Here is a 57671-nt window from a genome sequence, read left to right on the forward strand (position 1 = left end):
TGAGCTGTAACAAACTGAAAAGACGCCTCACTAATTAATTGATATATCAATAATTGACAAGTCATTATAAATTAAATATAAAATGGAAAAGTTAGACTCAATCATATTTTACAACATCGACAAAGCGATAAGAGCTTACAGAAATTATGCCCAGCGACAGCTGAAAACAAAAGGATTTAAAATAACTATAGATCAGTGGTTAATCATTAAAGCCATTCTCGAAAATCCCGGAATTACACAAAACGAAATCGGAGATCTTGTTTTTAAAGACAACGCTTCTGTGACCCGTATCATTGATTTAATGGTCAAATCAGAATACATTATTCGCCAGGTTCACGCTAAAGACCGCCGGAAAACGAACCTAGAAGTAACGAAATCCGGAAAAAAAATCATAAAAGATGTTCAAAAACTTGTTGAAGACAATAGAAAAACCGCATTGGAAGGCATCACAAATGAAGAACTTCAAATTATGAATACAGCACTACTTAAAATAACAAAAAATTCCTTAAACCATTAAAAACAAACACAATGGCCAGAATATTTATCCTTATTTTTCTTTGGCTGGTAGCCCTTTTGGGCACAAATCTCTCAGCACAAAGCTTTTCACTTTCCGGAACGATCAATTCTGAAAAAGCGAATCAATTGGAAATCAATCTGTATAACTCTGAAGATAAATTTATTAAAACAGAAGTTACAGATCAGAGTGGAAAATTCAATTTCGATGGCATTAAAAGCGGAAATTATTACGTGAAAATCAATAATAAAGGAGTGGAAGCCTACCAGTCTGAAAATATTTCATTAACAGAAAACAAGATTCTGCCATCAATTGAATTAAGCGAGAAAGCCATTGAAGCCGTTACCATCACCAAAACCAAACCTTATATCGAAAGACAGGAAGGAAAAATGATCCTTAATGTCGAAAACAGCATTGCCAGTACCGGAAATTCGGCATTTGAGGTTTTGGAAAAAGCTCCCGGTGTCAATGTGGACAGCAATGACAATATCAGCCTTCGGGGAAAGGGTAATTTACTGGTTCAGATCGATGGTAAAAACACTCCGATGACAGGAACCGATCTTGCCAATTATTTAAGGGGAATTCCTTCTTCGACCGTAGACAAAATTGAATTTATTACCAATCCTTCTTCAAAATATGATGCCGCAGGGACTTCAATCATTAATATCAAGCTAAAAAAAGATCAGAGAAAAGGAACTAACGGAAGTATATCAACCGCTTTGGGAACCGGCAGATATATTAAAAACAACAATAGCTTCAGCATTAATCACAGAAATAAAAAAGTAAATGTTTTTGCCAATTACAGTTTTGCTTACAGGGAATTTTTTAATCATTTAGTCCTTGACAGAAATTTTTACAATGATGACAATACTTTTGAAAAAGCCTATCTGCAGGATAATTTTTTAAAAATGAATTTCAGGAATCATATAGCAAAAGCTGGTATGGATTATTATCTTAATGATAAAAATATTCTTGGGTTTTCAGTAGGATTTATCAGCAACAGATTTGATCCGAGAGGAGATAATTCAAGTCTTGTATTAGGAAGCGATTACCTTCCACAAAATACCTTTACCACACAAAACCGATCAAAAGATCACTGGAAAAATGCCTCTTTCAATCTGAATCATAAATATGCCATTGATTCTTTAGGCTCCGAATTGACGACCGATTTTGATTATATTAATTATACCAACACATCACTGCAAAACTTTGATACGAGAACCTATGATCTTGCAGGAAACCTTACCCCTGCTGATGGTCCAAATCCTTATCTATTAAAAGGTGATATTGGTGGAAGCCTGAATATTTATTCTTTAAAATCTGATCTGTCCAAGCATTTAAAAAATGACTGGAAACTGGAAGCCGGATTCAAAACAAGCTTTGTAAAAGCGGATAGTGATCTGAAATTTTTTGATACCAGTTCAGGAATCCCGGAGCTTGACCATTCAAAAACCAATCACTATATCTATGAGGAAAACATCAATGCGGCATATGGAAATATTTCTAAAAAATGGAAAAAGTTCAGTACAAATTTTGGATTGAGGCTTGAAAATACCAACGTAACAGGAAATCAGATCACCACCAATCAGGTCAATAAAAAAAATTACACCCAGCTTTTTCCAAGTACTGTTTTTGCCTATGATCTGACTGATACCTCAAATCTGGAAATAAATTTTAGCAGACGAATTACACGACCCAGCTATAATCAGTTGAATCCTTTTAAATTTTATTTAGACCCAACGACATACCGGGCCGGAAATCCGGATCTGAATCCTCAGACAACCATGAACTATGAACTTACTTACAGCTTAAGCAATAAATATTTTGCAACCTTAAGCTACAGCAAAACTTCAGACAATATCACAGATGTTATAAAACCTGTGACAGAGAATGGTCAAAATATTACCGTTCAGACTAATGAAAATTTAAGCTCTGCTTCTTATTTTGGATTAAATCTAATTGCTCCCGTAAAAGTTACCCAATGGTGGGAGATGAACAACAGTGCTAATTTTTATTATGGTTCATATACCGGAAATGTTTCGAATACCCAGATTAACAATCAGGGAAACTTTACATTTAATCTGAACAGTATCAATTCTTTCAAACTTGGAAACGGTTTTACAGCAGAACTTACAGGAAACTACAGAGCCCGGGAAGTTTATGCTTACATGGATGTAAAGCCTAATTGGTATCTCAATATCGGGGCTCAGAAGAAATTTAAGAACAACAGCACTCTGAAACTAGCCTTTAATGATATTTTCTTTACGAGCAATCCGAAAGCAAGAACTACTTTTAATAATTACGTTGAAAATTTCGTAGTGAAAAGGGACAGCAGAGTTTTTACTCTTTCTTACACCTATAATTTCGGCTCAGGAAAATCCGGGCAGCCGAGAAAAACAGGTGGTGCAGACGACTTAAAACAGAGAATCGGAAACGGATAAAAATAAATATTATTAACAAAGAAATCCTCACTTGTGGGGATTTTTCTTTTTTAGAACTACACAAAAGGGTAATTGAATGATTATATAAAAGTTGAGAAATTTGATATATAAAAATAATACCATGAAAGAATTAGTTTTAAAACAAAAAAATCGAGATCTTAAAAGTATATGGGATTTTTTATTGATCTCAATCATCGTAGGCATTGTTATTTGTTTCCTTGTAGGCTTACACAAAATAAATAACAGTTTGACAATTTATCTGGAACTGTCCGGAGCATTTATACTTATTGGAGGTGCCAGTTTTGGGATAGGTGGTTTATCCGGTTTTTTATTTGGTGTTCCAAAAATTCTGAATCCTGAAATCAATCACATTGATATTGAAAAGAAAAGAAAAATCATCAGTCAGAATGACAATCTGGTACAAATCAGCGACTGGCTCACTAAAATAATAGTGGGAGTAGGATTAACACAGCTCAATAATATTCCAGGATATTTAAATAGTCTTGGAAAATATTTTTCCGGAATATTGAAAGATAATACAATAGGACCAGCAATTATCATATCTATTATTTTATATTTTTTAATTATTGGCTTTTTATCTGTGTACTTGTGGACCCGAATTCATTTTATTGGTATGGTAAAAAATGTTGAAGATAATCTGGAAGAAAAATTAGAAGAGCAGGAACAGAAAGTAAAAGCTATTGCTGAAGCTGTAAATGATACTCAGCAGAAAATGACTGATATTGGAGGAGGCAAAAAAATAACTGAAAACATGGAAGCCGTAAAAGCAAATATTAATAGAATTACAGAAAGTGATTCTGATGATCCACAAAAAGGTAAATGGGGTGGCCTGTCAGAAACCAACGAAAGAAAAGTTACTGCAAAAGTGGAATTATCTGATATTCCCACATTATATAAAGTAATACTGGAGGTGATGAGTACCAATCCTAATAATCCATTAACAGGATTCGTGAAATTTCATTTGCATCCTTCATTCAATAATTCTGAACCCATGATTGCAGTTACAGACGGAACAGCTACCTTATTATTAAATACAGTATATGGCGCATTCACAGCCGGTATTGAGGTAGATGAAGGAAAAACACAGCTTGAAATCGATTTAGCCGAGCTTCCAAACATTCCTCAGGAATTTAGAGATCGGTAGTTTTTTGTGTACTAAAAAATAGTTTAAACGTTAAAAATATAGCCGCATAAACATTTGTTTGAGCCAAATTTAAGATTTCGGCGAGCCTTTGGCTCGCCGAAATCTTAAATTTGCGAATGATAAAAGCAGAAAAAAGTTTCAAATAAAAAGTTTAAATATATTTATAAAATAAAATTTTACTCTCAAAATTATTTGAAGACAATTTTAATGACGTTCCTTTGGCATAAAAATAGCAGGTAGAGACTTGTAAAACACACTGCATGAAATTTATTAAAAAGCTACTGAAAGCAATCGCTATCAGTTTAGTACTTCTTATTGGATCAGTACTTCTCTTCATTATTTTAATCAAAAAAATGCCGGAAGGAGAATACAGTAAACTGGATCCTACAGACAAAAAAATGTTTGATGAACTGACCCTTCAATACAAAACTTTTCATGAAAAACCGGACCAGATATGGACTTCATCCTATCATTATGATCAGGAGCCGCTGATTGTTATTCGATCTCAGAAGAATAAATTTATATGGCGGTACATTTACTTGATTAATGCCAGTAAATATATTAACACCAAAAAATTCAAAAAAATAAATTTTCCGGGAAATCCTTATCTCAAAGATGTATATGCTGCTACTTCTTTAGGAAATCTGTCCGGCGAATATTGGTTTCCGGGGGCATTTACCTACAGTTTTTTAAAAGATAAAAATGTACTCGCATTCAAATATTATCCTGAATTATTTGAAAAAGAAGGAAGTTTTCCGGATTTTAAATACTTCTCCATGCATGAAGCCTTTCATATATACGCTCAAAAAGACTGGACTTATGATAAAGAAGGAAAAGATCACATTACCAACTATCCCTTTAATAAAGAGCATTTTGATCTTCTGAGAAAAGAATATTCTTTATTGGATAAAGGATTGAAAACCAGTGACACCACAGAATTAAATATGATTATGAAAGAATGGGTGAAGATTAGGAAAAAAAGATATAAAAAGTGGCCACAACTCATCAACGAAACCAATAGTGAAGCCATAGAAGGAACTGCCAGATATATCGAGTACAAATATTCTGATCTTATCGGAAAAACCAGACCGTTTATTACGGACAACTCAGGGAAAGTAATTTCTTTTTCGCAAGGACTGGAAATGATTCTTAAAGATAAGGCCAATTATTCTTTTTTAACACGAACAGCCTCATACGACAAAGGAGCAGCCTTAGGTTATATTCTGGATAAACTGGATCCTTTATGGAAAAATAAAATTGAAGATTCTCCTTCTCATAAAGGATTAACACCTTACGAAATTTTAAAAATCCGCTATTAGCCTTATATAAAAATCCCTCAAAAATTATTTTGAGGGATTTATTTTATCATAAGAATGAATGTTCTTAAGCTTCAGTTGAAGGATTTTGATCTTCAGCAGGTTTTTCACCTTCTGGCTTTCTCTGCCCTTCCGGTCTCGCCGGTCTTTCAGGTCTACCCTGTCCTTCTGGTCTGCCTTGACCTTCCGGTCTTGGTTTTCCTTCTGGTCTCGGAGGTCTTGGTAAAAGAACTTTTCTTGAAAGTTTCATTTTCTTACGGTCATCATACCCCATGAACTTCACTTCTACTTCATCACCTTCTGCATAAGGAACTTTGTCAAGACGAGCCCACTCAATTTCAGAAATATGAAGAAGACCTTCAGTACCTTTCGCAATGGCTACGAAAGCACCGAAGTCCATTACTTTCACTACTTTACCTTTGTAAACTTCACCAATAACCGGTACGAAAGTAATTTCATTGATCTTAGCAACAGCTGCATTGATTTTTTCTCTGTCTGTTCCTGCAATCTCGATACGTCCGATTTCGCCTTGCTCTTCAATAGCAATAACAGTATCTGTATCTTTCTGTAACTGTTGAATGATTTTTCCACCAGGTCCGATTACAGCACCAATGAAGTCTTTAGAGATCTCCATAACAACCATTTTCGGAGCGTGAGGTTTCACATCTGCTCTTGGTTCAGAAATTGTTTCCGTGATTTTATTTAAGATATGTAATCTTCCGTCTCTTGCCTGCATCAAAGCTTTTTCCATGATATCCATAGAAAGGCCCTGAATTTTGATATCCATCTGACAAGCAGTGATACCGTCTGCAGTTCCTGTTACTTTAAAATCCATATCTCCTAAGTGATCTTCATCTCCTAAGATATCAGAAAGTACAGTGAATTTGCCGGATTTTGTATCTGTAATCAATCCCATTGCAATACCTGAAACAGGTTTTGTAATCTGTACACCCGCATCCATTAAAGCCAATGTTCCTGCACAAACTGTTGCCATTGAAGACGAACCGTTTGATTCCAGGATATCAGAAACGATTCTGATAGTATATGGGTTTTCTTCAGGAATTACAGCCTGTAAAGCTCTTTGAGCTAAGTTTCCGTGTCCTACTTCTCTTCTTGAAGTTCCTCTTAGAGGTCTTGCTTCACCTGTTGAGAATGGAGGGAAGTTATAATGTAGGAAGAATTTTTCGTCGTGCTGAGAAATAACGCTGTCTACCATGTTCGCATCTTTTACAGAACCTAACGTTACAGCCGTTAAAGACTGAGTTTCTCCTCTTGTAAAGATTGCAGAACCGTGAGCTCCGGGAAGATAATCAATTTCTGACCAGATCGGACGGATCGTTTGAGGATCACGGCCATCTAGACGAATGTTGTCTTCAAGGATCATCTGACGCATTGCTTCTTTCTCTACATCATGATAATATACTTTTACGAAAGGCGTTACTCTTTCCAGTTCTTCTGCATCATCTACATATTGAGCAAGGAATTCTTCACGTACTGCTTTGAATTTTTCTCCTCTCTCTTCTTTTCCAGAAGGAGTTCTTGCTACTTCATATACTTTATCGTAAGTTTCTTTCCAAACTTTTTCACGAATAGCTTCATCGTGATTTTCGTGAGAATATTCTCTCTTAGGGAAAGATTTTCCTACTTTTTCTGCCAATCTTTCCTGAGCTTCAATTTGCTTCTTAATTTCCGCATGACCGAAATTAATAGCTTCTAACATTTCCTGCTCAGAAATCTCCTTCATTTCTCCTTCTACCATTACGATTGAGTCTTTAGTAGCTCCAACCATAATATCTAATTCTGAATCTTTTAATGCTTCATAGCTAGGATTAATAGCCAATTCTCCGTTGAATCTTACCACTCTTACTTCAGACATTGGTCCGTTGAAAGGAATATCTGTAATAGCAATCGCAGCAGATGCCGCTAAACCAGCCAAGTCATCAGGAATTGTCTGTCCGTCATAAGAAATCAAAGAAATCATCACCTGAACTTCCGCGTGGAAATCTTCAGGAAAAAGCGGACGTAGAACTCTGTCTACTAAACGCATTGTTAAAATTTCCTGATCAGAAGGTCTTGCTTCTCTACGGAAAAAGTTTCCAGGAATTCTTCCTCCTGCATAAAATTTCTCTCTATAATCTACCGTTAATGGTAAGAAATCCACACCAGGATTTGCTTCTTTATTCGCTACAACAGTTGCTAAAAGCATTGTTCCGCCTAATTTTACGACCACAGATCCATCGGCTTGCTTTGCCAATTTCCCCGTTTCTAAAGTGATTTCTCTGCCGTCTGCAAGAGTAATCGTTTCTGTAAACGCTTGAGGTATACTCATAAATTTTCGTCTCTTGTACTCCGTATTGAGTACGATTATTATTTAAACTCTTTAAATTTTCGTTTGCAAAGGTAATATATTATAATGATTTTTTAAATTTTTAGTACCAAAATATCAAGTCAAAGCCTCAATTTCTGCTACAAAATGAGGTATTTTATGCTCATCTGTCAATATTCTAAAATCTCAATTTGAGAAAAACAAAATATATTTTATTTTATTATTAATTTTTAAACAATATTTAAATTTATCTTATAAATATCTAAATTAATAAGACGATTACACACTATTCAAAAATAAGCCAAATAAAATTTAACATTAAAAACATCATAAAGTTTGCAATAAAAGATGATGTTCCCCTATATTTGCCTGACTTCTTAGAAAAATCTTCATAAAAAGTGTAAACTTTAATGCAAGAACAATTTTAAAAAGAAGATTATCAATCGGTTGTGATGACTTGAATTAAAAAGAGACTAAAAACTCTCTTTTACTAAATATGTGTGTATATGACTAATAATGAAGTAAAATCGCAAAGCAGGAATTATACCATTCCGCTTATTACCATTACTCTTTTATTCTTTATGTGGGGATTCATCACTTGTATGAATGACATTTTGATCCCTTACCTGAAACAACTTTTCAAACTCAGTTTCTTTGAGTCGATGTTGGTTCAGTTTTGTTTCTTCGGAGCTTATTTTATTGGCTCTTTAATTTACTTTTTCATATCAATTTCCAAAGGTGACCCTATTAATAAAGTAGGATACAAAAAAGGAATTTTGTTTGGAATTTTCCTTGCAGCGTTTGGCTGTATTCTGTTTTATCCTGCGGCCACATTCTCTTACTATCCTTTATTTTTGGGAGCCTTATTCATTTTAGGTTTAGGATTTACCGTTTTGCAAATTACAGCAAACGCCTATGTTTCTTTGTTGGGTTCAGAAGAATCAGCATCAAGCCGACTGAATATGACCCAGGCTTTCAACGCTTTCGGTACAACGATCGCACCAGTTTTGGGAGGACATTTGATTTTTGAATTCTTTTCTGCTGCGGACGGTTCTTTCAGTGCTGTAGCCACAAGAATTCCTTATTTAATCTTTGCAGGAATTCTTTTACTGGTCGCTCTCCTGATTTCGAGAGTAAAACTTCCTTCTTTCCAGACACAGGAAGAAGAGGTTGTAAAAGGCTGGGGAGCATTGAAGTACAGCCATCTTAAATTTGGTGTATTTGCAATGTTCTGCTATGTTGGAGGTGAAGTTGCAGTAGGAAGTTTCATCATCAGTTTTCTTGAAGAAACGATGAAATTTAACGAAGCGATCAGTAAAAATTACCTTTCATTATATTGGGGAGGTGCGATGATCGGACGTTTTCTTGGTGCTATTTCATTGAATCAGTCGATCAGTCAGGCTAAAAAAGCAATTTTCATGTTAGGAGCTGCAACGTTGGTTTTCCTTGTTATTTTCAGCATTGTAGACCTTAGTTTCTCACAAATCAGCTTCTTCCTTGTATTTATATTATTAAATTTCATTGCTTTTTTCATTGGAAAAGCTGCGCCGGCGAGAACACTCTCTATCTTTGCAGGAATCAATGTTATTTTATTAATCTCCACAATGGTAAACCATGGAGAAATAGCAATGTACAGTATTTTGGGAATCGGAATTTTCAATTCTATTATGTTCTCAAACATTTATACACTGGCTATTTCAGGATTAGGAAAATATACGAGCCAGGGATCTTCATTGGTTGTAATGGCCATTCTGGGAGGTGCTATTGTCCCTATTTTCCAGGGATACCTTGCAGATCAGTTTGGAGTTCAGCATTCATTTATCATTCCTGTTTTCTGCTATTTGATCATTTTGATTTTCGGGGCGTACTGCACGAAATATCTGGGTCATGTACAGGCTACAGAATCTAAATCGGGACATTAGATTATCTATTATATATCATACAAAACCTGTTATTTCTAACAGGTTTTTTGTTTACCCAAACCAGAATTTATTGACATAATAATATTCATTTCTATGTTCTATAACGAAACAATCATTATAGAAAGTTTTATAAGAAAAAATACGACTGATCTCATTGATAAAAAGTGAATCTATCAGAGTAAAAAATGTATCCGAGAAGATCTTAGAGGTTTCTTCACCAGATGCCGTATCATGTAAAAAATCTTCAATAAATTTTTTCAAAAGTATCTTGTAGTTTGTAACATCCAGTTCAGCGAGACTTTCCCCAATCTCAAGTTTTATTTCAGAAACAGCTTTTCCTTTGTAAAAACCAAAATTTTCAAAATAATTACCTCCGGTAAATTTTCTTTCTATATAAGGATTTATCGCCATCAGAAAACCTTCAATAAGTCCTATTTTATATTCCTCATTCAATGCTGTATTCTTATAACTCTCAGGAATTTCATAATCATATTTTTCAAAATATCTAAAGGCTTTACTGGCTGACCAGATATGGTTGGTACTGATATTTGATCCCTCTTTCAATTCGAGAAGTTTTACAATAAGTTCATTGACATAAAAATTTCTCCCATACCAAAGATCATTTCTCTGAATCATGTCACTCATATCATGATCGGTAATTTCTACAGCATTATCTTTAAAAAACATTTCCTGAAGGTTATCATTAAAGATGACATAGGTATATCCTGCTCTAAGATCTTCCCGTTTTGCCACTACTTTATACTCATCTTTATGCATTTTTGAAGCTATTGCTTTTTGTCTGTTTTTAATACGTATTTTCATATTATTAGTTTTTTATAGAGAACCTTTTGGGCTCTTATTTTTGTTGATACAAAATTAAAAACAAAGTACGCAACCTTATTGCGTAGAATTACTATATCGGAAAAGTTCGGTTCTTTTATGATTAAGAATTATGTTTATTTTAAAACAAAAAAAGCAACCTCTTTCGAGATTGCTTTTATTTTTAAATCTTTGTAGATTATTTTCTTAAACCTAGTTCAGCAATAATTGCTCTATATCTTGCGATATCTTTGTTTTTAAGGTAATCTAGTAAACTTTTTCTCTTACCTACCAATTTCACTAGAGATCTCTCTGTGTTGAAATCGTGACGGTTAGCTTTTAAGTGCTGAGATAAGTGATTGATTCTGAAAGTGAAAAGAGCGATTTGTCCTTCAGCACTTCCTGTGTCTTGTGCAGATTTTCCGTGTTTTGTGAAAATTTCCTGCTTTTTTTCTGTAGTTAAGTACATTCCAATATTGTTTAATGATTATTATGTAACGGCTGCAAAATTACGACTATTTTTTGATTCCGCAAACATTATTGATTTCATATATCAAATTTGATAGAAAAAAATGTTAAAAATTTCTTAATAAAATTATGCCATACCATTAAAAGGCAGTAATTTTGCATACGAAATAAATGATGAAAAAATTATTAACTTTTATTACATTCTCTCTTATTTTATTGATAGGTTTTTCAGTAAAAGCGCAGAAAAACACCGATGATAAAATAAAAAAAATCCTGTACTTCAATCCTGAGGTAGATCCTGATATTGAGGAAATTAAAGAACCTACCAATCATGCTTTCTTTAGCGCTGTTTCTGATAATTTAAGCGAAAGAAGAAATAGAATGCTCCGTACAGAAACACAGATTTCTTTTGATAGCATTGATAAAAAAACAATCACAGATTATTGCAGTAATAACGAAGCGGATTTCGCGGTTGTTCCTAAAGTAAAATACTTCAAGGTAGGCATCGGAAAATATGTTTTTTCCAATCAGGTAATTGTAAGCATGAAACTTTTTGATGCTGATGGTAATCTCCTTACTGAAGCAGATTATGATACATACCGTAAAAATATGAGACTTCTCGGCTCTACCGTAAATTCTGTAAAAATTGGGACCAATGGTGCCATCAAAGACATTCTCAAAAAACTACGAAAAATAAAACCCTCTTCAGAAGCTGGTTTTTAGTTCCAATTCGAGTTTTTCAATTTTCATTTAAATTAAATCCTACTTATTGATTTTCAGAGAATAAACATCTCTCTTTTGTGAATAATTAAATATTTTTTACTAATTTAGATCAACATTAAATCTAAACCTATGAAAAATCTAAAAAAATTAACACGAGACGTTCAAAAAGAAATCAACGGAGGAATAAGACCTCCAAGATGTGAATACCACTTCGAATGCCCGGGAGGTTCTTGCTGCCAGGGTATGTGCGTATATTACAACTGCCCTGAAGTCTAAAATTCTAACTCACTCAATAATTTCTTCAGATACCTGCCGACTTAATCTTGGTGGGTATTTTTATTTATAATTTTAAATAAAAGACTGGCTATTAAAACAATATATTCATCAAATAGTGAATAATATTAAAATTTTTATTATTTTAGTTATCCATTAAAATCAAAATCATATGAAAAATTCAAATCTAAAAAAGTTGTCCCGAAAGGCACAACAGCTTATCAACGGCGGAAGTTTGAAAAAATGTAAAGATCATTCACAATGCAGTATTGGATGGTGCTGTGGTGGTACATGTGTAGAAATTGCCTGTATTGAACCTTAATATGAAAAGAATATGAAAAATCTGAGAAAACTTACCCGAAAAGAGCAGGAGCAAATTAACGGTGGCGCTATTGCCAAAAGATGCAGAACAGATAATGACTGCCTGGGACTATGGTGCTGCTACGACAGATGCTCAAATATTTCCTGTCCTATCAACTAATCTAAAACTAAACTATGAAGAATTTAAAAAAGTTAAACCGACAGCAACAGAAAGAGATCAATGGAGGAGGAAAAATTGTAAAATGCAGTGCAGACGACCAGTGTGGAGTTTTGCAGTGCTGCAAGTACGGAGTATGCATCTATTCGGATATTCCGATCTGTACCCTTCTCGAATAATATGGACCTTTATATATTTTAAATTTAATTTTTTAACACCCGTTTCCCACGGGTGTTTTCTATTTTTCGGATTTCCTATTTAAAGTATTACTTTAAATAAATCTTAATTTTGCTACATTATTGGTCAGTTTTAAAAATTTGAATTATTTTTGCATATCCAAAAAATTTCACGTTTTGAATTCTAGAGACGAACTTATATTTAATCCTGCCGATATTGCCGAAACTCTTAGTGGACTTCCCGCTGATGAGAGGTTGTTGGCATTTTTAAAAGTTCCGAAAGAATATAAAGCAGATGTATTTTCACATCTTGATCCTGATTTTCAGGAAGAAACCATTCGAAGTATCGGAAGTGACGAAGTTTCCGAGATTTTGAATGCGATGACTCCCGATGACCGAACCTCATTGTTTGAGGACTTTCCGGATGAACTGATCAAGTATTCCATCAATCATCTTAATCCTCAGGAAAGAAGAATTGCATTAAAACTTTTAGGCTATGATTCTGACTCTATTGCTCGTCTGATGACTCCTTATTACATCCAGATTCGTAAAGAATGGACCGTAAAAAGATGTCTTCAGCAGATTAAAAAGGTCGGAAGCAAGGTAGAAACAATGAATTATCTGTATGTCGTTGATGAAAGAAACCGACTGATTGATGATATTGCATTGGGAAGTTTATTGCTGGTTGAAGAAGATACATTAATTTCAGATATCACTGACAATCATTTTGTTGCCATTACAACAATCACTTCAAAAGAAGATGCTGTACAATATTTCGAAAAATATGACAGAGCTGCACTTCCCATTATCACAGAAGCCGGGGTTCTGGTAGGAATTGTAACAATCGATGATATCCTCGACCAAATTGAATCACAAAACACTGAAGATATTCAGAAATTCGGGGGATTGGAAGCCTTAGATCTTCCGTATACGCAAACTTCTCTTATTGAAATGGTAAAAAAGAGAGGAATGTGGCTGATTATTCTTTTCTTTTCTGAAATGCTGACAGCATCAGCAATGGGTTATTTTGAAGACGAAATTCAGAAAGCAGTGGTACTGGCTCTGTTTGTCCCATTAATCATCTCCAGTGGAGGAAATTCGGGTTCACAGGCTGCTACATTGATCATCAGAGCAATGGCATTGCAGGAAATCGGTCTTAAGGATTGGTGGTACGTCATGAAAAAAGAAATTTTCACAGGCTTATTTCTCGGTGGAATTCTCGGAATCATCGGATTCCTCAGAATTATGATCTGGCATGAAGCAGGATTTTTCAATTATGGTATTCACTGGGCATTTGTAGGCTTAAGTGTAGGAGTATCTCTGGTATTGATTGTACTTTGGGGAACTCTTTCGGGCTCAATGGTTCCTTTTATTCTTAAAAAACTAAACCTTGACCCTGCTACTTCTTCAGCTCCTTTTGTAGCCACTTTGGTAGATGTTACCGGGCTTATTATTTATTTTTCTGTAGCCGGACTTTTCTTAACCGGTAAACTTTTGTAATTTTAGGCAACATCTAAAATATTGCAATGAAAGTTGTTTCTCTAGTTCCCTCAATTACTGAGGCATTATTTGATTTGGGTCTAACTGAAAATGAAGTGGTCGGAAGGACAAAATTTTGTATTCACCCTGAAGAAAAAGTAAAAAATGTAGCTGTTATCGGCGGAACAAAAAATATCAATATCGATAAAATAAAAGCTCTGCAACCTGATTTAATTTTAGCCAACAAAGAAGAAAATATCAAAGAACAGGTTGAAAGCCTGATGCAGGATTTTAAAGTAATCGTCACGAATGTTGAAAATATTGAAGACAACTATTACCTTCTAAAAAATCTGGGTCTGCTCTTTAATAAGGAAGAAAGAGCTCAACTTTTCAATTTAAAAATTTACGACATCCTGAATCAGTCTAAAGTTGATTCTAAAATAAAAGTCGCCTATCTGATCTGGAAAAATCCATATATGACAATCGGTTCAGATACTTTTATTCATAAAATTTTATCCGAAATCGGTTTCGAAAACATCTTTAAAGATCAAACGCGTTATCCTGAAATAACAATAGAAGATCTGGCTGATGCTGAGATTATCATGCTTTCTTCAGAGCCTTTTCCTTTTAAAGAAAAACATATTGAAGAGTTAGAAGAATTCTATCCTGGCAAAAAAATTATGATTGTAGACGGAGAAGCCTTTTCATGGTATGGAACGCATATTGCGAAATGCGGAGATTATTTTAAAGGTCTGATTTCAGAGGTTAATCTTGTGTGATTCAGATACTTTTCACGAACAATATTGAATTTTTATTTCCTGCTGATTTACACAAATGATACATTTGTTTACAAAAAATTTTCATTGATTAAAATAAAGACTCCGGCTCTTCGAGCCGGAGTTTATAATTATAAAAACCACAAAAGTTTCAAAAAATTTGAAGAAAAAATTTAGCATTAGCTCTTCAAAGACACTCTTAATAAACTATTTACTTTGTAACTTTTGTGGTTAATTTTTTTTTCAGTTATAAAATTTTAGAAACCTCGTTACAAAGCCATTCCAACAATTCTCTGTCTTCGGCAGTAAAAGGATCAATGGTATGAGAATCAATGTCAATCTGGCCAATATTTTTCCCGTCTTTAAAAATAGGAACTACAATTTCCGCCTTTGTATCGATTGAACAACTCAGATAATTACTTTCCTGATGAACATCAGGAACCACAAACGTTTCATTGGAAACTGCTACCTGACCGCAAATTCCTTTTCCGTAAGGAATAATATCATGATCTGTAGGAGCACCTACATAAGGACCTAGCTTCAGCTCATCTTTATCTCCGTTTTTGAAATAAAAACCCGTCCAGTTAAAATAAGCGATTTCCTGATCCAGAAGGTGACAAACTTTCTCAAGCTTCTCTTCTGTATTATGTTTTGGACTTTCAAGAATAGATGAAAGTCTTTTCTTTAATTCTGACATTTTATTTTTGTTTTAAGAGAATTGTTTAAAAGAAAGTTCTTCTTTATAGCCGAACATTCCGCGCTCTTTTATCATTTCTGCAACACCTTCCGGAACCTGAGATTCCCAGCCTTTAAGGTTACAGGCAATTTTTCTTAATATTTCTCGTGAATAAATCTCCAGAAACTCCGGATTATAGTTTTTAATATCTACAATACGGTTATTCAGTTTAAAGTATTTGTATAATTCCTTTAGATTTTCTTCAACCTTTAGATTTTCAGAATCCAGCAGCTCATGAGTCTCAGGATCTTTATAAGGATATAGATACACTCTCATTCCGTTTCTGAAAAACTTACCGAAGGCTTCCAAAATACCTCCTGAAAGATTCTTATAATATTTCTCTTCGAATACCATCAATAGGTTATTAACTCCCATTGCCACTCCAATATTTCCACCCGTATAGGATGCAAAATAATCAATGAGTCGGTAATATTCTGAGAAGTTTGAAATAATAACGGTATATCCCAGTTTTCCGAGGACATCTACTCTATCCAGGAAATCTCTTTCATCGATATCTCCATCAGCCCTAAGGTTTGAAATGGTAATTTCAATTAAAATTTCAGTTTCTTCATGAGTACAGATGGCGTCTTTTAAAAACATATCAATACCATTTTGAAGCATATCGATATTCACCTTCGTTACCGGTCTGAAACTTCCTCTTACTGCGAAAATATTTTTCTTGTAAAGACTGTCTGCCGGAAGCATGTTACTCCCCTCAGAGTTGAAAATAACAGCATCGGTCATACCGTTTTTCACCAATTGTAAAGACATCAGTCTGTTATCTACATAAGCAAAAGCCGGTCCGCTGAAGTCGATCATATCAATCTCAAGATTGTCTGTTGCGACATCATCATACAGAGATTCGATCAGTCTTCTTGGGTTATCGTAGTAGGTAAAAGCTCCGAAAATAAGATTCACCCCCAGATTCCCCAAAGTTTCCTGCTGCAGAGTCGCATCATTTTCTTTGAATTTTACGTGGATTACAATTTCGTTATAATCTTCATTTTCTTTTACCTGAAAACGGATTCCTACCCAGCCGTGACCTTTCACTGTTTTGTCGAAATTAATGGTCGTCACTGTATTCGCGTAGGAAAAAAACTTTCTGTTGGGGTTGTTTTCTCTGGAAATTCTTTCTTCAATCAAAGCAACTTCATAACGAAGCATTTTGCGAAGTCTGTTTTGGGTAACATACCTGTTTTTTACCTCTTTTCCGTAGATCGCATCACTAAAATCTTTGTCGTAAGCCGACATCGCCTTAGCAATTGTACCCGAAGCGCCCCCTGCTCTAAAAAAGTGTCGAACAGTCTCCTGCCCTGCTCCAATTTCTGCGAAAGTACCATAAATAGTAGGATCTAGATTAATTGTTAATGCTTTTTGTTTAGGAGTTAGTTTCTGATACATTAGGACATTAAATTTTTCGTAAATTTACCAAAATTAAACCAACCTCAAAAGAAAATGAAGTTGAAATTTTTAGGAACGGGAACTTCTCAGGGTGTACCCGTTATTGGCTGCACTTGCGAAGTGTGTACTTCAGAAAATCCAAAAGACAGTCGATTCCGATCTTCTGTGATGGTAACGACGGATGAAAACAAGAAAATATTGATCGATTGTGGTCCGGATTTCAGGCAGCAAATGCTTCTAAACCACGAAACTCACGTTGACATCACCCTCCTTACCCATGAACATAATGATCATGTTATAGGGCTTGACGACATGCGTCCGCTTATTTTTAAAAGTGGAAAAAATATTCCTCTTTATTGCTATCAAAGAGTCGGAAATGAAGTGAAAAACCGTTTTCCCTATGCTTTTTCAGATGTAAAATATCCAGGAGCTCCGGCTTTTGATTTGCACGAAATAGAAAATAAACCTTTCACTGTCTTAGATACTGAAATCACCCCGATCGAGGTGATTCATTTTAAAATTTCTGTTTTTGGATATAAATTTAGAAACTTGGCCTATATTACTGATGCCGGCTTTATTTCTGATACAGAAAAAGAAAAATTAAAGAATCTCGATGTTCTAATTTTAAACTGCATCCGAAAATTTGATCCTCATCCGGCCCATTTTATTCTTCCTGACGTTATCAAATTGTTTGAAGAGCTAAAACCTAAAAAATTATTTTTAACACACATCAGTCATCATTTAGGTTTGCATGACATTGAAGATAAACAACTTCCGCCCGGAATCCACCTTGCCTACGATGGTTTGGAGATATTTTTTTAAAAAAATTATTTAAAAAGCTTTTGGAATATTAAGAAAAGTTCATATATTTGCACACCAATTTGAAACAAACATCAAGCCCAGGTGGCGGAATTGGTAGACGCGCTGGTCTCAAACACCAGTTCTTAGGAGTACCGGTTCGATCCCGGTCCTGGGTACAAAAAACCTCTGAAATCATTTGATTTTCAGAGGTTTTTGATTTTTAGGGGATCAAAAAGGGGATTGTTTTTTAACTACTGTTAATAATATCGCTAACTAATTTACTTCCCTAGAATTATTATTAGTTCTTTTTAATATTACACTAAGCAAAGCACTTCTCTTTATTTTGTATTTTAGCTTAATTGATCTCAATTGAAAAATTAACCCAATAAAAGCCCAAACTACAACTATATATGAAGATATGCATTTGGTGTAGCCGAAACGATAATAATACAAACTTTAATACTATAGCACATACTTTCCCACAATCATTAGGCGGAAAAAACATTTGTTTAAATGTTTGTGATGATTGTAACTTTGCATTCGGAAAAAAGCAAAGCTTTCAACCCTCAGTAGATTTAGCAATTAAGGAGATATTCAACTTATCAAGGTTTCTAATCTCGGATAAAAAAAATATTCGTTCTTACAAAAGATTTAGTTCAGAATATTTTAAGGTTAATCTTGAACAACGTAAGATTGGAATTAAAATGAAATATAAATTTCAAAGCAAATTCCAAGAAAACTTTGCAAGAAGTTTCAAACGTGGCATATACAAAATATTTTTAGAAGAACGAGAACGAATATGTGGGGATTCTCATTCCGAAGAATTTAACTTCATCAGAGAGTTTTCTCGATATAATTTGAACGATATCTCTTTATATTATTTGAAGCCTTTACAACCTATACTATTTATCGACCAGGAACATCTTGATAACCCTCAACTCCATTTCATGCAACCACATATAGAATTACATGAAAAATATAGATTATATGAGTTTTATTATGGAGGATATACATATCTGCTTCACACAAATGTATTCATGCAGGATTTCCATATCAACAATTACAATAATGAAATTGTATCAAATAATAAAAATAGCATGAATTTATCTTCGTTAATTAAGATTAACAAGATGGAGGATTTAGATTTTAGATATAATCTTTTTAATGAAAGATGATAAATGTAGTTAGTAATTTTTTCATTTTCCTTAGCTTAATAATATTTTCTATCAACAGAAATATTGTATTTTTGAAATAAACACATTATAAATGAACTATATAGCAAATGACAACCCATCCTTTTTCAGGGATTTCGTTAATCAAAATTTTGCAGATAAGTCTCTTTATCAATACACTTACTTACAGAATCAATTAGAATCTGTTTTAAATGGGTACGAACAAATTTATTCAGACTCTTTAGTCAATGTAGATAACAATGATCCTTCAAAATGGATCATTATAGTGAATACAGATCGCTTAGTTTCAATCTATGGTAGCAACTGGGATTCAAACCAAATAAATGAGATTTTAGTAGCATTTGATTTTAAGACAGAGAATCACTCTTTTATTTCCGGAACTTCAAAATTAATTCTTGAAATCCTTGATAAAGCAAAAATAAAAGATTATCAAGTAGGAAAAAAAAGAAGCTTCTATAAAAGCTCTTCAGTAAAAGAATTTGACTATTCAACCTACAATATTCAAAGACCTAGCTTTGAAAGGGTTTCTGAATTGGCCAAAATGCTTCAAATGTATTATCATGAAGAATATAAGGGCAACAATGACAAGACAATTCAAGATATGTATATGCGAATTAATGACTTAATTTTATCAGATGAAATTTTCACTATTAACGACATAACAGATAATAGTATCATTTCCTTTTGTTCTATAAAAGGTTCAAGTCCAGGAATATTATTTACTAATAAATCATATCGTAACAAAGGGTATGGACAAATACTTTTAAGTTACTGTTCTAATCTATTATTAAATCAGGAAAAAACTATATACCTAATGACAGATGCCGACCTAATAGAATCAAATGTTCTTTGTCAAAAAATCGGATTTGAAAAATTTTACGATTATATTAGTATTGATACCGCTCAATATTAACGGAATTGTTTAAAAATTTATATTCTAATTTTTAACTCACCTTTTTTATAGGACTCTCCAACGTTAGTCTTATACTTCCTCTTATCATTTTATCATCATTAAATAATATACAATCAAAACCAAATGATTCATAAAACGGAATTAGCCATTCAAAGCTATCTGAATCAACATTTGAAAGATCTCCTGTTATACATTTAACATTCTTTCTTCTTGCTTCTGCAATAACAAAATTCATTAAAGCTCTACCATAGCCCCTATTTTCTGAATCATTTTTGGTTACAAAGTCAGCAATCTTAATCTCACTGCCATAATCCTTAAAACGCATTACAGAATCCCAAAACTTATCATCTCCATTTTCACCTGATAAGTAAATATTATCAAAAATATTTATCTGAGAATAAGTTATTAAAACTATTTCACCATATTTAGTTAAAGAAGCTTCAGTTTTTGAATTATTATTTTTTTCAATAATGTACTTCAATCGTTCAAGCCTTTTAGACAGCTGTTTATTTCTTTCTATCAAGATCTCATTCTCTTTATACAATTCCGTTCTCTTATTCTGGGAAATTTCCAAAAATTTTCGTTCATCCTCAAATTCATTCTTGAGAATTATACGAGCTATCCACTTTATTAATAAGCCCATGGTTGCAATGATTATTCGTAAAAATGTAAAAGGAAGCATCAATATAATCCTAAGTCCTTTAGTAATGTTTTTCATATTTTCCATTTTGAAATAAATATAATAAGAATTTTTCATTCTGATTTTTTAGACATATTTTATTATAAATGGTATTGATTTTTGAAAACAAAAAATTTACATTCACAAAAAATTATTAGTATGAAAAAAACAATTTTAACAATCTGTTTAATGGCTGGAAGCTTAAGTTTTGCAATTTCCCCAGTTAAAACAATCCCCACACATTTTTTAATTTCAAAAGTTGAAACTCTAGAAAAGCAAGTTAAAGCTAGATTAATTACCTCAGGGCAAGTGCAAAATGGAGGAACATTAACCTTTATTCTACTTGAACCTCTTATAATTTCAGGAATGGAAATCAAAAAAGATCAAATAATTTCCGGGATTGTTAATGAAAAAGACGGACGTCTCTTTGTTGAGATTAATACCATTAAGGTTAATGAAAAAATCCACCCTGTAAAAATGAAGATATACTCAGAAAATGGAATTGAAGGATTAGGAATTATTGGAAAGAAAAGAACTTCTAAAAAAGCAATTGAAATTCCAAATGGATTATATGTGAGGGTTATGGCTCAAGAAACAAATTTTGAACAAAGAAGCGACGAATGACAATCGTTTTGAAAAAACGAGCAGTCTGAGGAAGTGACGACTGAGAAAATTGTTTCTTTGAGAAATTGTAATTATATTTACAAAAGGAACAGGATAAATATAATCTGAACAGCTTCGGCAGGATTATAAGTCTGAACAGTTCCTTTATTTGTTAAAAACCTCTATTATACTTTATAATAGAGGTTTTTTTCATTTAAACATCAATTCTAAAATCTTCAATATGTTTATTATAAAAGTCAATGATTAAGCTACTAATAATTTTATATCCAGGAATGCTAGATGAAAATGAAATTCTCTTTAATAAATTATTAGCTTCATTCGAAATTTTTGCATTAGTTGTTTTCGAATAATCTAAAGAGTCTTGTGATAGTAGTATATTTTGAATTTCTAAAGAGAATTTTTCATATTTTTTCAATCTCATTCTCGTTTCAAATTCATCATAAGAATACCAATCTATATTAATGTCAAATGAAAACTCATTATTCGAATTAAAAGAGATGTTATATTTAGGATTTAATTTATTTATCAAAAATCTTTCTTTTATCTTCATATCTTCAGAGGATAAGCATTCATGATAAAGTATATTTGAAATTTCATTAAGACAACTCTCATCTAATCCTGTACTAACAAGCTTAAAATGGTTATCCTCAATCCTTCCTATTAAATTAGTGGTTAAGCCGATATAAAGAGGCTGGTTCTCTTTATTTAAAAACATATATATATAAAATCCTTTCATTTTTTAACTCTTTAAATTATTCCACAACCTTGTTAGTTCATCATCAATATTGCCATTTGAATTATCCGAAGCCTCTGGATGAGAATTGTCTGAATTTTGAGTTTCTTCAACATTCTGATCTTTTTCAATTTTCTCGATCTTTTTAGGTATACTATCAATTGCTTCTGTAGAATGGCTCTTTATACCATTAAAAATATCAGAAATATCAGCTTTAACAGCCTTATAAAAATTTGTGATATCAGTTCTACTATGCTGTGGAAGATTATTAATAGTTTTTTCTTTCTGCCCTGGATTAACTGTTTTAAATTTTTCGTAGAAAAAAGGTTTGGCACTATCTGATATCTTCCCAATAAAAACTCCCACTGGTAAATTCATAAACTCTGAATTTCTAAAGATTTCTCTTTCTTGTACAGCATAAGTTTTACCATAATTTTTAATTAAAATATTCTTTGTGCTACGAGATGTATTTTTACTCTCAAAATATTTATCTTCTTTTCCAAATTGCTTACTTAATATATCCGCAGTATGAGAACTAGCAACTCTACCATAAAAATGATTAAGGCAACTTGCAAATAATACTTCAGCTTTCTCTTTTCCGTAGTTATCATTAAGTTGTGAAAGATCTTGACAAAATAATACTGTTGAAATTTTATTACTTCTTCCTGTATTCGGAACAACCTCAATATTTGGAATAAAAACAGTTGGAGACTCATCCAATAATATAAAAGAACTTTGTCTCTCAGGTGTATTCATTTGCTTGGATGCTACAGTAATAACCAAAGAACATAAAGGAGATAAAGCACCGGCAATGGTTGGGTTACTACCCACTGTTAGGACTATTGGATTATTGGGATCATTAACATCTAAACTAAATTCATCCGCTCCAAAAATGTACATAAATTCAGGTGTATTTATTTGTGATATTGCCCCCTGAAGACTTCCAACTACTCCTGCAATTTGTTCTCCTGCTCCACTCTCTAAAGCTGTAGCCAATGAAATTATCATATCTCTTGTTTCATCATGCTTCGATAATAATTCAATTAATTTCTTATGGTCTGAAGTGATTAAACTAAAGATGTGAGGTAAATCGCAAAAATGAGGATGATTTTGTTTCATATACCAAATACAGGCTGTTAACAGATCAGTCGCTGATCTACTCCAAAAATCTTCCCTTTTGATACTTTCTTTCATTAAGTTTTTTATGATAGCAGTTGCATACTCCCGGGCATAAGCTACATGTGGCATATATTTAGGGTGTAACGGATTTACTCTATGAGTTCTTTCGGCATTGTTAAGATTCAAAACAAAATGCTTTACTGGCTTATTTCTATAGAATGTTTCTACTTCATCAGATAATGCAGGAAATTTAAAATCATAAACAATACCTGTAAAATCAAGTTTAGAAAATTCACGGATTAATGGAACTGCAATACTTTCAGATTTTCCCGATCCTGCTCCACCAATCACTAAAATTCCCCTATAAGGATTAGGAATTGTAAGTTTTCCATCATTCATTAATTCTAAATCAACTGTTATACTATTTTCTTCAATTGTAGATTTCTTTGTAATAACGCTATTTGAAAAATTAAATAATGAAAATTTAGTAAATAAAGGACGGAAAGGATAAAAAATAAAATCCGTGTACTTTTTATAAACAGGTACTAAAGATGGAAAAATCAGTTTAAGAAAAAATAACTCAATCCAATAAATCAATAGTTCCATTACTATGCAAAAAGCCAAATTCCATAATTTTAATAAATTAATATTATTAGGGCTTAATACTATACTTTTTACAATTTTAAATCCATAAATCCAACCACCAAAATTAATTTCATAGAGGATTTTCACGCCATAAAACACTGACAAAACGATAATCATGAGTATAAACAAGATCATCATACTTTTAATAAAACCATTTTCCATTATCTTTTTATTTTTTGAGTGATTATAACAATCTTTTGATTGATTTCTCTAGGTTTGTTTTGCTTTTTTGTATCTTCATTATACTTTATTTCTGCTGCTTTTTGAAAAGCCTTTTGTTTAGATTCAAAAGAGCCATTCTTTAAAGCATTTTTATACTCAAAACTATCTTCAAATTTTCTTTGGTATTGAAACCTTTTATCAAATGAAACTTCACATTTATTCATAAATTCTTTTCTGTTAAATCCACCCTTGACTTTCCCATTTTGAGTATTCTTGTGATTAGTTTGTGGACTAATTTTTATTTTATTATCAATAGTCTTTCTACTAATAATGATATGAGCATGCAAGTCTTCGTTACTCTCGCCACCTCTTTCTCTGTGTATTTTACCATAGAACATGATATCCTCGTTATTTAAATTTTTATTGAAGTTTTCTGCGTAAGACTGCATTACTTCTTGCCGAACAAAGCTTTTTAAATTTTCAATTCTTTCATTTTCGTTATCACCCAGGTTTTTAATCTCATCAGGACTTGGAGAAACAACAACACTAAAGAACTTTGAATCATCTTTGCAAAGCTTTGCTTTGTTCTGATCTATATTAATTTGTACTTCATCGGGAGGCACATTATCGCTTGTCAAAGAAAAAAAATGATTGATAGGCTGATTATCAAAGATCATTTTATAGTCTTCATGTTGTAAGTAATTTACAAGTGCTCCGCAACTTCCTGTGTTAGCATAAGTACTATTACCACCACCGAGAATTTTAATGTGCATTTGGAATTTTTTCATTTACAAAATTCTCAATAAACTCATATCTGCTTTTAAACAATTCTGCAACTTTCGGAATGTTGGATTTCTCGGAATCTTTAATACATAAGATGTATAAAATAATTTTTAAATTAATTTGTTCTTGTTCATTTTCACCCTTTATTGTTTGAAATAATTCTTCAATTCTTTTCAAAAATGGAAGTAAAATTTTTGTTTCCTGGGCTTTCCCAAATGCAAATAAATCTTCAACCCTTTTTAATATTTTTGTGACCTCTGAATGAGGATTTTCATTTATCATAGGATCTATTCCATAACGGCGAAAATAATTTAGAGATAGGCGTATATATTCTTTTTTTGTAATCCCAATTTTTTGACAAAACCTTTCCAAATCTTTACTATCTGCGTGAGAAATTGCAAGTGTGCTATTTTGTGATTTTTTTGATTCCATATAGTGTGTATTATATTATTTACATTTGACAATCAACACATTATAAAAAATACATATTCATAATATGTTAAAAAAAGTGACGAATAAATTGTAAAAAATTGATTATCAATTTTTTAACCCCGTAGGGCAAGACTGAACAGGGCATAAAGCCCAGTTCCGTCTTGCTATTTAACCACCCTAATAATTTGCGGTTTTTCATGAGTTATATACTCATTTAAATCCTTATAGTTTTGATAAATATGAGAGTAATCCAATGCCTCTGGAAAGGAAGTAATAAACTCATTTTTACACTTAATTCCAGCCCTGTCATTATCAAGAAATAAAGAGATCTTATTATAGTTTTTTAAAGTTTCTATTGCTTTATTAATTAATGAAACTGAATTCAAAACAAGTATATCAACATCCAAAAGGTCTTGTTTTTCTATATAAGAAAGCGCATCAATGAACCCCTCAAAAACACAGACATTTTGACATCCATTTTTAATTAGTGAAATATCTTTTTTCAATATCGAACCTTTGAAAAAAGAGTTTCGAAACTCCCATCCTCCTGAGTCATTTTTAAAACCAATGGCATACAATTTTTTACCGTTCATTATAAATTTGACTTCATGCAGATACCTATATATTTTACTTGATAGTCCTCTCTCTTTTAAATATTTCTTAAGATTCCAGTTTTGAAGTTCTGAGACTTCATTTATTTTATATGCTGGCTCAAGAATATCGGTTTGCTGATGAAAAGAAAAAAAATTTCGTTCACCTGCCCATGATAGCACTTCTTTCACAGAGCAATTAAGATATCTCCTTACAAAATCAATGTTATTACCTCCTATTCCATCGGAAAACAGGAACCATTGATTTTTATTAGTATCTATCTTAAAGGAAGCTTGAGTTTCGTCTCCAAAAGGATTTAAAAACCATAATTCTTTTTGGCTTTGTTTGGTGGGATGATATCCCAAGGAAGAAAGAATCTCTTCCAATTTTATTGAGTTAAATTGCTTGCAATTCATAATATTAAAAGCTGGGTTAAATTTTTGTATTTTTTTGATGAACTGATGAAAAACAACTGTAAAAAATTAAAATACAACACTTTACGCTCTCATCAAATTCTCATCAACTCATCAAATTTTAATAGATTATCTCATCATTTCTTCATCAAAAAATCAGGTTTAAAGATTTGATGAGAAGTTTGATGAACAGTAACTTATTGATTTTCTTTTCACTATCAATTAATTCATCAACTCATCAAATTTTTCGGAAATAAATTTTTTGTTTATTGTAAAATACCTACCAATACGGTTTTGCTGATAAAAGCTCCCTCCATGATCGAGATCATATTTAATATAGGCTAAAGAGTTTTTCTGAGGCTCTAGGTTCCAGGATTCTTTAAGTAATTTTCTAACGTCATTTATTACCCAATAAGAATTTTTAAACATCTTATTCAACATATTTATAACATCCGCAGGAATAACGTTAACTTCCAAATCTTCTACAGTTTCAAAAAGTTCATGAAAAAGTTCAATCACTTTGGATTCCAACTTATTATTACTTCTCCAGACAAGTTTCTGCAGGGCTTTTGTTCTTATTTCTTCCTTAGAAAACCACATTCTAGTTTTCTTTTCAGAATGGAACTTCCTTTCAAATAGAAATCTTAGAAAATAAGGTATTTCTTTAATAAGGCTATCAAGAAACTCCGTATTTTCAGATTTAATTGGGCTAATTTTTATAATCCAGAACCTTATCTCATTTTCATCAATTTGTATAAAAGAATCCTCGTTATTCGAACAGAGTACGAACTTTGCAAAAAAATCGACTTCTTCACGGTCTTTTCCTTTAGCTTCTATTTTATCTTTATTCGTTGTTGAAAGGTATTTTAGGCGTTCAGTAATCTCTTTTTTATCAAAGAAAACTTCATCTATTGCTACAAGTAACATCGCCGCCCAATCAGCATTAAATGGACTTGCAAAAGAGTCTCCTTTAATATAAGTCATATTCAATCCAAAGATTGCTTTTAGCCATTTTATAAATGTCGATTTTCCCGTAGATCGCTCCTTACTTACCAGACAAAGAATTGGTAATATTTGTGTAGGACTTTCAAGAAGAATTTTAAGATAATCAAAACCCAATTCAATCTGTTCTGCGAAAATATGTTTCATAAACTCTATTGAAAAGGGAGTTAATCGCTTTAACAATTCAACATCGGTTTCACCCTCAAAAATTTTCACCGGCATTTCATTATATATATTGTAAAATCCTGCAATTATTTTTTGATAACTCAAATGGCTTGGAACACAGCAAAAGCCATCATATTTGGGAACTTTTGCTATATAACTTTTGCCATGATCATTTATAATTGCCTCTCTGGTCCATTTAACCAAAATCGATATAGTATCCCCTGATATAAGAGGTTTTTCAACTGTTTTGTGATATACGGTTCCTATTCTGAGGTAAGGAATTTTTTCATTCATCTTTATAACATTTTAAAATTCTCCTTATCAATAGATTGACTTGAATAATCCTCCTTTGAAACTTCTCCTTTAGCAATTCAATAATATTCTTTCTGTAATACTTTTCTATAAAATTATCCTCTATAAGAATATTACATGCTATTCTTCGATTGTGATGTTTTGGGAGGTTTTTATCTTTTACTAAATCTTCTAAATACTGTTTTCTCTTAAAATTATCAGGCAACGAATCTAATTCTGTAATCAACTGATGTAAATCTTTCATTGCCCTGAATTATTGTTTTCTATTATTTCGACCATATTCTAAAAGCTCTTTTTTAGAATAATAGAACCTCCCACTAAAATTATAATGAGGAAGATTTTTGTTTTTTCTCCAATCTATAATTGTAGGAATTGAGACATGCAAGAATTTCGAAGCTGCTGTTTGAGAAATAAGATCTTCAGGTTGATCTTCTGCTGTCTTTTCAGGAATTATAAAGTTGCTTGCTTTAGAAAGAATAATTTCTACTGCCTTTTCTAAATCTCCTTTTGAATGTGAATAAAGTAATGTTGACATTTTAATTTACTTTTATTGGTTTTTCTAAAGCCAAAGTTCATCATCAAAAGACTGCAAAATAAAAGTCCCATAATTTTGGGACTCTATTTTATACTCAATGTATTTATTTATAAGGGGTTTTAGAATTTTATAAAAATTCTATTGGGACTGTTGAATTTAGTATCCTTATCTTTTCTTTTGTTAATTTAAAGTTTCTTAAATGTGCCTTGTCTATACTAGAGTTTTCAATATGGTCAACCTGATCAGATATGATAAGAAGTAAAGTCTTCAGTTCTTTAATTTTATAGTTGAAAATTTTTCCTTTAAAATAATCAAAAAAGCCCATAAAATGTTTTATATCCTCAATATCCATTTTCTGTATTTTGGGTAATTCAATAGCACTTTCATTTTTTATAAAATAAACTAGTTCTGAAAATACTTTTTTAAATTCCGGTTGCTTTACACCAGAGAATGTTAAATCAATAAATTTATCGAATAATTTTATGACTTCTTTTGTATCTATTATTATTTCCAAATTAGATTTCAGACTTAGATTTCCCAAACTGTTTTCTATTATCTTTATACGAGATTCCGTAGATTCAGTTTTAAATTTTGATGGAAAAGCTTCATTTACAAGCCAAGAATTTTCAATGTTAATTTCTAGGTCAAAATCCTGTAAAAAGTCAATATTAGGTAACTGAAAATCATTCGATATCCTATAGAATGTAATATAATACTCTGCTTCTTTTTGGGGAAAATTAAATCTTTTCAAATATTCTTCTATTACTTCATTTTCATCATATAAATCCAAACCTCTCTTTCTGAATTCAAAGAAATTGAAATATTTTAAATAGTTATGTTTTGTTCTATGAGAAATTTCATCAAGTATATTATTAAATTTATTTTTTAAAATTTCAAATTTGTCATCAAAAACTGTTTCAAACTCTTGCTCTTCAAAAATCCTCTTGATCTCACTTTTTAATTCATCTAAATTCTTAAATAAAAAAGGAAAAATTAAAAGTAATTCTGTATCATTAAAACTTTGAAAGTCTCCCAATAAATTTAATTTTCCATAATAATTAGAACTTTGATATCTCTGAAGTATCAGATTTATTATTCTTAATATTTCTATACTTAGAAATAAATAGATATAACTAATTACATCATTTATATTCTTTATTTCATATTCAAAATTAACTTTGATTGGAAAAGAATAATCTGTAAATGAAATTGGATAATAATATTCACCTTTCTCCAATTTATACTTCGTAAAAACGCCTGAGGCATCCTTATCATAGACTTTGGCTTCATATATGAATAAAAGTCCAAAAACAGATTGTAAATGTTGTAAATTAGAATTTAAAAAGTGACTGTTATTATGGATAAATTTTTCTCTCTCTCGGTATAAGAAAAAAAACTGTGAGGATAAATCTAAATAAGAAATTTCCTCATACTTTTCAAGCATATTTAAAACACCAGCATTCTCATAGAAATATTCATTTAAAATGACTTGAGCCACTTCAGAATTATATAAATATCTCGTAAAATTCAACTTGTTTATTTCCATGCTTTATCCATTTGATCATCAGTAAACGCTTCAGTAACTTTCATATATTTATCCAAAACAGCATCTTTCTTAATATTTGCAATCTTCTTAATTGCTTTTGGCTCCATACCTAATAGAAGAGAGTTGGTTATAAAGGTCTTTCTGGCTGTATGGCTACTGATAAGCTCAAACTTGGGGACTGTTTTGGAAACTTTTTTAGAACCTACAAACCAATTTATAGTTGTCATTGTATCAATCTCTGCCTTTTCACAACATTCCTTTATATAATCGTTAAATTTCTGTTGGGAAATTGAAGGTAATGGCTCATAGATTGTACCCTTATATTTATCAAGAATCGCTTTAGCGTACTTATTTATCTTTATAGCATGATTTTGTGTTTTCGTCTTCTGTATAGATAGTACAATATGATCCTCCGATATATTGGCTAGATGGAGCTTTGCTAAATCAGAAAACCTTAAGCCTGTAAAGCAACCCATACAATAGAAATCACGAACATGGCTTAGTCTATCATTATCGAAATCGTGATTATTTAACTTTAAGAGCTCATCAAATGTTAGGTATATAATATCAATATCATGCTCCGTAGCCTTAAAATCCTCAAAGTCTCTTTTATTATGATATCCTTTCTTAATACTGAATCGGAGCATTGTTTTCAATACAGCAATGATCTTAGCGAAATAATTATTTTTTATTTCTCTTTCAATAAAACAATACCTGGATAATTCTTCAAAAAAACGATCGTTTATTGATTCAAATTCAACTTTGTAATTAGTATCATTTTCAAATTCTTTTAAAAAATTTTTGACAGTAGTCTGTGCTTTCGTTGTATTATAAGCTTTGGATAATTTACCTATCTCAATAAATTCATCAAAACAAGTAAAAAAATCAAAACTAGAAACTACTATGTCTTTGGAATCAAACTTTTCAATAAAAGTCTCTTTATTAAATGGAATTTTATTGGCTCTAAAAAAAAGAAAAACATCATTAATTCTATTCTCAAGAGATTGTAATGTTTCATTAATTTCTAAATGATTATTGTATTTTTCTTTTTTAGAGTTTGGTGAAACTCTAAATCCATTCCAGTATCTAAGCTCACAACTTTCACCAGTATTGCGTTTAATAATTGTCTTCTCATGTTTTATTAAAACACGAATAGGCATTAAGCTATCTTGAGTTACTTTATCCTTTCTTAATTCGAAATAGTACTTCATTTTAAATTTAAAATAGATGAAACAAAATAAAGGGGGAATAAAAAGGGGATCATTTTAAAAATTAAAATCAAAAAAACTGACTAAACTTTAAATAATCAAATTTTATCTAACTCAAATATAACAATATACAAACAATTAAAGCTAATTAAAATTCACTAAAAAAATATAGTAGTTCGGTCCTGGGTACAAAAAACCTCTGAAATCTTTTGATTTTCAGAGGTTTTTGATTTTATATCATTTTTATAAATATTCTATTTTTAAATTCACATTTTTTTAAAGATGTAATATATCTGGTAAACAGAATGTTATACCAGTAATAAAAGTTTTTTGAGCTTACTTCAAATGAGAAACAGCTTATCTAAAACAAAACTGTCAGCGTAAAATTCTTTTAAAATCCTTTATAACGAGCACCGTTGGATCGAAATAAATAAAAACCTACCTTAAATATTTCACATAAAAAAATCTCCGAAAATTAAATTCCGGAGATTCATATTAAATCGTATTCTCTTACCTTCTTGGCGCCATGGAACTTGCTCTGTTGGCAATTTCGGGTAAGCCGGGCTGGCGTACAAAAATTTTGCCTTTCCCTTCCATGATATTGATTTCAATCTCAGATTCTTTATCTCCGTAAGTATCGCTCACTTTATCATAAGAGTTTATTTTAAAGATTAAGTTTGAATTTGAAGGATTTCTGTAGTTACATTTTACAACTTTTGAAATTTTATAGGTAGTCAGTAACTCATCTTTATCCTTCCTCATTTCTTTCACTTCAATAAACCCATCAACAATATTATATTTGAGCGGAAGCCCTTTCCCTCCACTGAATGCATAATATGTTCCACTCGTAACGCATGGTATTTCCTGTCCAAAAACAAAAGAGCCAAGCGTCAGAAAAACAAAACATAAAACTGCCGAAAATTTCTGCAACATAAAAATTAACTTTTAAATGTAAATAATCCTCGAAATTAGTAAAAGTCGGTAATAATCGCGGTACATTAAATAATAAAGTTTTCTAAAAATAATGCTGAGCAGAAAACTATTACCTGGTTAATTCTATATTATATTTTCTAAAAAAATCAAGAATAGTCTTGTAAGGCGCTATTAGCTTTAATTCGCTTTCGCTTAAATGACTGATATTTTGACTGTAATTGTAACTGAAAAACTGATTACCATATTTAATCAAACTGACATACGTGGGGCAATGCAGACATAATCCACAGTTTTGAAGGATTCCTTTTGTTTTAAAATGTACCAATAAGGTTTTCAATTGAGTTTCATCAATAGAAAGTTCCTTTTGTGAACTCAGATTCCCATTGATAAGTTCAGTATAAAACCATTGATTATCCGTCTTATAAATCCTCCTAAGCGTCTTATCCTTTTCCCCAGATACAGCATGATAAAAAATAAAATCAAACTCGTTATTATCGTTATGATAAGCTGCCAATTGTTTTTTATACAAGTCTTCCGCATCATTATTATCGATTTCAAAAACTATATTTTCAGAAACAATCATCAATTCACATTTTTGTTCATCCTTTTTCTGGCAAAAAGAATTCATAAAGGTGAAGCAAATAATTAATACTATTATTTTAGAAAGGATTTTTTTCATGGCAGTTTTCTTAAAGTAAAGATAATTGATAAAAATTTCAAAACAAAAATCCCGAATCAAAAATGACCCGGGACTGATTATCAATTTAATTTTCCTCCTAATGCTTTAAACAGTAAAACATTGTTCCGGGTATTCTGATGTTTAAACTGCAGTAAATCCAACTCTGCCTGCAGCTTGCTTTTCTGAGAATTAATTAATTCAAAATAATTCGCATAGCCCGTTACATACAGATCATTGGAAACCTCAACACCTCGATCAAGAAAACCGACTTCTTCTGCTTTTAATTTTAAAACCTTTTCATAAATTTTGGTCTGCTTCAAAATAGACTGAAGCTCATTAAAAGCCGTTGTCACACTTTTCTGATAATTTAGAAAAGCAATTTCCTGTTCTTTATTGGCCACATTAAACTCATATTTTAATTGTCCTTTATTAAAAACAGGAACCATCAAACCTCCTAAAAGTTGTCCTGCAAGAGAAGCTGGATTGAAAAAAGTACCTGTTGAAAAAGCATTCAAACCAAAACTAGCCCCCAGATCAATTTTAGGATAAAATGCGGCCTTTGCAGCTTTTGCATCCGCCTGAGAAGACTCGAGTACGTAATAATTAGCTGCTACATCCGGTCTGGAATGAATAACTGCTTCTACATTAATATTTTTATTTAAAATTTCCATATTGGTAGGCATCAAAACAGTTCCGCGACTGATTTCTCCGCCATAGCTTCCGGTTAAGGTGGTCATTGCCTGCTCCACTGTGACAATTTCAACTTTAATATGTTCAATTTCTGCGAGCCAGTTATTATTCTGTGCCTTAAACTGCTGTACGGCCAATTCTGTAGCTTTTCCGACTTCCCGCTGAGCCAGAACAATTTCAAAGGCTCTCTGCTGAAGGTTATAATTTTTCTGGTAAATCGCCAATCGGTTATCAAGAGCCACCAACTGGTAATATAAATTTGCAATATCGGTGAACAGTTCTACCTGTAATAACCTCAGTCCTTCTGTGGAAGCCAGATACTTCTTTTGAGCAGCCAGTTTTTTATTCTTCAGCTTTCCCCATGTATCAATTTCCCAACTGCTTCTTGCTCCCAACCAGTAATTAGGTGTAAAATCACGGTTTATTTTCTGATCTTCCGTAATATTGGGAGACAGATTGGTGTCATAATTTCCAACACCTTCCATGGTATATTTTCCGTACCGGTCACCTGAAGCATTCGCTCCAATTTCCAGAGAAGGCAGCAGGTCCATTTTTGAGCGCTGAAGAAAACTGTTCGCAATCTCCACCCGCTGCTGAGCAATCTGAAAATCAGGATTGGCCTGTACCACTTTATCAAAAAGTTCCAGTAAATGCTGATCTGTAAAATATGCTTTTAAATTGATCTGCTGAAATTGAGTAGAATTTTGTTCTGTTTTTATAATTTCATCGGGTAATTCCTTCGCTTTTTTAAGCTCACTGACTTTTGGAGTTGCACATGAAGCCAAACTGAAAACAGCAATTCCGTACAATATATTTCTATGATTTAATCTCTTCATTTTTCTTCTTATTTTCAAGTTTTGCAAAAAATATGTACAGCCCCGGAATAATTACTAATCCGAAAACGGTCCCGATCAACATTCCTCCCGCTGCTGCAGTACCGATGGAGCGGTTTCCTATCGCTCCTGCCCCGGAAGCAATACACAACGGAATCAACCCCGCTACAAAGGCAAAGGAAGTCATCAGAATCGGACGAAGACGCTGTTTCGCCCCTTCAATAGCTGCCGGAACAATATCATAACCCTCTTTATGCCTTGCTACAGCAAATTCTACAATCAAAATAGCATTTTTAGCCAAAAGACCGATCAACATCACCAAGGCTACCTGTGCATAAATATTATTATCAAGACCCGCCAGTACCAACGCGATATAAGATCCGAAAATCCCTGTCGGCAGACTTAATAAAACCGGCATTGGCAGAAGGAAACTTTCATATTGAGCCGCTAATAAGAGGTAGACGAAAAGCAGGCAGATCATAAAAATATAAACCGTCTGATTTCCCGATAAGATTTCCTCTCTGGTCATTCCCGACCATTCGATATCGAACCCTTTGGGAAGTGTTTCTTTGGCCACTCTTTCAACAGCAGCGATAGCATCTCCCGAACTGTATCCATGAGCAGCTTCACCGTTAATCATAGCTGACATATACATATTATACCGGGTCAGAACTTCAGGACCGTATACTTTTTCAATGGTGATAAATGTTGAAAAAGGAACCATTTCACCTTTGTCATTTTTTAGATACAAATTCAGAATACTTTCGGGACGGTCTCTATGCTCAGGACTTGCCTGAACCATCACTTTGTACATCTGACTGAAACGGATAAAGTTGGTGGCATAATAAGACCCCAGCATTGTTTGTAACGTCGACATAGCATTATCCACAGAAATTCCCTTCTTGGCAGCCATATCATAATCAATATTGATCATATATTGCGGGAAGGTAGCATCAAAACTGGTAAAACTGTTTTGTAATTCAGGAGCCGAATTGAGCTTTTTAACAAACTCCTTTGTTATTTTATCTGTATTTTCAACTGTTCCACCGGTTCTGTCGAGTAAACGCAATTCAAAGCCACTCGTATTTCCAAATCCGGGAACAGTAGGTGGTGCAAAAATTTCTATCTGGGCATCGGAGATTCCTTTTGTTTTTTCTGAAAGCTCTGCGATTAAGTCATTCACTGATATATTCCGTTCTTTCCAGTCTTTAAGGTTGATCATTGCCATACCATATGATGAACCCGCTATTTCTGTCACGATACTGTATCCTGCAAGAGTTGTTACATTTTCAACCCCTTTAATCTTTTTAGCAATTACCGTAACCTCATCCAGCACCTTTTCGGTTCGTTCAACAGTTGCGCCTTGTGGAGTGGTAACGCTTACATAAACCATTCCCTGGTCTTCCATTGGGATAAATCCGGTCGGTAAAAATTTACTGGTTACAAAAGTCAGTCCGATAAAAAGAAACAGCAGTCCGAACGTAACCGTTGTTCTTGTTGCAAACTTTGAAAGAATTTCAGTGTATTTATTCGTAAGTCCGTCAAAACCTTCATTAAATTTTTGGAAGAGTTTATCGACAAACGTTTTCTTTTTATCGTGATTGTGAGGTTTTAAAATAATGGCACATAAAGCCGGAGTCAACGTCAGAGCATTGACTCCCGAAATAACAATACTTATCGCCAGCGTTAATGAAAACTGCCTATAAAATACCCCTACAGGTCCTTCTAAAAAAGCTACCGGAATAAATACTGCAGACATCACAATTGTAATTGCAATAACGGCACCTGCTATTTCTTTCATAGCACTGATTGTAGCTTCTAAAGGCTGTAAACCCTCTTCCATTTTTACGTGAACAGCTTCGACAACGACAATGGCATTATCCACGACGATACCAATGGCGAGAACCAATGCGAATAACGTCAGCAAATTCACGGAGAAATCAAGCATATTCATAAATGCAAATGTTCCGACCAGCGCTACAGGAACTGCTAAAACAGGAATTAATGTTGAACGCCAGTCCTGAAGGAAAATAAATACAACAATTCCCACCAAAATAAAAGCTTCAATAAGGGTCATTAAAACCGCACCGATAGAAGCATCCAAAAATCTTGACACGTCATATGCCATATTAAACTCCATACCGGGAGGAAAAGAGGAGCCTTTCAGCTCTTCCATTTTGGCTTTTACATTTTCGATAACTTCAGATGCATTGGAACCCGGTCTCTGCTTCATCATAATAGATGCGGAAGGTCTTCCGTTGGTTTTGGAAACCATTCCGTAGTTCATAGCTCCAAATTCTACTTTAGCAATATCTTTAAGCTTTAAAATTGTCCCGTTTTCATCAGATCGGATAGGAACTTCTTCATATTGCTTAGGCTCAAAAAATTTCCCTTTATATTTTACAACATATTGAAGCTGGCTCGATGTTTTCCCTGAGGTCTCCCCTACTTTTCCGGGAGCAGCGGAAATATTCTGCTTTTGCAAAGAACTCACCACTTCATCCGCAGAAATATTATAGGATGCCATTTTCTGAGGATCAAGCCAAACTCTCATGGAATATTCTTTTTGCCCCATGATTTCAGCACGTCCCACCCCATCGATACGCTTCAACTCCTGAAGAACGTTAATATCCGTAAAGTTATAAATGAACTGCTCATCCTGACTTTCGTCGGTACTGGTGATGTTCAGATACATCAGCATACTGTTCACTTCCTTTTCTGTGGTAACTCCGGCGCGGATCACCTCTTCAGGAAGTTCGTCAAGAATGGTGGTCACTCTGTTCTGAACATTCACAGCCGCCACATCCGGATCGGTACCGACTTCAAAAAACACCTGAATCAAAGTCAGACCATCATTGGAAGTCACTGTTGACATGTATGTCATTCCGGGAACTCCGTTAATTGCGCGTTCTAAAGGCAGCGCCACTGCATTGGCCGAAACCTCAGCATTAGCTCCCGTATATTTTGCTGTCACCGTTACAGAAGGTGGCACAATATCGGGAAATTGGGTAATGGGCATTTTCAACAATGCCATAATTCCCAGTAAAACAAATAATATGGAAATAACCAGCGAAAGAACCTTTCGCCTTATAAACATTTCTACCATCGCTAATTGATTTAAAATTTATGAAAGATTAAAGCTTCTTTTTAATATTAATCCTGTCACCGTCTTTTACAGACTGTGTTCCTTCATAAATGATTAAATCACCATTTTTCAATCCGCCTTCCACGAGATAGGAATCTCTTAAAGTCGTACCTATTTTGATGTTGGTCATCTTCACTTTATTCTGGTCATCAACAGCAAAAACATAGGTCTTATCCTGAATAGAAAAAGTAGATTTCTGAGGAATAATAACTGATTTAGGCTGATATTCTGAAATAACAAGCTTTCCGGAAGTTCCATGTTTTATTAAATGCTCCGGATTCGGGAAAACCACCTTATACTGGATAGATCCTGTGGCACGGTCTATTTCTCCTTCAGCAGTTTTCAGGGTTCCGTTGTATTGATAATTTACACCATTGGGCAGTGTCAATTCAATTTTCTGATGCTTTCCGAGTCGGTCATTTGCCAGCAATTCAAAATACATATTTTCGGGAATAGAAAAATAGGCATAGACTTCGTTCAGTTGTGATAGTGTGGTCAAAAGAGAGCCGTTTTCAACCAGACTCCCGTCTTTATAAGGAATTGTATCGATTACGCCATCAAAAGGGGCTACAAGATTCGTAAAACTGATCTTCTGTAAGACTGTTTTTTTCTCAGCATCAGCATATGAACGCTTTGCACGGGCAGAAGAAAGCCTAGCTTTCACCATTTCCAATTCGTTACTGGCTACAAATTTTTTGGCATAGAGACTTTCAATCTGTTTTAATTCAACTTCAGCAATACGAACATCTGCATCTGCCTGTTTTAAGGCGGCATTAGCTTTTAATAATTCCATTTGAAGTTCAGAATCGCTGATCTTAAATAAAGGTTGTCCTTTTTTCACAAACTGACCTTCATTGACATACATTTTCTGGATAATACCTCCGATTCTGGCACGGATTTCAACATTCTTTTTGGCCTGAATATCCGTTACAAACTGATTGGTAACCAGCGTATCTTTTTCTTTGATTTTCAGAACGGGAACGTCGGTTATTTTTTGATCTTTTATTTTCTCGGCTTTACTGCATGACACAGCGAATAATATTGCCAGACAGCAAATTATTACGTTTTTAAAATACATGTAATATTTTTTTAGTTATAAAAATTTCGTTAAAGTAAACTGGATTTAAATAACTTAGCTAAAAGAGCTGGAGAAGATGGAGAAATGCTTTTACCCCACAAACCACGAATTCCGAAATTACAGAAAGACCTCTTTTCGGAACATCATGAATAGCGGACAGGGCCTCAATGGTTGCCTGACCGTCTTCTTTTCGAATTGAATATTTAAGGATTTTTGAAGCAGCAGGCAGTGCATGAGTATTCATATCTGCCTCCTCATATACATCCAACACCGTAATATTGGTTGGAGGAGGTACACAAGGAATTTTATTTAATGATTTTTCTGCCCAATTCGAATTGAAAAGGGTAAAAACCAACATAAAATAAAAAAAGATAAACGACCTAAGACTTGCCATGCTCAATGTGAACATTTTGTTTTTGAATAAAAACGGTAAATATTCCGCAAAAATAGGCATTTTTTGAGGAGTAGCCGGGCTTTAAAATGTTAAAAAAACTTAATTTTAAAAGTGATACGTTAAAAATAAAAGATTAATACCCGTTATGCATTTTAATTTGTTTTCGTTACTTCGAGTAGATTTTTGAAAAAAATCGTATCGAGAAGTTTGTAATTTTGAAGGTGAATCTTTTCTCGATACATTTTTTCTCCACTTTGTTACAAAAAAACACCCGAACTGACGAATCTAATACCAAAATTTTGCAAAATGCACAACGGGTAGATTAATATATTTTTATCTTAAATTAATTTTCCTTCACTGCTTTACCGTATACTTCAAGAGCCCTCTGTCTCCCCAAAGTATGTTCTACAATAGGCTCTCTATCGATTTCTTTTTCAGAAAGCCAGGTTTTAATATATTTTAAATCTTTATCAAACTTTTTAGTCTGCTCAGAAGGATTAAAAACTCTGAAATAAGGCGCTGCATCGCAACCACAACCTGCTGCCCACTGCCAATTTCCGTTGTTGGATGACAGCTCATAATCCAATAGTTTTTCTGCAAAATAAGCCTCTCCCCATCGCCAGTCGATTAAAAGATGTTTTGTAAGAAAGCTTGCCACAACCATACGCACTCTGTTATGCATAAATCCGGTTTCGTTAAGCTGGCGCATTCCCGCATCTACAATCGGATAGCCAGTTTTTCCTTCACACCAGAGCTTAAACTCTTTTTCATCGTTCCTCCATTTGATATTTTCATATTTCTCTTTAAAACTGTGATGGACAACCTTCGGAAAATTATATAAAATCTGCATAAAAAATTCTCTCCAGATCAGCTCTTTCAGCCAGGTCTGATTATGCTCCGATGCAAATTCTACACACTTTCGAATTGAAATAGTCCCAAACCGCAGCGCAATACCCAGATGAGTTGTATGATCCAAAGCAGGAAAATCTCTGTATTGATCGTAAGTATCAATAATTTTCTTCTGTAAAACCGGCAGTCTGAATTCTAAGTCTGTTTTTATAAAACCAATATCTTCCAGCTTGGGAAAATGAGATCTATAAGAAAGAAACTGGGTGAAATCTGTTCTAACACCTTTTACCTCTTCCTTTTTAAAAATTTCGAGCCATTTTTTTGAGTAGGGAGTAAATACAGTGTAAGGTGTTCCGTCATTTTTCACCACTTCATTCTTTTCAAAAACGACCTGATCTTTATAATCTTTAAAATCAACATTATTTTTCTGAAGAAATTTTTCAACTTCCCCGTCTCGTTTTATCGCTTGAGGTTCGTAATCTCTGTTACAGAATACGGTTTCAATATCATATTTTTCAGTTAATTCTTTAAAAATATCCAAGGGTTTACCATGATGGATGGTAAGGGCGCTTCCATGTGATTTCAGTTCATTATGAATATGCTGTAAAGCCTGATGAATATAATCTACTCTTCTATCGTATTTATTTTCAAGTTTATTTAATATATCTGTATCAAAAATAAAAACAGGCAAAACTTTTTTGTTTGACTTCAAGGCATGATATAATCCGGTATTATCATTCAATCTTAAATCTCTGCGAAACCAGAAAACATTTACTTTCTCCATTTAATTATTATTAAAATATTTTTCTAAAACCTGATAACGATAGTTGAAAATATCTTCAAGTTTCTTTTTTACAATAATTCCGTGAGCAATTTCTCCTAAAAATCCAAACGGTAATTCGTAATCTACAGTATCTTTCATTAAGACGCCATTTTCGTTTTCAATAAATTCATGGAAATGATGCCATAATTTGTAGGGACCTTTCTTTTGAAAATCAGTAAAGCTCTTTTGAAAATCTACGTGGATAATTTCCGTCTGCCATTTCATTTTAATTCCAAATAAAGGGGATACAAAATAGTCAATGATCATTCCTTCATAGATCTCATCATTTTCAAATGTTGTAAGAACCACAAATTTCATGTCTTTCGGAGTAATTTCCGAGAGATTATTTGCAGAAGAAAAGAACTTCCACGCGGTTTTAATATCACAGTTTAGTTGCTGTTCACGATAAAATTGGTGCTTCATTTTTTTAATTTTAATTATAAATCCACATTAAAACAGCTTTTTGAGAATTCTGAATCACAGGATCAATCTCTTTCATCGCATTGTTTGAAATAGTGGGACAACCCCAACCTTCGGGAGAACCTTTTGGAAAAACGTCATCATCACTCATCATATTCCAGGAATGAAAAACAATAAATCTTTTTAAAGCATTATTATTCGTTTCTTCCAGACCGTGCATCAGATATTTGATATTAATTCCCCAATCGCTGTGACCTCTGCCCTGCAGTTTATACTTTCCTAATGATGAAAGATGACTTCCGTCTTCATTACTAAATGACGGATTATCTTTTGAACCGTCCATACTCCACGGATTGTTGCCACAACCATGTCCTACAAGATATTTTTTTGAAATTGAAGCCGTTTTAAAGTCCCAGACCATAAACCTTTTCACCCCTGAATGAAGACTCATATCAATTAAAATACAAAAATCGGTATTCAGATTCTTTGCTTTGCAAAACAACAATGCTTCCTCTGCTTTGGATTTTGTTTTATCAGGATTAATTTCAGGCTTTTTTTCTACTTTTAAGAGTTCATCAACTGGCTGAACATTATTCTTTTTTTCTGTTTTACATGAAGACAACAACAGAAATGCAAAAATCAGACTAAAAATTCTCACTGAAATTATTTATAGTGTAAAAATATTCCATAATCGGAAGGAGTCCATAGGGCGGCTTTCTGATCTGCAGCTTTCAAAGCATCATTTGCCCATGTATTACAGGTATTTAAAAAACTGTATTTTCCTTTTGCATCATAAAATGCATCGTTATCACTGTACACGGCATTGGTAGGAATGAGTATAAAGTTACCGTTGGGATCTCTGTCAAATTTATCATCAACAAATTTCACCAATTTTTTATACTGATTTTTACTGATCATAATCTGCTTACAGTCGCTCCCTTCCTTAATTGTTCTGTAATACGTACAGTGCATGGCTGACTCGCTTAACCAGAAAGCAGCTTTAAAAGCGGTCGAAAATTTCAAATCTGCCCACGTCGGAGTATCCAGATAAAAGCCTTTGTCGCCCCATCCTATTCCCACGTACTGATAATCGGTTTTTTTTGATTTTGTGTTGGTAAAAGGGATTTTAGTACTCCAATCCTGAATGTCGGTTTTTACGGGCATTACAATATCAGTATGAACGCCATTGGTGTAAATATAAACAGGGATTTCTTTCTTCTGCCCATCCTCTTTTGCTGAAACTTCGATAAACGGCAATGCATATCCAGCAGCTACATACAGAACTACAATTCCCAAAATAATCCCTAAAGCTTTCAGTATGAGTAAAATCATCTTTTTCACAATCATGTTTTTAAATGAATTAATAAAATTTAATCTACAATTTTTCGTAAAAGTATTTGTTTTAATCGAAAAATATGCTAAATTTAGTTACGAAACACTCACAAATATGCGTAAAAATATAAAATCCCAAAAAAGATTTAAAATCAGAGTAAAAGTAGCTCCAAAAAGAGTACAGAAAAAACGTTGATTTTCGATGAGATATGTATCTCATGAAAGTCAATTTTTCTTTTTAGGAAAAGACTTTTAGCCCTTTTTATCTGAATAAATCTTCACCTCTTTACAATACAAAATGTAAGGAATGGTCGTTTACCCGCTATGGTTTTGGAACTTGTCAATTCCAAATGAGGATTTGTCACCAAAAATGGGAGCTATTTTTTATCCGAATATTTCTCTAAAAACTCAATATTACGCTTAAGTCCTGCGAACTTAGTCCTTTTCACGGGTGATTTTCTGAAAATTTCCGAGAATAATTCCTGAGTGAGCTCTTTCCATTCTCCTTTTTTAAAACTTTTCAGAGAATCGTTGGGTTTAAACCTGGTCTGATGATGAGGCGCCGAAAAACGGTTCCATGGGCAAACATCCTGACAGACATCACAGCCAAACATCCAGTCGTCCATTTTATCCTGAAAATAATCCGGAATTTCATTTTTTAATTCGATTGTAGCATATGAAATACATTTGCTTCCGTCCACTACTTTTTCTGAGATAATGGCATTAGTAGGACATGCATCGATACATTTCCGACAGGTTCCGCAGTGATCGGTCGTTTCATGATCAGGAACCAGCTCTAAATCACAAATAATTTCTGCTAGAAAATAAAAAGAGCCGTTCTGCTTTGTAATTAGATTAGCATTTTTTCCTACCCAGCCAATTCCCGATTTTTTGGCCCAGCTTCTTTCTAAAATCGGAGCAGAGTCTACAAAAACACGAAAGCCAAACTCCCCGATTTCTTCCTGTAATTCAGCTACCATTTCACGAAGAATCTCCTTGATTACCTCATGATAATCTTCGGCATAAGCATATTTGGAAATTTTAAAATTCTCCAGCGTTGAGATTTTATCTTCAGGAAAATAATTATAAGACAATGAAATCACCGATTTTGAGCCTTCTACCAATAATCTCGGATCGAGTCTTTTATCAAAATGATTTTCCATGTACTTCATTTCGCCATGAAAATTATTTTTCAGCCATTTTTCAAGATGACGGGCATCTTCTTCCAGAAAATCAGCTTTGGAAATACCACAGTTCTGAAACCCAAAACTTTTGGCTTTGGTTTTAATTAGGTGTGAATATTTTTCGGCATTCGGACTCATGATATAACATTGCAAAATTAAGATTATTTTATAATTTTGCCGGCGTTTAAAGACCTCATATTAAAAAAAGGAAAAAACCGCTTATAAAACTGTAAAATTAAAACCATGAAAAAACTAGGTCTGTTTACTGGACTCATTGCTGCTTGCTTCTTTAATGCGCAAATAAAATTCGAAAAAGGCTATATCATCAACAATTCGGGTGAAAGAGCCGAAGTTTTGATCAAAAATCTTGACTGGAAGAATAATCCTACAGAATTTGAATATAAAATTAATGAAGCTTCTGATATAAAAAAAGAAAATATCAAGCATGTACATGAATTCGGAATGGATCATGGTAACAAATACATCAGAAAGACCGTAATGATCGACAAATCGTCTGAACAGCTGAGCCACATGTCTGAAACAGGGGATCCAAAATTTGAAGAAGAAACTGTATTCTTAAAATATCTTGTTGAAGGAAAAGCGGATCTTCTTTACTATGAAAACTCTGATCTGAGAAAATTTTTCTTTAGTACAGATCATTCTGAAGTAAAACAGCTACTTTATAAGCCCTATTACATCAACGAATCTCAGATCACTTATAATCAGGAATACAAGAATCAGCTTGCCGCTCTGAAGTGCGGTATCGAAAAGAAAGAAATACAGAATGCCAGATATGAGCAAAAAGATCTTTCTAAAATATTCATGAAATATAATGAGTGCTCAAGCGGGCAATCGATTAATTACACTCAGTCTCCAGAGAAAAAAGACCTTTTTAATCTTAATATTAGAGCCTGAATCAACTCATCTTCTCTGAAAACTTATTACAGTTCTTACTCTACAACGGATGATACAAAATTTGACAATAAAATAGCTTTCAGAATCGGTGCTGAATTTGAATTTGTTTTACCCTTTAATAAAAATAAATGGGCTCTTTTTGTAGAACCAACTTACAATTATTATAAAACAGAAATAGAAACTACGATGTATCCGGGCACTTATTTTGAGCAAAAATCTAAAAGAAGCGTAGATTACAAATCTCTTGAAGTTCCTTTTGGAATACGTCATTATTTCTTTCTTAACGACAAATCCAAGATATTTGTCAATGCTGCCTATCTTATCGACTTTAATTTTAAATCCAATATAAAATATGATTATCTTGATCTGGAAGTTAATTCAGGAAATAACCTTATTTTGGGAGCCGGATACAAATACAACGACAAATTTGGAGTAGAATTTCGTGTAGGCACGCCAAGAACTTTACTAAGAAATTATATGGTGTGGGATTCTGATTATACAACGATGTCTTTAATCTTTGGCTATACTTTATTTTAATCGAAAGAAAAAATATTTGCTGATAGAAAAAATGATTAAAATTTTGCGTATTTTCGTTAATATTTAATGTTTAAAAATCAAAACAGTTATGTCTTTAACAGAAGTAATAAAATCAGGAAACTATGAATTAATCGATGTTCGTGAGCCAATGGAATTGGAAATGGACGGAAATATAGAAGGAGCTAAAAACATCCCTTTAGGAGAAGTGGAAAACAGACAAGACGAGATTTTGTCTATTGAAAAACCGGTAATTTTGTTCTGCAGAAGTGGTAACAGAAGCGGTAAGGCATTAGATTTTCTTAACTCTCAGGGATTAAAAGACGGCTATAACGGCGGAGGCTGGGCTGAATTGAAAGCAAATCTGGAAGCAAATCAAGGAACTTTTTAAAAGTTCCTTTTTTTATTTAAAAGAATTATTATGAATTTGAAAGAAAGATTTCAGCAAACCTGTTTTTCATTTACTCAGGATAAAAATATTATTGAAAAATCATGGATCGAAATTGAGAAAAAATATGCTGAAAAAGGCAGACATTATCACAATTTGAATCATCTTGAAAATATGTTTGCAGAGCTCGAATCTGTAAAAAATAAAATTGAAAACTTTAATATCCTATCTTTTTCTGTTTTCTATCATGATGTAATTTATAATGCATCCTCAAAAAATAATGAAGAAAACAGTGCCGATTTTGGAAAATTCCAACTTGAAAAACTAAATGTAGACCCTAGTTCTATCGAAAAAACCGTGCAACAAATTATTGCCACAAAATCCCATCAGCAGTCTGATGATTATGATACCAATTATCTTTTGGATGCTGATCTTTCAATCCTGGGAAAAGATCCGGAAACCTATCTGGATTACACAAGAAAGATCCGGAAAGAATATTCTGTGTACCCTGATTTACTCTATAAACCCGGAAGAAAAAAAGTTTTGAAACATTTTTTAGACTTGGAATATATTTTTAAAACCGAATATTTTAGAGAAAAATATGAAGTTCGGGCAAGAAATAATATTCAGATGGAGATGAAGAGTTAAGGATATCTAGAATTTATTTTTCAGAAAAACTTCCAGCTCTTTTGAAGATATATCTTTTGTAATAATTTTTCCTTCAGAATCCAGAAGAAAATTTGTCGGAAATTTTTTAATTTCAAATTTATCTGTTTCCGCGCCATTTTCGTCCAGAATATTTTGCCACTGTAATTTGTTTTCATTAATGATTTTTTTCCAATGGGCTATATCCTGAGTTCTATCAGAAGAAATACCAATATATTCAAAACCACTCTTATTATAGGAATCATATAAAGCTTTATACTTTGGAAGCTCCTCTAAGCATGGCTTACAATAGGAAAACCAGAAATCAACTAATGTATATTTTTTTCCTAAATTTAATGCTACTTTTTTTCCTTTGATATTTAATTGCGGAAAGGTTTTACCCTTTTCAAAATATTTCAGGGACATCAGATGATTATAAAATATATTTCCTACTGCTGATCCGGTTATTATTCTATCAAAGTTTTTGAAAGTATCTTCATAGATTGGCTTGTAAGTATTGGCTTTAAAAACCAGATTCCAAAATAATATGTAAGATCCTGGATTTTTCTTTGCATAATCTTTATATAAATCATCTTCTGTATCCATTATTTTTGCAAATGATTCCTTCAATAATTTTATACTGTCTTCATTTTTTATGCTTTGCTTTATAAGTAAATAATATTGACGATTTAGACTGTTTTTTTCTTCATGTATTGATTTAAAAAATTCATTAAAATTTGAGATATCATCATACAGGAGATTATCTTTTGAAAAATTAATGACTCCATTTTTAGCATTAAAAACGATATTCTGATCAGTCTTATTAAGATAAAAAATTTCTGAATTTATATAGCTTTGATTCTTTTTAATAATAATCCCAAATTTGTAAGGTCTGGGAAAATGATCTTCGATAGATTTTAAATTAAAAGTAAATATCCCATTTTCTATTCCTGCAGAATCCAGTTTTTTATATGTTTCCATATATTTTTGATCACATGCAGGAGCAATCAATAATGTATTGCTATAAGCATCAGATTCATCTTTTGCAACAACTGACAATAAGTTTTGTCCACAAACTGAAGCAAGGGAAAAAGTAAGTATAAAAATGAGAAGTATTTTTTTCATTATACTAATTTAAAAATGTCAGGAAAAAATTCCTGACATTCTATATTATTTTAATTAAGGTTAAAAACTTTTTGGTGGACAAGCACAACATTCTTCTCTTGGTCCGCTTCCCAATCCTAAGTCAATTGTAATAGATCCACATGCACACCATGAAGATCCGCCACATCCGCCAGTACCTAATCCTGGTTCAAGACCTACAGGTAAACGTCCTCCACTAATTTGTTTTAAGTCATCTCTCGAAATTTTCTTTAAATTTTTCATAGTTATAATTTTATTTATGTCACTATTGACATTTCAAAATTAATTATAAATTTTCCATACTATTAAGTATTTTTTTGCGTTTTTTTTGTAATTTTATTGATATTTTGCATTGAAAACGCAAAAAAAACAAAATCACAAACTAATAATGATTCAGGAAAAATTAAGATCCATGAGAAAAAAACAAGGAATATCTCAGGAAAAGATGGCTAAAATACTTTCTATAGATACTTCAAACTATTCCAGAAAAGAGCGTGGAGAAACAAAAATTTATAATGAGGAATGGCAAAAACTAGCTAAAGCGTTACAGGTTTCTATTAATGATATAAAAGCAGATGCAGAGGTAAAAACACCATCAATAGTCCAATTTGAAAACTCTATTACCGAAAAAAATTATTATAAAATTCCAGATTCAATAATAACAAATTTAGAAGATTATATAGATATTCTTAAAGATCAAATATTAAAACTTAAAGAAGAAAATCAAAATTTAAGAAGTAAGATTTTATCTTAATATTTTAATTCAGGATACTTTTTAGGAAAGCTTCACTTTTTGTCAAAACAGCTGAGGGAAGTTCCTTATGCGGAGTATGCCCAACATTTGGAATAATAAATTTTTCTGCAGTTCCACTTACCTGAGAGACTGTTCTTTCAACCTGGCCTAAGGTTCCGTATTCGTCTGCTTCCCCCTGAATGAATAATAAAGGGGAAGTTATATCTTTCAAAAGGTATTCGATATTCCAGCTTTTAAATCTTTCGCTTAACCATATTTCGGTCCATGCTTTTACGATCATTTCCACTTTATCACCGTGATATTTTTGCAAACGTTCCGGAAGATTAGTCGTTTGATATGCTTTTAAAGCATCTGCAACACCTTTTACCGTTATATCTTCCACAAAAATATGTCCGGCTTCGCAAATTAGTGCTTTGATTTTTTCTGGATACTTTGAGGCAGTTATCAATGCAATAGTCCCTCCATCACTATGTCCGAATAAAATGGCATCGTTTATATTTAATTCAGTCAGCAAATCATTCAGGAAATCTGCTTCCTGCTCCATATAATTATTATCACGTTCATGACTAAGCATTGGATACGACTTTCCATATCCCAGACGGTCATACATTAAAAAATTACATTCTGCAGCAGCTGAAAGTTTTTCGGGAAAATCTCTCCAAAGCTGTACCGAACCTAGCGAATCATGTAAAAATACGATCGTAGGTTTATTTTCAAATGAACTATTGTATTCTATATAAAGTTTTTGTCCGTTTACCTCTACTATTCTTCCTTCCATCAATTTAAACGTATATTATAAAGTAGGGTTATTTGCTTGCTGAAACTCTTTTAATAAATTTTCGAAGACCGTTTCTACCGGAAGAACATCATTAATCAATGCTGAAACCTGTCCGATTTCCAGTTCTCCCTCTTCCATATCCCCTTCAAACATTCCGCGTTTGGCTCTTGCCCGACCTAGTGAAGCCACCAGAGCTTCTGTATTTCTTCCAACATTATAAATATCTTCCAACTCACTAAAGAACTTATTTTTCACCATTCTTACGGGTGCCAGCTCTTTCAACGTAAGATGAGTATCTCCTTCATTCAATTCTGTGATTTTCTTTTTCCAGTTGTCGTGGGCACTGGCCTCAACCGTTGCTGCAAAACGGGAACCGATCTGAACACCGTCAGCTCCGAGGATCATTGCTGCTTTCATCTGAGAACCTAAGGCAATTCCTCCTGCGGCAATTAAAGGTTTTGAAATATGGTTTTTAACATTGGGTATTAAACAAAAAGTAGTGGTTTCGTCTCTACCGTTATGCCCACCTGCTTCAAATCCTTCTGCTACTACAGCATCTACACCAGCATCTTCACACTTCATTGCAAATTTTGTAGAAGAAACTACATGAGCAACCTTTAAACCCTCTTTTTGAAGAGTCTCTGTATAGGTCTTGGGATTTCCTGCCGATGTAAAAACAATCTTCACTCCTTCTTCCAAAATAATTTGAATCACCTCATCCAAATTAGGATAAAGCATGGGCACATTTACCCCAAAAGGTTTGTCAGTAGCCTGCTTACACTTCTGAATATTCTCCCTTAAAACATCCGGATACATACTTCCGGCCCCGATCAACCCTAAACCTCCGCAATTGGAAACCGCTGAAGCCAGCCTCCAACCCGAATGCCAGATCATCCCGGCCTGAATAATAGGATACTGTATATTAAAAAGTTGTGTAATTTTATTGTGCTGTGATTGCATGTCTTTAAGCTTTTTCGCTGAATTAAAATCTATAAAATTGCTCATAGCGTAAAAATACTAAAAACAGTTGTTTTCAGTAATAAAAAAATCAAATTAAATCAAGGAATTATTTAGAGATAAAGAGGTTTAAAGTTTCATCAATAACGGGGGCGATTTTAATGAAGTTTTCAACAAGCCCCGATAGATCATTCTGTATTGTGTCCTGTTTTAAGTTGATCCACCCTTCCATTAAGGTCAATGGACCAAACAGTATGCTTACATTATTCCAGTCTTTCTGATGTTTGATAAAACTATTCCTAAAACTTTGTGCAAAGTCTCTTCCTGCTATTTTATAACCTTTGAGCTTTCTAAGCTTTAAGGCGTGAATATTATAATACAAACGTTCTTCTTTGATCGTTTTATCATTGATCCAGACCGAAAAAAATATCCTGCCTGATGCATTTAACGGAGACAGAGGATTATCTGACCATTCCGGTTTATAGACTTTTAATGCTACAGATTCTAAAATAGTCTGCACAGACAGCCGGAGTCCTAAGTTGTCTAGTTCTTTTTGCGAAATACTATTACAAGCTTCTATAAATTCCTTTATATAAAAGTCATGATCCATTTCAGATTATTTCTATTAAAGGTAAGAACTTTCAAGAATCCAGAGCATAAAAAAACCTTCAGAAATCTGAAGGTTTTTATTTTATTTTTTTAGTGCGTCTTTCTTCCAGTTTCCTTTGAATTGGCAAGAATCGTAACGGCCGTCTATTGAGATAAATGTTGTTGAAAGTCTTGAGTTAACAAATTTTTCAATCATTTCATTTTTCTTTTTGTTAAGAGCCATCTGCTTTATTCTGTCGTAATCCGTTTCAAGTTTAATCTGGTGAGCAGGAATCACATCTTCGATTTTAATAATCTTTACAACTTTTCTCTTTCTCTCATCTTCATCATCAAAAGCAGTTGTAATATCTCCCTTATTTAAACCAGCCAATTCATAGCTGATTGTTCCCGGAACACTTTCTCTTTCGATTTTACTTGAACCGTCAGCACCAGGAATCAGACCTGCGTTAAATTTCGTTCTTTTATCGTCAGAAAACTTAAATGTTGCATCTTTAAATGTTATTTTCCCATCACTGATCAAAGTTCTGATACTGTCTAATTTAGTTTTAGCAGCTTTTACTTCATCATCAGTAGGCGTTGCCATCAAAAGAATATGTCTTGCATCATAGATCTTTCCTGATTTTTTCACTAATTGAATAATATGATATCCGAATTCAGTTTCAATAGGATCAGAAATTTCGCCTTCCTGAAGGTTTAAAGCCGCAGCTTCAAATGGCTTAACCATCTGTCCTTTTGAAATATTCTTCATTAAACCACCATTCGAGGCAGAACCCGGATCTTCAGAATAAATTCTGGCCTGGCTTTCAAAAGTTTCTCCTCCGGCAATATCTTGTTTTATTTTCTTAAGCCTGTTGATAAGATCTTGTTTATGAGCCTCTGTAAGCTTAGGATACATCATGATTTGAGCTAAAGATATCTCATCCTTGATCTCCGGAAGCTGCATTTTATAGGTTGTATAAAAATCTGTTACTTCATTTGGAGTAACGTCAGCTTTTTCTGTAACTCTCTGGTATTTTGCCTGTCCGTAATACGTATCAGTATCGATTTTTTCGATTGCATTTTTCATCTCATACCCTGTTCTGAACTTATAAGCCGCCAACATTGATTTTTCATCCGGGAACTGAGAAAGTAACTGTTGATATTTACCATTCGCCTGTTCTTTGATAGCAGCAGAACGGTTTTCAATCAAAGTATCTTTTTTTGCTTCGTATACCAAGAGTTTATTATTAAGAAGATTTTCAAGGAAATCACACTTATCAATATTAGAAGCTCCCTGCTGTTTTGCATAATTCATCTGTTCATTTACATCAGACTCCAAAACAATTTCATCACCGATTACAGCAGCAATACCATCCACTAATTCTCCCGGTTTAACCTGAGCTTTCATGCTATTTGTAGCAAACAACATCACAAAAACTCCAAAAAGAAAAGTGATCTTTAGTTTATTTATCATTTTACTATTTTAAACAAGTTGCAAATTTAGAATTCTTAATGAATTACACTAAATTTTTTATTATAAATATTTCTTAAAAAGAGGTATTTATTGTACTTCTACATCAAAAGTCGTCAATTCTTTAAATTGTCTCAATCTGCTGAACATATCGGCTTCGGTAACTTCTTCGATTCTTTCGGTTCCGAATTTTTCAACGGTGAAAGATGCCATAGCAGATCCTACGATTAAAGCAGACTTCATCGTTTCAAAATCAATCTTTCCTTTTTTAGCTAAATAGGCTGCAAAACCTCCCGCAAAAGTATCTCCGGCTCCGGTAGGATCGAAAACTTCTTCCAGGGGAAGTGCCGGAATTGCAAATACTTTACCGTCATGGAAAAGTAAAGCACCGTGTTCTCCTTTTTTAATGATCACATATTTTGGACCCATTGTATGAATCTTTTTTGCTGCTTTTACTAAAGAATATTCTCCGGAAAGCTGTCTTGCTTCTTCATCATTGATCGTAATCACATCTGTTTTAGCAATCATATCCATCAAAATATCCCAAGCAGAATCCATCCAGAAATTCATCGTATCAAGGATAACCAATTTCGGGCGTTCGTTCATTTTTTCAAGAACTGATAATTGTACACCCGGGTGAAGATTTCCTAATAGCAAAATCTCCGCATCCTGCATAGAATCAGGAATTTTTGGATCAAAGTTTTCTAAAACGTTAACTTCTGTTACTAAAGTATCTCTTGTATTTAAGTCGTTGTGGTATTTTCCTGACCAGAAGAACGTTTTACCTTCTTTTACGATTTCGATACCTTCGATATTTACATCTCTGTCTGTAAACATATCAAGGTGTTCTTGTGGAAAATCTCCTCCTACTACAGAAACGATTCCGGATTTTACGCCTAAAATAGACGAAGTGATCCCGATATACGTAGCAGCACCTCCTAAAATTTTATCTGTTTTTCCAAATGGCGTTTCGATTGCGTCAAATGCAACACTTCCTACAACTAAAAGTTTCATATTTTTTTCAAAGTATATTTTAAAAGTAAATTAATTTTTCCATTCAAAAGTATCCAGCAGATGTTTCATATCTTTTTTGATATAATCTACTGCAGGAGCCAAAGAATCAGGTTTCGGTCTTGTATTAAAGTATAAGTAGGCAGTCACGAAATGTTTCGAACTGTCTGTAATGTAAAATTGAAGATTTGAAGCGCTCTGCCCTTTCAGTTCATAAAAATTCCCGTACACCTTTTTTTCAGGATATTCGAAAGATTTGGTATCTATTGAGCTGGCTTTTATCGTGTGTTCATACACCATTTTCTCCGCCTCCTGAATGTGTGATGCAAAATCATTCTGTATCGGGTAATATGTTACAAAGATTTTGGCCTTCATTTTAGGATAATTCAAATAATACCAACACGGTTTTTTGGCATCTGTAATTTTCGCAAAATCAGAATATTCGAAAGTATAATTACAGTTGTTTTCAAATTTCTGATATTTTGGGGCCGGGTACTCTAAACGAAGCTCACCATACGGCTTCGGAATAGGATCTTTCCCACAAGACACCAAAAATAAGGCTACAAAAATAAAAATGGCGTTTTTAAACATTTTGCAAAAGTACAAATTAGATTTCAGATTTCGGGAGACAAATTTCAGGATTTCAATGGGTTTTATAATTGATTTTGCTGAATTTAAATTTTGTTTTAAAATTTTTGAGAATATTTGTTTTTTAACGCAAAGGACATTGAATTATTTTGACGACTACACGTTTTAATTTTACAAAGGCGTTTCACTTAACTAAGAATACAAAGATTTTAGCCGTTTCCATTCTGAATGAAATGCAGTGAAGAATTTCTATTCATATTCTTATACCCCATCTTCCAGCCTCAAACTTCCATCCCTTTTAAAGAATCCTATACGCCATATCATAATTTTGAATATAATTTTCTAGCGGTTTTGGAAAAGATCTGTCGTGAGAACCTTCAACATCGGTTACAGTAAAATTATTTTCAGTGATAAAACTTTCCCAGATATCTTCAGAATCAACCTCAACATTAAAAATTTCAATGCTTAAATTTTTGTGTGTCAATTTATGATTAACTGTTTTTACACTTTTAATAAAAGGAATCAGTTCTTCGGTAATTTCAGGTGGAAATTCGAATAATTTTTTCCAGATAAAATCATCTTTTCTTTGCTGAATTAAAAACCGTCCGTTTCGGTGAACGAAATAATATTTTAAGTTTAGATCTTCTGCTTTCACCTTTTTGGTCTTAACAGGAAATTCAGAAACTTTATCTAATGAAAATGCCAGACAATCTTCATTCAAAGGACATTCGTTACACAAAGGATTTTTAGGTTTACAAACCTCTGATCCCAAATCCATCATAGCCTGATTAAAATCGCCCACATTTTCAGGTAAAATCAAATGAGCCAGCTCTGAAAAATAACTGAAAGCTCTGGAATTGGAAATATCGAAATCATCTGCAAAAATGCGGCTTAAAACTCGATAGAAATTTCCGTCAACAGCAGGAATTTTGCCATCAAAACAGATACTTGAGACTGCCGCAGCTGTATATTTCCCTACTCCTTTCAGCTGTAAAATATCATCATACTGCTTCGGAAAACGGCCATGATAGTCATTCATAATCTGTTGCGCTGCCTTATGAATATTAATCGCTCTGGAATAATATCCCAACCCTTTCCAATACAGCAAAACCTCATTTTCTTCAGCTTCTGCCAACGTTTTTACATCCGGAAATCTTTTAATGAAATTGTTGTAGTGCCCTAGCCCCTGACTGATTCTTGTCTGCTGAAAAACGATCTCGCAAATCCAGATTTTATAAGGATCTTTTGTTTGTCTGAAGGGCAAATCACGCGCATTTTTTTTATACCAAATCAGGAGTTTGCTGCCAATGTGTCTGAGGTTTGAATCTTGTTTTGTCTTTTCCAAAGGTTTGTCTGCTACATTTTTTTAGTGTTTCTACAAGCTCAGCATGACATCGCTAATACTAACTGTTTCTATTCGTATATTGTAACGCCGTCATGCTAAGCCTGCCGAAGCATCTATTGATATGCAAAGATAAAACTTTATTATCTAGGTTTAAAAACCTGTAAGGTTTCCACATATTCTGATTAAGATTATTTTTTCACCGGATAAACCGAAGCGCCCTTCAGCCATTGATATTTAAGATGCTTTTCTTCTGCGATAAAGCGATATCCCTGTAATTTTTTCAGATATACATACATAGGATCCTTTTTTAATTTTAACCGCTGGGCTGACACAATCTGAAAAGGAAAATTAACGATTGAGTCCCGGGTTGTTTTCAGCACTTCACCTGAATTAATTTTATAAATAAAAAAAGATTTTCCACGACCTGAAGAGCTGTCTACAAGTTTCATACCGGCTGTTGAAACCACCATATCGCTTGCATTGAAACACTCCTGTTCATTCATTACATATGCTTTTCCTTCCTGTCTTTCATCTGCAAAAAGATCAATTTCGTGCTCTGTCCGGATTTCTTTTTTTTCACAGCTAAAAATCACAAGAAATATCGGCAAAAAGTACAGCAACCTGCCTTTCATATTCATAATTTTAATGATTTGGTAGAAAAAAACCGATGTAAAATCTGCATCGGTTTTATTATTAAAAAATTGGTGTATATTATTCCTGCGTGTATTCTGCATCCCATTCGTTTCCATCATCCCCTTTGTGACCGTCCAGTTTAATAACGAAACTTTTTGTAGGGAAATATGGAGTTAAACGAATATCCAGCCATACTCTGTCTTTATTCACTTTATCCTGTTCGAAACGAACAATTTTGAATTTCTCAATTAATTTATCAGGGCCTTTGATATTATCTAAAAACGTTACAATCTGTCTTCTAAGATCGTCCTCATTTTTAGAGTTCCAGTTTTCGAAAGCTCTTCGGTTTAGGAAATCCAGTAAAACTTTTGTTACATAATCGAATACACGAACTACCGAATAAGTCTGAAGTCCGATATTGTCTCCTGTAAATAATGTTTTTGCAGAAAAAGCCATGATTTTACCATATTCATTAACCATCGGAACCAAGCCCATTTTTTCCAACTGAGAAATTTCACTTTTCTTCAGCTCAAATTTTACGGCATCCACTTCGTTAATATTACCGTGCTTTTTACCTGCTGCTACCTGAGACATTAAGGTTTTATGGATTTTTCCTGCCAATGAAGTTGATGGCGGAAGCTCTACATTATCTTCTTCCCCTACTTCTTCGGCTTTACCGCGACCTACCAGCCAGTTGCACGTCATGATGACATTACTTCTGTGCAATTCACCGCCTGTAAGATTGGCAGAATGGAATAAATCTACCACATCATCCGGTTTATCAAGATTTGCAAAATCCGTAACCATCATTACTTTATTCTCGTTACAGATTTTCGCCCATTTTTCAATGACTTTATTAGATCCTAAATATCCCGGAATAGCAAGAATTGAGTAGTTATCTCTAAGGTCTAAACGGTCGTAATAATTCTTAAATTCTTCAGCAATAGCTTCGATGAAAATAGGATTATCCAAATCTGAAACCTGATCCAGGCTTGCATTAACAATACTTACATTGTCAACTTTATCAAGCTCTGTATTTTTGTAAAACTGAGCAACAGTTCTGTAGTTTGTTTCCAGCTGGCGAACTGCGTCAAGGGTATTTTTTAAGTTTGTCTTTAAGTTTTGGTCTGCCTGTTGTGCTTTAGTTTTGCACGTATCAGCCATTTTATCAGCAGATTCATTACCTTCCAAAAGATTTACCCAAAGGTTTATTTTTTGAAGAAGCTCTTTTCTTTCATCTGATTTATTTCCGTCATTCAGGAAAATTTCTTTTCTAGCTTTTCTTGTCGGGTTCATGTTTGCGATACCGTCTACAACGGATTCTACAAAACCAAAACCACCTATTTTATTGAGTTCGGCAAGCGGATTACCCTTCGGTTGACCTGCATGTTGCTGTTGCCCTTGTTGCTGGCTTTCTGCTGCCTGTAATTTACTATCCATGATTAATGTAAAGTCTTTAGATTATTTTTCAAGTTCTTGTGCCACTTCTTTTAATACTTCTACGAAGGCAGCTCTTGTCTGTTCGTTTTCCAGCATATTACGCAGAATTTTATTTGTTTTCAGCTGGCGAACAATTTTGTTATACTGCTCCTGTTCCATGCTGAGATTCTGTAAATAATCTGATTTCTGAGTAAGATTTTTCGGGGTGAAGTCCGCAAGATTCTGAAAACGGAACTCCTCTTCCACTACATTGCCCTCCTCCGTTTCGTGTTGTACGCTTACAGAAGGTTGGAAATGTTTGAAGACGTCGTCCACAGTCTTTAGTCCTGTTACAATTTCAGGAACATAAGATTCATCCGTTGTAAGCTGGCTCACAATCAGAGACTTATTCTCCTGAATTTCCTGAATAGCTTCATTAGCGTCTACTTTCACTTCGTTTCCGCCAACGCCATAATTAAACATTGCCATATTATTATTATTTTGAGATTTTTTGCTTTGGTGTGAATTGGTTTTATCATCATCAAATAACTGACCAATCCAATGTTTAAATTTAAAAAAAAACTGTAACATACAAAATTTTGTTAAGATTTTTCTTGAAATATTTAATATTACGCATAATTAATAACATAAAGTTATCATTTTATGATGTCACTAAACTAGGAAAAATAAATAAAAAAACGCATCATTTCTGATGCGTTTTTCTTTTCTAACAATTTTTGGCTTGTCTTACCAAATTTTTATTCTGTCCTCAGGTGCTTTGTACATTTTATCCCCCGGTTTAATATCAAATGCTTTTATAAATGCATCCTGATTTACCAATGGGCCAAATGCTCTGAAAACTCCCGGAGAGTGCGGATCTGTTTTCACCTGATTGATCATATACTGATCTGTAGCTTTTGTTCTCCATACAGTTGCCCAGCTCATAAAGAATCTCTGATCCTGAGTGAATCCGCTGATCAGGCCTGGGTTTCCTTTATCCTTAAGATACATTTGAAGCGCATCATAAGCTACGGCTACCCCTCCAAGGTCACCAATATTTTCACCACTTGTGAACTTACCGTTTACAAAACTTCCTTTCACAGGTTCGTAACCGCTGTATTGATTAGCTAGCTGACCTACTTTTGCATCAAAGTTTTTACGATCTTCATCTGTCCACCAGTTATTTAAATTTCCATCTCCGTCGAATCTTGATCCACTGTCATCAAATCCGTGAGAAATTTCGTGACCGATAACAGCACCGATCCCACCGAAA

Annotated in this window: 60 protein-coding genes and 1 tRNA gene (1 of these 61 running past the window's edge); 22 read left to right on the forward strand and 39 right to left on the reverse strand. The window is 33.3% G+C overall.

Annotated features, from left to right (window positions below; translation table 11 throughout):
- Positions 1-82: 82 nt before the first annotated feature.
- From M2373_RS04585 to M2373_RS04600, 4 genes are all read left to right on the forward strand, one after another.
- Entirely contained in the window at positions 83-517 is a 435-nt protein-coding gene (locus tag M2373_RS04585; RefSeq protein WP_259108052.1) for a MarR family winged helix-turn-helix transcriptional regulator, read from the forward strand.
- A gap of 11 nt (positions 518-528) precedes the next feature.
- Positions 529-2955: a TonB-dependent receptor domain-containing protein gene (locus M2373_RS04590; RefSeq protein ID WP_259108054.1), complete on the forward strand. Its 2427-nt coding sequence runs from the start codon at positions 529-531 to the stop codon at positions 2953-2955.
- Positions 2956-3076: 121 nt separating this feature from the next.
- Positions 3077-4120, forward strand: coding sequence for a pYEATS domain-containing protein (locus M2373_RS04595; RefSeq protein ID WP_259108057.1), 1044 nt, complete (start codon positions 3077-3079; stop codon positions 4118-4120).
- A gap of 260 nt (positions 4121-4380) precedes the next feature.
- A complete protein-coding gene (locus M2373_RS04600; RefSeq protein WP_259108060.1) occupies positions 4381-5439 on the forward strand; it encodes a hypothetical protein in 1059 nt (352 codons plus the stop codon).
- A 64-nt stretch (positions 5440-5503) separates the two neighbouring features.
- On the opposite strand, the gene M2373_RS04605 is transcribed toward M2373_RS04600, so the two are convergent.
- Positions 5504-7765, reverse strand: coding sequence for a polyribonucleotide nucleotidyltransferase (locus M2373_RS04605; protein ID WP_259108063.1), 2262 nt, complete (start codon positions 7763-7765; stop codon positions 5504-5506).
- Between the two features lie 503 nt (positions 7766-8268).
- Here M2373_RS04605 and M2373_RS04610 point away from each other — a divergent pair.
- Positions 8269-9684 carry a sugar MFS transporter gene (locus M2373_RS04610; protein WP_259108065.1) on the forward strand — a complete coding sequence of 472 codons (1416 nt, stop codon included), beginning with the start codon at positions 8269-8271 and terminating at the stop codon, positions 9682-9684.
- Positions 9685-9735: 51 nt separating this feature from the next.
- Here M2373_RS04610 and M2373_RS04615 read toward each other — a convergent pair whose 3' ends face one another.
- Positions 9736-10506 carry a hypothetical protein gene (locus M2373_RS04615; RefSeq protein WP_259108068.1) on the reverse strand — a complete coding sequence of 257 codons (771 nt, stop codon included), beginning with the start codon at positions 10504-10506 and terminating at the stop codon, positions 9736-9738.
- Between the two features lie 196 nt (positions 10507-10702).
- Positions 10703-10972, reverse strand: coding sequence for a 30S ribosomal protein S15 (gene rpsO / locus M2373_RS04620; RefSeq protein WP_259108071.1), 270 nt, complete (start codon positions 10970-10972; stop codon positions 10703-10705).
- Positions 10973-11145: 173 nt separating this feature from the next.
- Here rpsO and M2373_RS04625 point away from each other — a divergent pair, with 173 nt between their 5' ends.
- From M2373_RS04625 to M2373_RS04655, 7 genes are all read left to right on the forward strand, one after another.
- The gene (locus M2373_RS04625) at positions 11146-11694 is read left to right on the forward strand and encodes a pyruvate decarboxylase (RefSeq protein ID WP_259108075.1); all 549 of its coding nucleotides are present in this window, start codon (positions 11146-11148) and stop codon (positions 11692-11694) included.
- Positions 11695-11823: 129 nt separating this feature from the next.
- Positions 11824-11970, forward strand: a complete 147-nt coding sequence (locus M2373_RS04630; protein WP_259108077.1) for a bacteriocin-like protein — start codon at positions 11824-11826, stop codon at positions 11968-11970.
- A gap of 169 nt (positions 11971-12139) precedes the next feature.
- The gene (locus M2373_RS04635) at positions 12140-12289 is read left to right on the forward strand and encodes a hypothetical protein (protein ID WP_259108079.1); all 150 of its coding nucleotides are present in this window, start codon (positions 12140-12142) and stop codon (positions 12287-12289) included.
- 12 nt (positions 12290-12301) lie between these two features.
- The gene (locus tag M2373_RS04640) at positions 12302-12448 is read left to right on the forward strand and encodes a bacteriocin-like protein (protein WP_259108081.1); all 147 of its coding nucleotides are present in this window, start codon (positions 12302-12304) and stop codon (positions 12446-12448) included.
- Positions 12449-12462: 14 nt separating this feature from the next.
- Positions 12463-12624, forward strand: a complete 162-nt coding sequence (locus tag M2373_RS04645) for a bacteriocin-like protein (protein WP_259108084.1) — start codon at positions 12463-12465, stop codon at positions 12622-12624.
- A 174-nt stretch (positions 12625-12798) separates the two neighbouring features.
- Complete coding sequence (mgtE, locus tag M2373_RS04650) at positions 12799-14121, forward strand: magnesium transporter (RefSeq protein WP_259108086.1); 1323 nt, start codon at positions 12799-12801, stop codon at positions 14119-14121.
- Between the two features lie 26 nt (positions 14122-14147).
- The gene (locus tag M2373_RS04655) at positions 14148-14879 is read left to right on the forward strand and encodes an ABC transporter substrate-binding protein (protein WP_259108089.1); all 732 of its coding nucleotides are present in this window, start codon (positions 14148-14150) and stop codon (positions 14877-14879) included.
- Between the two features lie 244 nt (positions 14880-15123).
- Here the strand turns inward: M2373_RS04655 and M2373_RS04660 are convergent, their stop codons facing one another.
- The gene (locus tag M2373_RS04660) at positions 15124-15573 is read right to left on the reverse strand and encodes a GAF domain-containing protein (protein WP_259108092.1); all 450 of its coding nucleotides are present in this window, start codon (positions 15571-15573) and stop codon (positions 15124-15126) included.
- Between the two features lie 12 nt (positions 15574-15585).
- Positions 15586-17013 carry a TonB-dependent receptor gene (locus tag M2373_RS04665; protein WP_259108095.1) on the reverse strand — a complete coding sequence of 476 codons (1428 nt, stop codon included), beginning with the start codon at positions 17011-17013 and terminating at the stop codon, positions 15586-15588.
- Between the two features lie 54 nt (positions 17014-17067).
- On the opposite strand from M2373_RS04665, the gene M2373_RS04670 reads away from it, so the two are divergent.
- The 4 genes from M2373_RS04670 (at position 17068) to M2373_RS04685 (ending at position 19920) form a co-directional block, all read left to right on the forward strand.
- Positions 17068-17835 carry an MBL fold metallo-hydrolase gene (locus tag M2373_RS04670; protein ID WP_259108097.1) on the forward strand — a complete coding sequence of 256 codons (768 nt, stop codon included), beginning with the start codon at positions 17068-17070 and terminating at the stop codon, positions 17833-17835.
- A 75-nt stretch (positions 17836-17910) separates the two neighbouring features.
- A tRNA-Leu gene (locus tag M2373_RS04675) sits at positions 17911-17990 on the forward strand.
- 234 nt (positions 17991-18224) lie between these two features.
- A complete protein-coding gene (locus tag M2373_RS04680; protein WP_259108099.1) occupies positions 18225-18989 on the forward strand; it encodes an HNH endonuclease in 765 nt (254 codons plus the stop codon).
- Between the two features lie 91 nt (positions 18990-19080).
- Complete coding sequence (locus M2373_RS04685) at positions 19081-19920, forward strand: GNAT family N-acetyltransferase (RefSeq protein WP_259108102.1); 840 nt, start codon at positions 19081-19083, stop codon at positions 19918-19920.
- A 31-nt stretch (positions 19921-19951) separates the two neighbouring features.
- On the opposite strand, the gene M2373_RS04690 is transcribed toward M2373_RS04685, so the two are convergent.
- Entirely contained in the window at positions 19952-20638 is a 687-nt protein-coding gene (locus tag M2373_RS04690) for a GNAT family N-acetyltransferase (RefSeq protein ID WP_259108104.1), read from the reverse strand.
- Between the two features lie 120 nt (positions 20639-20758).
- Here M2373_RS04690 and traM point away from each other — a divergent pair, with 120 nt between their 5' ends.
- The gene (gene traM / locus M2373_RS04695) at positions 20759-21223 is read left to right on the forward strand and encodes a conjugative transposon protein TraM (protein WP_259108106.1); all 465 of its coding nucleotides are present in this window, start codon (positions 20759-20761) and stop codon (positions 21221-21223) included.
- Positions 21224-21416: 193 nt separating this feature from the next.
- Here the strand turns inward: traM and M2373_RS04700 are convergent, their stop codons facing one another.
- From M2373_RS04700 to queG, 20 genes are all read right to left on the reverse strand, one after another.
- Positions 21417-21959, reverse strand: coding sequence for a GIY-YIG nuclease family protein (locus tag M2373_RS04700; protein WP_259108109.1), 543 nt, complete (start codon positions 21957-21959; stop codon positions 21417-21419).
- Positions 21960-21962: 3 nt separating this feature from the next.
- Positions 21963-23882, reverse strand: coding sequence for a type IV secretory system conjugative DNA transfer family protein (locus tag M2373_RS04705; protein ID WP_259108111.1), 1920 nt, complete (start codon positions 23880-23882; stop codon positions 21963-21965).
- Complete coding sequence (locus tag M2373_RS04710; RefSeq protein ID WP_259108113.1) at positions 23882-24670, reverse strand: DUF5712 family protein; 789 nt, start codon at positions 24668-24670, stop codon at positions 23882-23884. Before M2373_RS04710 ends, M2373_RS04705 begins: the two co-directional genes overlap by 1 nt.
- Positions 24645-25097, reverse strand: a complete 453-nt coding sequence (locus tag M2373_RS04715) for a BfmA/BtgA family mobilization protein (protein WP_259108116.1) — start codon at positions 25095-25097, stop codon at positions 24645-24647. The genes M2373_RS04710 and M2373_RS04715 overlap by 26 nt, the downstream gene beginning before the upstream one ends.
- A 164-nt stretch (positions 25098-25261) precedes the next feature.
- Positions 25262-26074, reverse strand: a complete 813-nt coding sequence (locus M2373_RS04720; protein WP_259108119.1) for a toprim domain-containing protein — start codon at positions 26072-26074, stop codon at positions 25262-25264.
- Between the two features lie 249 nt (positions 26075-26323).
- A complete protein-coding gene (locus M2373_RS04725) occupies positions 26324-27562 on the reverse strand; it encodes a primase-helicase family protein (protein ID WP_259108122.1) in 1239 nt (412 codons plus the stop codon).
- Between the two features lie 271 nt (positions 27563-27833).
- A complete protein-coding gene (locus tag M2373_RS04730; protein WP_209913758.1) occupies positions 27834-28115 on the reverse strand; it encodes a helix-turn-helix domain-containing protein in 282 nt (93 codons plus the stop codon).
- A gap of 127 nt (positions 28116-28242) precedes the next feature.
- The gene (locus tag M2373_RS04735; RefSeq protein WP_259108126.1) at positions 28243-29661 is read right to left on the reverse strand and encodes a hypothetical protein; all 1419 of its coding nucleotides are present in this window, start codon (positions 29659-29661) and stop codon (positions 28243-28245) included.
- A complete protein-coding gene (locus M2373_RS04740; protein WP_259108128.1) occupies positions 29652-30872 on the reverse strand; it encodes a site-specific integrase in 1221 nt (406 codons plus the stop codon). The genes M2373_RS04735 and M2373_RS04740 overlap by 10 nt, the downstream gene beginning before the upstream one ends.
- A gap of 507 nt (positions 30873-31379) precedes the next feature.
- Positions 31380-31802 carry a hypothetical protein gene (locus M2373_RS04745; protein ID WP_259108131.1) on the reverse strand — a complete coding sequence of 141 codons (423 nt, stop codon included), beginning with the start codon at positions 31800-31802 and terminating at the stop codon, positions 31380-31382.
- A gap of 109 nt (positions 31803-31911) precedes the next feature.
- A complete protein-coding gene (locus tag M2373_RS04750; RefSeq protein ID WP_259108134.1) occupies positions 31912-32481 on the reverse strand; it encodes a hypothetical protein in 570 nt (189 codons plus the stop codon).
- Positions 32482-32561: 80 nt separating this feature from the next.
- Positions 32562-34007 carry a TolC family protein gene (locus M2373_RS04755; RefSeq protein WP_259108137.1) on the reverse strand — a complete coding sequence of 482 codons (1446 nt, stop codon included), beginning with the start codon at positions 34005-34007 and terminating at the stop codon, positions 32562-32564.
- Positions 33988-37110, reverse strand: a complete 3123-nt coding sequence (locus M2373_RS04760) for an efflux RND transporter permease subunit (RefSeq protein WP_259108139.1) — start codon at positions 37108-37110, stop codon at positions 33988-33990. Before M2373_RS04760 ends, M2373_RS04755 begins: the two co-directional genes overlap by 20 nt.
- Before the next feature lie 28 nt (positions 37111-37138).
- The gene (locus M2373_RS04765; protein ID WP_259108142.1) at positions 37139-38227 is read right to left on the reverse strand and encodes an efflux RND transporter periplasmic adaptor subunit; all 1089 of its coding nucleotides are present in this window, start codon (positions 38225-38227) and stop codon (positions 37139-37141) included.
- A 58-nt stretch (positions 38228-38285) separates the two neighbouring features.
- Entirely contained in the window at positions 38286-38681 is a 396-nt protein-coding gene (locus M2373_RS04770) for a hypothetical protein (protein ID WP_259108144.1), read from the reverse strand.
- Positions 38682-38964: 283 nt separating this feature from the next.
- On the reverse strand, positions 38965-40254 hold the full coding sequence (locus tag M2373_RS04775) for a deoxyribodipyrimidine photo-lyase (RefSeq protein ID WP_259108146.1): 1290 nt from the start codon (positions 40252-40254) through the stop codon (positions 38965-38967).
- The gene (locus M2373_RS04780) at positions 40255-40716 is read right to left on the reverse strand and encodes an SRPBCC family protein (RefSeq protein WP_259108149.1); all 462 of its coding nucleotides are present in this window, start codon (positions 40714-40716) and stop codon (positions 40255-40257) included.
- A 10-nt stretch (positions 40717-40726) separates the two neighbouring features.
- On the reverse strand, positions 40727-41371 hold the full coding sequence (locus M2373_RS04785) for a murein L,D-transpeptidase catalytic domain family protein (RefSeq protein ID WP_259108151.1): 645 nt from the start codon (positions 41369-41371) through the stop codon (positions 40727-40729).
- Positions 41372-41376: 5 nt separating this feature from the next.
- Positions 41377-42054 carry a TIGR02117 family protein gene (locus M2373_RS04790; RefSeq protein ID WP_259108154.1) on the reverse strand — a complete coding sequence of 226 codons (678 nt, stop codon included), beginning with the start codon at positions 42052-42054 and terminating at the stop codon, positions 41377-41379.
- Between the two features lie 368 nt (positions 42055-42422).
- Positions 42423-43367, reverse strand: a complete 945-nt coding sequence (gene queG / locus M2373_RS04795) for a tRNA epoxyqueuosine(34) reductase QueG (RefSeq protein ID WP_259108892.1) — start codon at positions 43365-43367, stop codon at positions 42423-42425.
- 105 nt (positions 43368-43472) lie between these two features.
- On the opposite strand from queG, the gene M2373_RS04800 reads away from it, so the two are divergent.
- The 4 genes from M2373_RS04800 to M2373_RS04815 all read left to right on the forward strand — a co-directional run bounded on the left by M2373_RS04800 (position 43473) and on the right by M2373_RS04815 (position 45714).
- Complete coding sequence (locus M2373_RS04800) at positions 43473-44144, forward strand: hypothetical protein (RefSeq protein ID WP_259108157.1); 672 nt, start codon at positions 43473-43475, stop codon at positions 44142-44144.
- Positions 44145-44159: 15 nt separating this feature from the next.
- Positions 44160-44681: an outer membrane beta-barrel protein gene (locus M2373_RS04805; RefSeq protein WP_310468051.1), complete on the forward strand. Its 522-nt coding sequence runs from the start codon at positions 44160-44162 to the stop codon at positions 44679-44681.
- Positions 44682-44769: 88 nt separating this feature from the next.
- Positions 44770-45069 (forward strand): rhodanese-like domain-containing protein, encoded by a 300-nt coding sequence (locus M2373_RS04810; RefSeq protein ID WP_259108162.1) that lies wholly within the window; start codon positions 44770-44772, stop codon positions 45067-45069.
- 30 nt (positions 45070-45099) lie between these two features.
- On the forward strand, positions 45100-45714 hold the full coding sequence (locus M2373_RS04815; protein WP_259108165.1) for a hypothetical protein: 615 nt from the start codon (positions 45100-45102) through the stop codon (positions 45712-45714).
- Positions 45715-45720: 6 nt separating this feature from the next.
- Here M2373_RS04815 and M2373_RS04820 read toward each other — a convergent pair whose 3' ends face one another.
- Complete coding sequence (locus tag M2373_RS04820; protein WP_259108167.1) at positions 45721-46836, reverse strand: TlpA disulfide reductase family protein; 1116 nt, start codon at positions 46834-46836, stop codon at positions 45721-45723.
- 60 nt (positions 46837-46896) lie between these two features.
- On the reverse strand, positions 46897-47097 hold the full coding sequence (locus M2373_RS04825) for a bacteriocin-like protein (protein WP_259108170.1): 201 nt from the start codon (positions 47095-47097) through the stop codon (positions 46897-46899).
- A gap of 169 nt (positions 47098-47266) precedes the next feature.
- On the opposite strand from M2373_RS04825, the gene M2373_RS04830 reads away from it, so the two are divergent.
- Positions 47267-47608: a helix-turn-helix domain-containing protein gene (locus M2373_RS04830; RefSeq protein ID WP_409013188.1), complete on the forward strand. Its 342-nt coding sequence runs from the start codon at positions 47267-47269 to the stop codon at positions 47606-47608.
- A gap of 4 nt (positions 47609-47612) precedes the next feature.
- Here M2373_RS04830 and M2373_RS04835 read toward each other — a convergent pair whose 3' ends face one another.
- The 11 genes from M2373_RS04835 to M2373_RS04885 all read right to left on the reverse strand — a co-directional run.
- Positions 47613-48386, reverse strand: coding sequence for an alpha/beta fold hydrolase (locus M2373_RS04835; protein WP_259108175.1), 774 nt, complete (start codon positions 48384-48386; stop codon positions 47613-47615).
- A 15-nt stretch (positions 48387-48401) separates the two neighbouring features.
- Positions 48402-49346, reverse strand: coding sequence for a nitronate monooxygenase family protein (locus M2373_RS04840; RefSeq protein WP_259108178.1), 945 nt, complete (start codon positions 49344-49346; stop codon positions 48402-48404).
- Positions 49347-49452: 106 nt separating this feature from the next.
- On the reverse strand, positions 49453-49953 hold the full coding sequence (locus M2373_RS04845) for a hypothetical protein (protein WP_259108181.1): 501 nt from the start codon (positions 49951-49953) through the stop codon (positions 49453-49455).
- A gap of 81 nt (positions 49954-50034) precedes the next feature.
- The gene (locus M2373_RS04850; protein ID WP_259108184.1) at positions 50035-51405 is read right to left on the reverse strand and encodes a peptidylprolyl isomerase; all 1371 of its coding nucleotides are present in this window, start codon (positions 51403-51405) and stop codon (positions 50035-50037) included.
- An 87-nt stretch (positions 51406-51492) separates the two neighbouring features.
- On the reverse strand, positions 51493-52416 hold the full coding sequence (locus M2373_RS04855) for a PfkB family carbohydrate kinase (protein WP_259108187.1): 924 nt from the start codon (positions 52414-52416) through the stop codon (positions 51493-51495).
- A 30-nt stretch (positions 52417-52446) separates the two neighbouring features.
- On the reverse strand, positions 52447-53004 hold the full coding sequence (gldD, locus tag M2373_RS04860; protein WP_259108190.1) for a gliding motility lipoprotein GldD: 558 nt from the start codon (positions 53002-53004) through the stop codon (positions 52447-52449).
- Between the two features lie 295 nt (positions 53005-53299).
- Positions 53300-54346 (reverse strand): A/G-specific adenine glycosylase, encoded by a 1047-nt coding sequence (mutY, locus tag M2373_RS04865; RefSeq protein ID WP_259108192.1) that lies wholly within the window; start codon positions 54344-54346, stop codon positions 53300-53302.
- Positions 54347-54534: 188 nt separating this feature from the next.
- Positions 54535-54978 carry a hypothetical protein gene (locus tag M2373_RS04870; RefSeq protein WP_259108196.1) on the reverse strand — a complete coding sequence of 148 codons (444 nt, stop codon included), beginning with the start codon at positions 54976-54978 and terminating at the stop codon, positions 54535-54537.
- 79 nt (positions 54979-55057) lie between these two features.
- On the reverse strand, positions 55058-56419 hold the full coding sequence (locus M2373_RS04875; RefSeq protein WP_259108200.1) for a DUF5458 family protein: 1362 nt from the start codon (positions 56417-56419) through the stop codon (positions 55058-55060).
- A gap of 21 nt (positions 56420-56440) precedes the next feature.
- Complete coding sequence (locus M2373_RS04880) at positions 56441-56989, reverse strand: type VI secretion system contractile sheath small subunit (protein ID WP_259108203.1); 549 nt, start codon at positions 56987-56989, stop codon at positions 56441-56443.
- A 156-nt stretch (positions 56990-57145) separates the two neighbouring features.
- Positions 57146-57671, reverse strand: the end of a protein-coding gene (locus M2373_RS04885) for a M13 family metallopeptidase (protein ID WP_259108206.1). 1571 nt of this gene lie beyond the right edge of the window; only the last 526 of its 2097 coding nucleotides appear in the window; its start codon lies beyond the right edge, outside the window; the stop codon is at positions 57146-57148.

The organism is Chryseobacterium sp. JUb7, from assembly GCF_024806495.1.
GTDB lineage: Bacteria > Bacteroidota > Bacteroidia > Flavobacteriales > Weeksellaceae > Chryseobacterium.

What these genes read in the sequence shown, in the direction of transcription:
- M2373_RS04585 (WP_259108052.1), top strand. Translation starts at nt 83, where the DNA reads ATGGAAAAGTTAGACTCAATCATATTTTACAACATCGACAAAGCGATA.
- M2373_RS04590 (WP_259108054.1), top strand. Translation starts at nt 529, where the DNA reads ATGGCCAGAATATTTATCCTTATTTTTCTTTGGCTGGTAGCCCTTTTG.
- M2373_RS04595 (WP_259108057.1), top strand. Translation starts at nt 3,077, where the DNA reads ATGAAAGAATTAGTTTTAAAACAAAAAAATCGAGATCTTAAAAGTATA.
- M2373_RS04600 (WP_259108060.1), top strand. Translation starts at nt 4,381, where the DNA reads ATGAAATTTATTAAAAAGCTACTGAAAGCAATCGCTATCAGTTTAGTA.
- M2373_RS04605 (WP_259108063.1), bottom strand. Translation starts at nt 7,765, where the DNA reads ATGAGTATACCTCAAGCGTTTACAGAAACGATTACTCTTGCAGACGGC.
- M2373_RS04610 (WP_259108065.1), top strand. Translation starts at nt 8,269, where the DNA reads ATGACTAATAATGAAGTAAAATCGCAAAGCAGGAATTATACCATTCCG.
- M2373_RS04615 (WP_259108068.1), bottom strand. Translation starts at nt 10,506, where the DNA reads ATGAAAATACGTATTAAAAACAGACAAAAAGCAATAGCTTCAAAAATG.
- rpsO (WP_259108071.1), bottom strand. Translation starts at nt 10,972, where the DNA reads ATGTACTTAACTACAGAAAAAAAGCAGGAAATTTTCACAAAACACGGA.
- M2373_RS04625 (WP_259108075.1), top strand. Translation starts at nt 11,146, where the DNA reads ATGAAAAAATTATTAACTTTTATTACATTCTCTCTTATTTTATTGATA.
- M2373_RS04630 (WP_259108077.1), top strand. Translation starts at nt 11,824, where the DNA reads ATGAAAAATCTAAAAAAATTAACACGAGACGTTCAAAAAGAAATCAAC.
- M2373_RS04635 (WP_259108079.1), top strand. Translation starts at nt 12,140, where the DNA reads ATGAAAAATTCAAATCTAAAAAAGTTGTCCCGAAAGGCACAACAGCTT.
- M2373_RS04640 (WP_259108081.1), top strand. Translation starts at nt 12,302, where the DNA reads ATGAAAAATCTGAGAAAACTTACCCGAAAAGAGCAGGAGCAAATTAAC.
- M2373_RS04645 (WP_259108084.1), top strand. Translation starts at nt 12,463, where the DNA reads ATGAAGAATTTAAAAAAGTTAAACCGACAGCAACAGAAAGAGATCAAT.
- M2373_RS04655 (WP_259108089.1), top strand. Translation starts at nt 14,148, where the DNA reads ATGAAAGTTGTTTCTCTAGTTCCCTCAATTACTGAGGCATTATTTGAT.
- M2373_RS04660 (WP_259108092.1), bottom strand. Translation starts at nt 15,573, where the DNA reads ATGTCAGAATTAAAGAAAAGACTTTCATCTATTCTTGAAAGTCCAAAA.
- M2373_RS04665 (WP_259108095.1), bottom strand. Translation starts at nt 17,013, where the DNA reads ATGTATCAGAAACTAACTCCTAAACAAAAAGCATTAACAATTAATCTA.
- M2373_RS04670 (WP_259108097.1), top strand. Translation starts at nt 17,068, where the DNA reads ATGAAGTTGAAATTTTTAGGAACGGGAACTTCTCAGGGTGTACCCGTT.
- M2373_RS04680 (WP_259108099.1), top strand. Translation starts at nt 18,225, where the DNA reads ATGAAGATATGCATTTGGTGTAGCCGAAACGATAATAATACAAACTTT.
- M2373_RS04685 (WP_259108102.1), top strand. Translation starts at nt 19,081, where the DNA reads ATGAACTATATAGCAAATGACAACCCATCCTTTTTCAGGGATTTCGTT.
- M2373_RS04690 (WP_259108104.1), bottom strand. Translation starts at nt 20,638, where the DNA reads ATGAAAAACATTACTAAAGGACTTAGGATTATATTGATGCTTCCTTTT.
- traM (WP_259108106.1), top strand. Translation starts at nt 20,759, where the DNA reads ATGAAAAAAACAATTTTAACAATCTGTTTAATGGCTGGAAGCTTAAGT.
- M2373_RS04700 (WP_259108109.1), bottom strand. Translation starts at nt 21,959, where the DNA reads ATGAAAGGATTTTATATATATATGTTTTTAAATAAAGAGAACCAGCCT.
- M2373_RS04705 (WP_259108111.1), bottom strand. Translation starts at nt 23,882, where the DNA reads ATGGAAAATGGTTTTATTAAAAGTATGATGATCTTGTTTATACTCATG.
- M2373_RS04710 (WP_259108113.1), bottom strand. Translation starts at nt 24,670, where the DNA reads ATGAAAAAATTCCAAATGCACATTAAAATTCTCGGTGGTGGTAATAGT.
- M2373_RS04715 (WP_259108116.1), bottom strand. Translation starts at nt 25,097, where the DNA reads ATGGAATCAAAAAAATCACAAAATAGCACACTTGCAATTTCTCACGCA.
- M2373_RS04725 (WP_259108122.1), bottom strand. Translation starts at nt 27,562, where the DNA reads ATGAATGAAAAAATTCCTTACCTCAGAATAGGAACCGTATATCACAAA.
- M2373_RS04730 (WP_209913758.1), bottom strand. Translation starts at nt 28,115, where the DNA reads ATGTCAACATTACTTTATTCACATTCAAAAGGAGATTTAGAAAAGGCA.
- M2373_RS04735 (WP_259108126.1), bottom strand. Translation starts at nt 29,661, where the DNA reads ATGGAAATAAACAAGTTGAATTTTACGAGATATTTATATAATTCTGAA.
- M2373_RS04740 (WP_259108128.1), bottom strand. Translation starts at nt 30,872, where the DNA reads ATGAAGTACTATTTCGAATTAAGAAAGGATAAAGTAACTCAAGATAGC.
- M2373_RS04745 (WP_259108131.1), bottom strand. Translation starts at nt 31,802, where the DNA reads ATGTTGCAGAAATTTTCGGCAGTTTTATGTTTTGTTTTTCTGACGCTT.
- M2373_RS04750 (WP_259108134.1), bottom strand. Translation starts at nt 32,481, where the DNA reads ATGAAAAAAATCCTTTCTAAAATAATAGTATTAATTATTTGCTTCACC.
- M2373_RS04755 (WP_259108137.1), bottom strand. Translation starts at nt 34,007, where the DNA reads ATGAAGAGATTAAATCATAGAAATATATTGTACGGAATTGCTGTTTTC.
- M2373_RS04760 (WP_259108139.1), bottom strand. Translation starts at nt 37,110, where the DNA reads ATGGTAGAAATGTTTATAAGGCGAAAGGTTCTTTCGCTGGTTATTTCC.
- M2373_RS04765 (WP_259108142.1), bottom strand. Translation starts at nt 38,227, where the DNA reads ATGTATTTTAAAAACGTAATAATTTGCTGTCTGGCAATATTATTCGCT.
- M2373_RS04770 (WP_259108144.1), bottom strand. Translation starts at nt 38,681, where the DNA reads ATGCCTATTTTTGCGGAATATTTACCGTTTTTATTCAAAAACAAAATG.
- M2373_RS04775 (WP_259108146.1), bottom strand. Translation starts at nt 40,254, where the DNA reads ATGGAGAAAGTAAATGTTTTCTGGTTTCGCAGAGATTTAAGATTGAAT.
- M2373_RS04780 (WP_259108149.1), bottom strand. Translation starts at nt 40,716, where the DNA reads ATGAAGCACCAATTTTATCGTGAACAGCAACTAAACTGTGATATTAAA.
- queG (WP_259108892.1), bottom strand. Translation starts at nt 43,367, where the DNA reads ATGAGTCCGAATGCCGAAAAATATTCACACCTAATTAAAACCAAAGCC.
- M2373_RS04800 (WP_259108157.1), top strand. Translation starts at nt 43,473, where the DNA reads ATGAAAAAACTAGGTCTGTTTACTGGACTCATTGCTGCTTGCTTCTTT.
- M2373_RS04810 (WP_259108162.1), top strand. Translation starts at nt 44,770, where the DNA reads ATGTCTTTAACAGAAGTAATAAAATCAGGAAACTATGAATTAATCGAT.
- M2373_RS04815 (WP_259108165.1), top strand. Translation starts at nt 45,100, where the DNA reads ATGAATTTGAAAGAAAGATTTCAGCAAACCTGTTTTTCATTTACTCAG.
- M2373_RS04820 (WP_259108167.1), bottom strand. Translation starts at nt 46,836, where the DNA reads ATGAAAAAAATACTTCTCATTTTTATACTTACTTTTTCCCTTGCTTCA.
- M2373_RS04825 (WP_259108170.1), bottom strand. Translation starts at nt 47,097, where the DNA reads ATGAAAAATTTAAAGAAAATTTCGAGAGATGACTTAAAACAAATTAGT.
- M2373_RS04830 (WP_409013188.1), top strand. Translation starts at nt 47,267, where the DNA reads ATGAGAAAAAAACAAGGAATATCTCAGGAAAAGATGGCTAAAATACTT.
- M2373_RS04835 (WP_259108175.1), bottom strand. Translation starts at nt 48,386, where the DNA reads ATGGAAGGAAGAATAGTAGAGGTAAACGGACAAAAACTTTATATAGAA.
- M2373_RS04840 (WP_259108178.1), bottom strand. Translation starts at nt 49,346, where the DNA reads ATGCAATCACAGCACAATAAAATTACACAACTTTTTAATATACAGTAT.
- M2373_RS04845 (WP_259108181.1), bottom strand. Translation starts at nt 49,953, where the DNA reads ATGGATCATGACTTTTATATAAAGGAATTTATAGAAGCTTGTAATAGT.
- M2373_RS04850 (WP_259108184.1), bottom strand. Translation starts at nt 51,405, where the DNA reads ATGATAAATAAACTAAAGATCACTTTTCTTTTTGGAGTTTTTGTGATG.
- M2373_RS04855 (WP_259108187.1), bottom strand. Translation starts at nt 52,416, where the DNA reads ATGAAACTTTTAGTTGTAGGAAGTGTTGCATTTGACGCAATCGAAACG.
- gldD (WP_259108190.1), bottom strand. Translation starts at nt 53,004, where the DNA reads ATGTTTAAAAACGCCATTTTTATTTTTGTAGCCTTATTTTTGGTGTCT.
- M2373_RS04870 (WP_259108196.1), bottom strand. Translation starts at nt 54,978, where the DNA reads ATGAAAGGCAGGTTGCTGTACTTTTTGCCGATATTTCTTGTGATTTTT.
- M2373_RS04875 (WP_259108200.1), bottom strand. Translation starts at nt 56,419, where the DNA reads ATGGATAGTAAATTACAGGCAGCAGAAAGCCAGCAACAAGGGCAACAG.
- M2373_RS04880 (WP_259108203.1), bottom strand. Translation starts at nt 56,989, where the DNA reads ATGTTACAGTTTTTTTTTAAATTTAAACATTGGATTGGTCAGTTATTT.